This is a genomic window from Azospira sp. MPR-E4 (assembly GCF_058809645.1).
Genome location: NZ_JBXAST010000001.1, coordinates 110683 through 166628 on the forward strand (window position 1 = coordinate 110683; position 55946 = coordinate 166628).

The 55946-nt window shown below is 66.0% G+C and carries 49 protein-coding genes and 2 tRNA genes (2 of these 51 only partly in view); 38 read left to right on the top strand and 13 right to left on the bottom strand.

Features of this window, described 5'->3' with window-relative positions; genetic code table 11:
• The 4 genes from AC1RTA_RS00530 to AC1RTA_RS00545 form a co-directional block, all read left to right on the top strand.
• Window positions 1-814, top strand: partial view of an EAL domain-containing protein gene (locus tag AC1RTA_RS00530; RefSeq protein WP_492783698.1) — the 3' portion only. Its footprint begins 2147 nt before the window's first position; the window shows 814 of its 2961 coding nt (coding positions 2148-2961); its start codon lies off the left edge, out of view; the stop codon is at window positions 812-814.
• Window positions 815-833: 19 nt separating this feature from the next.
• A complete protein-coding gene (locus tag AC1RTA_RS00535; RefSeq protein WP_492783699.1) occupies window positions 834-1151 on the top strand; it encodes a hypothetical protein in 318 nt (105 codons plus the stop codon).
• A complete protein-coding gene (locus AC1RTA_RS00540; protein WP_130458448.1) occupies window positions 1148-1990 on the top strand; it encodes an HDOD domain-containing protein in 843 nt (280 codons plus the stop codon). Before AC1RTA_RS00535 ends, AC1RTA_RS00540 begins: the two co-directional genes overlap by 4 nt.
• A 112-nt stretch (window positions 1991-2102) precedes the next feature.
• Window positions 2103-2819, top strand: coding sequence for a Crp/Fnr family transcriptional regulator (locus tag AC1RTA_RS00545; RefSeq protein ID WP_152089246.1), 717 nt, complete (start codon window positions 2103-2105; stop codon window positions 2817-2819).
• Window positions 2820-2844: 25 nt separating this feature from the next.
• On the opposite strand, the gene AC1RTA_RS00550 is transcribed toward AC1RTA_RS00545, so the two are convergent.
• From AC1RTA_RS00550 to ompR, 4 genes are all read right to left on the bottom strand, one after another.
• A complete protein-coding gene (locus AC1RTA_RS00550) occupies window positions 2845-3840 on the bottom strand; it encodes a hypothetical protein (RefSeq protein ID WP_152089245.1) in 996 nt (331 codons plus the stop codon).
• A gap of 62 nt (window positions 3841-3902) precedes the next feature.
• A complete protein-coding gene (locus AC1RTA_RS00555; protein WP_492783700.1) occupies window positions 3903-4541 on the bottom strand; it encodes a phosphatase PAP2 family protein in 639 nt (212 codons plus the stop codon).
• A gap of 4 nt (window positions 4542-4545) precedes the next feature.
• Window positions 4546-5874: an ATP-binding protein gene (locus tag AC1RTA_RS00560; RefSeq protein WP_492783701.1), complete on the bottom strand. Its 1329-nt coding sequence runs from the start codon at window positions 5872-5874 to the stop codon at window positions 4546-4548.
• A gap of 13 nt (window positions 5875-5887) precedes the next feature.
• Window positions 5888-6622, bottom strand: a complete 735-nt coding sequence (ompR, locus tag AC1RTA_RS00565) for an osmolarity response regulator transcription factor OmpR (RefSeq protein WP_152089242.1) — start codon at window positions 6620-6622, stop codon at window positions 5888-5890.
• Between the two features lie 308 nt (window positions 6623-6930).
• Between ompR and AC1RTA_RS00570 the strand changes: the two genes are divergently transcribed.
• The 7 genes from AC1RTA_RS00570 to AC1RTA_RS00600 all read left to right on the top strand — a co-directional run bounded on the left by AC1RTA_RS00570 (window position 6931) and on the right by AC1RTA_RS00600 (window position 11879).
• On the top strand, window positions 6931-7308 hold the full coding sequence (locus tag AC1RTA_RS00570) for a hypothetical protein (protein ID WP_043798145.1): 378 nt from the start codon (window positions 6931-6933) through the stop codon (window positions 7306-7308).
• A gap of 380 nt (window positions 7309-7688) precedes the next feature.
• Window positions 7689-8372: a tRNA (adenosine(37)-N6)-threonylcarbamoyltransferase complex dimerization subunit type 1 TsaB gene (gene tsaB, locus AC1RTA_RS00575; RefSeq protein ID WP_130458453.1), complete on the top strand. Its 684-nt coding sequence runs from the start codon at window positions 7689-7691 to the stop codon at window positions 8370-8372.
• Between the two features lie 3 nt (window positions 8373-8375).
• Window positions 8376-8867, top strand: coding sequence for a ribosomal protein S18-alanine N-acetyltransferase (gene rimI, locus AC1RTA_RS00580; RefSeq protein ID WP_287875419.1), 492 nt, complete (start codon window positions 8376-8378; stop codon window positions 8865-8867).
• Entirely contained in the window at window positions 8864-9724 is an 861-nt protein-coding gene (locus tag AC1RTA_RS00585) for a uracil-DNA glycosylase (RefSeq protein WP_492783702.1), read from the top strand. Before rimI ends, AC1RTA_RS00585 begins: the two co-directional genes overlap by 4 nt.
• 200 nt (window positions 9725-9924) lie before the next feature.
• On the top strand, window positions 9925-10527 hold the full coding sequence (locus tag AC1RTA_RS00590) for a LemA family protein (protein WP_152089238.1): 603 nt from the start codon (window positions 9925-9927) through the stop codon (window positions 10525-10527).
• Between the two features lie 12 nt (window positions 10528-10539).
• A complete protein-coding gene (locus AC1RTA_RS00595) occupies window positions 10540-11373 on the top strand; it encodes a TPM domain-containing protein (protein ID WP_492783703.1) in 834 nt (277 codons plus the stop codon).
• Entirely contained in the window at window positions 11373-11879 is a 507-nt protein-coding gene (locus tag AC1RTA_RS00600; RefSeq protein WP_130458458.1) for a TPM domain-containing protein, read from the top strand. The genes AC1RTA_RS00595 and AC1RTA_RS00600 overlap by 1 nt, the downstream gene beginning before the upstream one ends.
• Before the next feature lie 15 nt (window positions 11880-11894).
• Here the strand turns inward: AC1RTA_RS00600 and lplT are convergent, their stop codons facing one another.
• Entirely contained in the window at window positions 11895-13160 is a 1266-nt protein-coding gene (gene lplT / locus AC1RTA_RS00605; protein WP_130458459.1) for a lysophospholipid transporter LplT, read from the bottom strand.
• A 198-nt stretch (window positions 13161-13358) separates the two neighbouring features.
• Between lplT and AC1RTA_RS00610 the strand changes: the two genes are divergently transcribed.
• The 4 genes from AC1RTA_RS00610 (at window position 13359) to radA (ending at window position 19746) form a co-directional block, all read left to right on the top strand.
• Window positions 13359-14261 carry a LysR family transcriptional regulator gene (locus AC1RTA_RS00610; protein ID WP_130458460.1) on the top strand — a complete coding sequence of 301 codons (903 nt, stop codon included), beginning with the start codon at window positions 13359-13361 and terminating at the stop codon, window positions 14259-14261.
• A gap of 122 nt (window positions 14262-14383) precedes the next feature.
• The gene (gene alr, locus AC1RTA_RS00615) at window positions 14384-15475 is read left to right on the top strand and encodes an alanine racemase (RefSeq protein ID WP_492783704.1); all 1092 of its coding nucleotides are present in this window, start codon (window positions 14384-14386) and stop codon (window positions 15473-15475) included.
• Window positions 15476-15714: 239 nt separating this feature from the next.
• Window positions 15715-18339, top strand: a complete 2625-nt coding sequence (locus AC1RTA_RS00620) for a PAS domain S-box protein (protein ID WP_492783705.1) — start codon at window positions 15715-15717, stop codon at window positions 18337-18339.
• Window positions 18340-18372: 33 nt separating this feature from the next.
• Entirely contained in the window at window positions 18373-19746 is a 1374-nt protein-coding gene (gene radA / locus AC1RTA_RS00625; protein ID WP_492783706.1) for a DNA repair protein RadA, read from the top strand.
• Between the two features lie 102 nt (window positions 19747-19848).
• Here the strand turns inward: radA and AC1RTA_RS00630 are convergent, their stop codons facing one another.
• Window positions 19849-20454, bottom strand: coding sequence for a DUF5610 domain-containing protein (locus AC1RTA_RS00630; protein WP_205230016.1), 606 nt, complete (start codon window positions 20452-20454; stop codon window positions 19849-19851).
• A gap of 168 nt (window positions 20455-20622) precedes the next feature.
• Between AC1RTA_RS00630 and AC1RTA_RS00635 the strand changes: the two genes are divergently transcribed.
• The 10 genes from AC1RTA_RS00635 to AC1RTA_RS00680 all read left to right on the top strand — a co-directional run bounded on the left by AC1RTA_RS00635 (window position 20623) and on the right by AC1RTA_RS00680 (window position 34040).
• Window positions 20623-23124, top strand: coding sequence for an ABC transporter permease (locus AC1RTA_RS00635; RefSeq protein ID WP_492783707.1), 2502 nt, complete (start codon window positions 20623-20625; stop codon window positions 23122-23124).
• 201 nt (window positions 23125-23325) lie between these two features.
• On the top strand, window positions 23326-23706 hold the full coding sequence (locus tag AC1RTA_RS00640) for a hypothetical protein (RefSeq protein ID WP_492783708.1): 381 nt from the start codon (window positions 23326-23328) through the stop codon (window positions 23704-23706).
• Between the two features lie 165 nt (window positions 23707-23871).
• Window positions 23872-24069 carry a hypothetical protein gene (locus AC1RTA_RS00645; protein WP_492783709.1) on the top strand — a complete coding sequence of 66 codons (198 nt, stop codon included), beginning with the start codon at window positions 23872-23874 and terminating at the stop codon, window positions 24067-24069.
• 70 nt (window positions 24070-24139) lie between these two features.
• Window positions 24140-24334 carry a YodC family protein gene (locus AC1RTA_RS00650; protein WP_492783710.1) on the top strand — a complete coding sequence of 65 codons (195 nt, stop codon included), beginning with the start codon at window positions 24140-24142 and terminating at the stop codon, window positions 24332-24334.
• Between the two features lie 91 nt (window positions 24335-24425).
• On the top strand, window positions 24426-24917 hold the full coding sequence (locus tag AC1RTA_RS00655) for a hypothetical protein (protein ID WP_492783711.1): 492 nt from the start codon (window positions 24426-24428) through the stop codon (window positions 24915-24917).
• Between the two features lie 567 nt (window positions 24918-25484).
• Window positions 25485-25871, top strand: a complete 387-nt coding sequence (locus AC1RTA_RS00660; RefSeq protein ID WP_492783712.1) for a hypothetical protein — start codon at window positions 25485-25487, stop codon at window positions 25869-25871.
• A gap of 123 nt (window positions 25872-25994) precedes the next feature.
• Window positions 25995-26690 (top strand): hypothetical protein, encoded by a 696-nt coding sequence (locus tag AC1RTA_RS00665; RefSeq protein ID WP_492783713.1) that lies wholly within the window; start codon window positions 25995-25997, stop codon window positions 26688-26690.
• A gap of 201 nt (window positions 26691-26891) precedes the next feature.
• Entirely contained in the window at window positions 26892-28493 is a 1602-nt protein-coding gene (locus tag AC1RTA_RS00670) for a peptide chain release factor 3 (RefSeq protein WP_014237472.1), read from the top strand.
• A gap of 129 nt (window positions 28494-28622) precedes the next feature.
• Window positions 28623-31622, top strand: coding sequence for a bifunctional diguanylate cyclase/phosphodiesterase (locus AC1RTA_RS00675; protein ID WP_492783714.1), 3000 nt, complete (start codon window positions 28623-28625; stop codon window positions 31620-31622).
• Window positions 31623-31796: 174 nt separating this feature from the next.
• A complete protein-coding gene (locus tag AC1RTA_RS00680) occupies window positions 31797-34040 on the top strand; it encodes a YgiQ family radical SAM protein (RefSeq protein WP_492783724.1) in 2244 nt (747 codons plus the stop codon).
• Here AC1RTA_RS00680 and AC1RTA_RS00685 read toward each other — a convergent pair.
• Window positions 34006-35307 carry a sensor domain-containing phosphodiesterase gene (locus AC1RTA_RS00685; RefSeq protein WP_014237475.1) on the bottom strand — a complete coding sequence of 434 codons (1302 nt, stop codon included), beginning with the start codon at window positions 35305-35307 and terminating at the stop codon, window positions 34006-34008. The two genes, AC1RTA_RS00680 and AC1RTA_RS00685, sit on opposite strands and share 35 nt — an antisense overlap.
• 47 nt (window positions 35308-35354) lie before the next feature.
• Here AC1RTA_RS00685 and AC1RTA_RS00690 point away from each other — a divergent pair, with 47 nt between their 5' ends.
• From AC1RTA_RS00690 to AC1RTA_RS00700, 3 genes are all read left to right on the top strand, one after another.
• Complete coding sequence (locus AC1RTA_RS00690; RefSeq protein WP_014237476.1) at window positions 35355-35741, top strand: group II truncated hemoglobin; 387 nt, start codon at window positions 35355-35357, stop codon at window positions 35739-35741.
• A 270-nt stretch (window positions 35742-36011) separates the two neighbouring features.
• Complete coding sequence (typA, locus tag AC1RTA_RS00695; protein WP_014237477.1) at window positions 36012-37826, top strand: translational GTPase TypA; 1815 nt, start codon at window positions 36012-36014, stop codon at window positions 37824-37826.
• Between the two features lie 5 nt (window positions 37827-37831).
• Entirely contained in the window at window positions 37832-37990 is a 159-nt protein-coding gene (locus AC1RTA_RS00700; RefSeq protein ID WP_165397441.1) for a hypothetical protein, read from the top strand.
• A gap of 42 nt (window positions 37991-38032) precedes the next feature.
• Here AC1RTA_RS00700 and AC1RTA_RS00705 read toward each other — a convergent pair whose 3' ends face one another.
• Entirely contained in the window at window positions 38033-39952 is a 1920-nt protein-coding gene (locus AC1RTA_RS00705) for a putative bifunctional diguanylate cyclase/phosphodiesterase (protein ID WP_492783715.1), read from the bottom strand.
• Between the two features lie 188 nt (window positions 39953-40140).
• Between AC1RTA_RS00705 and AC1RTA_RS00710 the strand changes: the two genes are divergently transcribed.
• Complete coding sequence (locus AC1RTA_RS00710) at window positions 40141-40923, top strand: CZB domain-containing protein (RefSeq protein ID WP_492783716.1); 783 nt, start codon at window positions 40141-40143, stop codon at window positions 40921-40923.
• A 15-nt stretch (window positions 40924-40938) separates the two neighbouring features.
• On the opposite strand, the gene moaA is transcribed toward AC1RTA_RS00710, so the two are convergent.
• Window positions 40939-42012, bottom strand: a complete 1074-nt coding sequence (gene moaA / locus AC1RTA_RS00715; protein WP_492783717.1) for a GTP 3',8-cyclase MoaA — start codon at window positions 42010-42012, stop codon at window positions 40939-40941.
• 185 nt (window positions 42013-42197) lie between these two features.
• Here moaA and AC1RTA_RS00720 point away from each other — a divergent pair, with 185 nt between their 5' ends.
• Window positions 42198-42674, top strand: coding sequence for a cyclic nucleotide-binding domain-containing protein (locus AC1RTA_RS00720; protein ID WP_130458471.1), 477 nt, complete (start codon window positions 42198-42200; stop codon window positions 42672-42674).
• Complete coding sequence (locus AC1RTA_RS00725; protein ID WP_130458472.1) at window positions 42671-43810, top strand: AI-2E family transporter; 1140 nt, start codon at window positions 42671-42673, stop codon at window positions 43808-43810. Before AC1RTA_RS00720 ends, AC1RTA_RS00725 begins: the two co-directional genes overlap by 4 nt.
• Window positions 43811-43937: 127 nt before the next feature.
• On the opposite strand, the gene AC1RTA_RS00730 is transcribed toward AC1RTA_RS00725, so the two are convergent.
• Window positions 43938-44013, bottom strand: a tRNA-Asn gene (locus tag AC1RTA_RS00730).
• A 54-nt stretch (window positions 44014-44067) separates the two neighbouring features.
• Window positions 44068-44143: transfer RNA gene (locus AC1RTA_RS00735), tRNA-Asn, on the bottom strand.
• 62 nt (window positions 44144-44205) lie between these two features.
• On the opposite strand from AC1RTA_RS00735, the gene AC1RTA_RS00740 reads away from it, so the two are divergent.
• Window positions 44206-45954, top strand: a complete 1749-nt coding sequence (locus tag AC1RTA_RS00740; protein ID WP_492783718.1) for a hypothetical protein — start codon at window positions 44206-44208, stop codon at window positions 45952-45954.
• 70 nt (window positions 45955-46024) lie between these two features.
• Here AC1RTA_RS00740 and AC1RTA_RS00745 read toward each other — a convergent pair whose 3' ends face one another.
• Entirely contained in the window at window positions 46025-47233 is a 1209-nt protein-coding gene (locus AC1RTA_RS00745) for an amino acid aminotransferase (RefSeq protein WP_014237485.1), read from the bottom strand.
• Window positions 47234-47376: 143 nt separating this feature from the next.
• Here AC1RTA_RS00745 and uvrB point away from each other — a divergent pair, with 143 nt between their 5' ends.
• Both uvrB and AC1RTA_RS00755 read left to right on the top strand, forming a co-directional pair.
• Window positions 47377-49449: an excinuclease ABC subunit UvrB gene (gene uvrB / locus AC1RTA_RS00750; RefSeq protein WP_014237486.1), complete on the top strand. Its 2073-nt coding sequence runs from the start codon at window positions 47377-47379 to the stop codon at window positions 49447-49449.
• Complete coding sequence (locus AC1RTA_RS00755; RefSeq protein WP_492783719.1) at window positions 49446-49973, top strand: low molecular weight protein-tyrosine-phosphatase; 528 nt, start codon at window positions 49446-49448, stop codon at window positions 49971-49973. Before uvrB ends, AC1RTA_RS00755 begins: the two co-directional genes overlap by 4 nt.
• Window positions 49974-50061: 88 nt before the next feature.
• On the opposite strand, the gene AC1RTA_RS00760 is transcribed toward AC1RTA_RS00755, so the two are convergent.
• Entirely contained in the window at window positions 50062-52842 is a 2781-nt protein-coding gene (locus tag AC1RTA_RS00760) for an Rne/Rng family ribonuclease (RefSeq protein WP_492783720.1), read from the bottom strand.
• Window positions 52843-53286: 444 nt separating this feature from the next.
• Here AC1RTA_RS00760 and AC1RTA_RS00765 point away from each other — a divergent pair, with 444 nt between their 5' ends.
• The 4 genes in view from AC1RTA_RS00765 to AC1RTA_RS00780 are tightly spaced (at most 6 nt apart) and all read left to right on the top strand, a layout consistent with a single transcriptional unit that may run on beyond the window.
• Window positions 53287-54282 (top strand): RluA family pseudouridine synthase, encoded by a 996-nt coding sequence (locus AC1RTA_RS00765; protein ID WP_014237489.1) that lies wholly within the window; start codon window positions 53287-53289, stop codon window positions 54280-54282.
• On the top strand, window positions 54266-54922 hold the full coding sequence (locus AC1RTA_RS00770) for an HAD-IA family hydrolase (protein WP_492783721.1): 657 nt from the start codon (window positions 54266-54268) through the stop codon (window positions 54920-54922). Before AC1RTA_RS00765 ends, AC1RTA_RS00770 begins: the two co-directional genes overlap by 17 nt.
• A complete protein-coding gene (locus AC1RTA_RS00775; RefSeq protein WP_492783722.1) occupies window positions 54901-55251 on the top strand; it encodes a Rieske (2Fe-2S) protein in 351 nt (116 codons plus the stop codon). Before AC1RTA_RS00770 ends, AC1RTA_RS00775 begins: the two co-directional genes overlap by 22 nt.
• 6 nt (window positions 55252-55257) lie before the next feature.
• Window positions 55258-55946: the 5' portion of a S49 family peptidase gene (locus tag AC1RTA_RS00780; RefSeq protein ID WP_014237492.1), read on the top strand. It continues 298 nt past the right edge of the window; 689 of the gene's 987 nt are visible here — the first part of the coding sequence; it begins with the start codon at window positions 55258-55260; the stop codon falls past the right edge of the window.

Below are 55946 nucleotides of genomic sequence, written 5' to 3' on the forward strand. Positions count from 1 at the left end.
CCGCCTGCGGGCCCGGGGGGCGCAGGTGCCGACGGTCCTGCTGGTGCTGACGGCGCCGGCCCTGCGCCTGACCCTCGGCCGGGCCCTGGAGGAGGCCAACCTGCGGGTGCTGCTGGCCGGTGGCGGCGAAGAGGGGCTGGCGGCCCTGGCCTGCCAGCGGGTGGACGCCATCGTCGCCGATGCCGGGCTCACCGACAGTGCCGGCCAGGCCTTCCTCGAACGGGCGGGCCAGTTGCAGCCGGAGGCCGGCTTCCTGCTGCTGTCCTCCGCCGACAACATGGCGGCGGCCGCCGCCGAACTGCCGCCCCATCTGGCGGGCCATCTCTTGTCCCGGGACGTGGGCACGGAAGTGCTGGTCGCCGGCGTCCTCGAAGCCCTGCGCCAGCACAGTCTGCTGCTGGAGAACCAGCGCCTGACCCAGGAGGTCCATAGCGCCGGCCTGGAGCTGTCCCGCCTCGGCCAGGAGCTGGAGTCCCTCCTGGCCAGCCACGCCCGTCAGGAAATGCGGCCCCAGCAGGCCACCGGTATCGCCCACGAGGTGCTCCAGGAGCTGCCGGCGGCGGTGCTGGGGGTGGACGCCAGCGGCATGGTGGCCTACGCCAATGCGGCGGCGGAACGGTTGTGGCCGGCCTGCGGTCTGATCGGCAACGAGAGCGCCGACCTGCTGCCGCCGGAGCTGCTGGCGCTGCTGCAGGCGGGCGGCGGCAGCCGGGAAATCACCTTGAACCAGGGCGGCCGTTGCCGCGCCCTGTGCCAGCCTTTCGGCAACGATGCCAAGACCCGGGGACACCTGCTGTTGCTGTTGCCCCTGTAGCACCCATGGAAAAGAAACAATGAGCACCATCAAACAAATATCCCTGGAGGAAGCCCAGCCGGGCATGCTGCTGGGGGACGACCTGCGGGATGCCGCCGGTCAGGTCCTGCTGCCCAGGGGCTCCGAACTGGCCGAGTCCAGCCTGCGCTCCCTGGCCCGGCGCGGCATCGAAACCCTGACCATCCGCATCGAGGCGCCGGTGGACGAGGGCGCCCTCATGGCCCGCCGGGAGGCTTCCCGGCTGCGCCTGCAGCACCTGTTCCGCCAGGCCGGCGACCCGGCCTCCCAGGAGTTGCTGCGCCTGATGCTGGAATACCGCCAGGAGCGCCCCCAATGAAGACCCTGCAAGCGCAACAGGTGGTGGAGGCGGTGCGTCAGCTGCCGTCCCTGCCGGCGGTGGTGATCGAACTGCTGCAGTCGGCCGACAAGGACGACGTCAATGCGGACGAGCTGGCCAACAAGATCGCCCTGGACCAAGCCCTGGCGGCCAAGGCCCTGAAGGTGGCCAATTCCCCCTTCTACGGCCTGCAGAGCAAGGTGGCCAGCATCCAGGATGCCACCGTGATCCTGGGCCTGCGTCAGATCCGCTCCCTGGTGGCCGCCGCCGCCGTCACCGGCGCCTTTGCCCAGTCCCGCCACAGCTGGTTCGACCAGCGCCTGTTCTGGCAGCACTGCGTCGGTGTTGCCCTGTGCGCCCGCACCCTGGCGGCGGAGGCCGGCGTCTCCGAGGACGGTGCCTTCACCGCCGGCCTGCTGCACGATATCGGCCGCCTGGTGCTGGTCACCTGTTTCCCCGACGAGTACCGGGAGGCCCTGGCCTACCAGAAGAAGCACGACTGTTTCCTCCTCACCGCCGAACGGGACGTGCTGGGCCTGGACCATGCCCAGGTGGGTCAGGCCCTGGCCGAACGCTGGCACTTTGCCCCTTCCATCCAGGCGGCGGTGGCCCATCACCACGCTCCGGAGGAGGCTACCGCCGATTCCCTCGCCGGTGTCGTCCATGTGGCCGACGTCATGGCCCATGCCCTGGACCTGTGTCCCCGGGAGGATGAACTGGTGCCGCCCCTCTCCGCCGTGGCCTGGAACCGGCTTGGCATCGACTGGGGCCGTTTCAAGCAGATGCTGGCGACGGTGGAAGACCAGTTCGAGGATGTGTGCACCGCCCTCAACATCTGAAGGGCCGCCGCACCCGGGGCGCTTATGCCCCCGGGTTTAGCCAAAATCAAGGATTCGCCGCCGGGGGCGGCGTAGCTTAGGGGAGTCACCCACCGTCGGTCTGGACTCCCCTGTGTCCTTCACTCCCCATGAAATCGCCCTGCTCAAGTCCTCCCGCCTCTTTGCCGGACTGGAGGAGAGCGAGCGCTTCAACGATATCCTGAACCGTCCCGAGAACCGGCTGCAGGTGCCGGAGGACTGCTGCTTCCTGGAGCGGGGCACCCGCTCCCCGGGGCTCTACATCCTGGTGCACGGTTCCGTCGAAATCTTCTTCTGCAACGCCGAAGGGGAAGAGAAGGTGCTGCACTTCATCAAGTCGGGGGAAACCCTGGCGGAAGAGACCGTCAGCGACCAGAAAGCCATCAACTACTGGGCCCGCAGCCTGACGCCGACGGTGATGCTGCGCATTCCTCCGGCCGAGGTGCTGGCCTGGATGGACGAATCCTGGCCTTTCGCCCAGCGCTTCCTGGAACTGGTGTCCGAGCGCATCTGCCTGCTCTACGCCGACGTGGTCACCTTCTATTCCAAGACCGCCGTGCAGCGCCTGGCCTGCTACCTGATCTGCGGCTTCGAGACCTCCCGCCTGACCCTCAAGGATTCCCTCAGCCTGGCCATCCCGGTGCCGAAGAAGAATCTGGCCTCCCGCCTCAGCATCAGCCAGACCCATCTCTCCCGGGCCCTGCGGGACCTGACCGAACGGGGCCTCATTACCCAGGAGGGCAACCGCCTGCAGGTGAAGGACGTGGAGCAGCTGGCGGGCTACGTCTGCCCCCACGGCTGCGATCTGTAGGCCGCAGCCGCCACTCAGGCCGCCCTCAGTGCAGCGGCGGCAGACGCTCTTGCCAGGGGGCTGGCAGGACGCTGACGACGCGGCTGCGGCAGGTGTGCCAGAAGGCCGAGAGCAGGAGCAGGGCGGCGCCGATGCAGAGGGCGGTGAAGGCGAAGCTGAGGCTGACCATGCCCAGGTTCTTCAGCAGGGCGGTGAAAGCGTAGAGCAGATAGGCCAGGGCCGACACCATCAGGGCGCGCCGGTCGATGGCCAGGGACAGCAGTCCCAGCAGGGCGTAGATAAGAAGCGCCGCGGCGGCCTGAACCAGGGTGGCCTCCCGGGAGAACATCTGCAGCGACGTGAAAATGGGATGGACCAGCAGGGGCGCCGCCAGCAGGTGCAGCCAGAAGGCCACGTCGGCGCGGCGGGTCTTGCGCTGCGGATCGGCCGTGTCCCAAGCCATGGCCAGGGCGAACACCGCCGTGCCGGCGACGAAGGTGATGGGGGCATACCATTCCCGGGCCAGCGTTGATTTGAGGAAAAGCATGGCCAGCAGGGTGCCGGCCACCGCAGCGGCGCCGGCAGCGACGGTGATGGGCACGCGGAAACGCCGCCAGTGCAGCCAGGCGCCGAGGCCGCCGAGGAGCCCCGCCAGGGGCAGGGAAACGCTGTCCAGGGGCCGTAGCACGGCCACGGTCATGCCCACCAGACCGCCGACGAAAGCCAGCAGAAGCACGATGGAGGGCAGGGCCAGGCGCCGCTGGCGGGTGAAGAACTCGGCCAGGCCCCAGGCCGTGGCGGCCACCAGCAGGGGGCCGGCGCCGTCATGGACGCGGCTGCCGAGCCAGCCGAGGGCGGCCAGGAGCAGCAGGCAGGCGATGACCACGAAAATGTCGTTGAAGCCGCTGACCAGGCGGAAGTGTTCCTCATCCACCACCGGCAGGGGCCGGCCCTGCACCATATAGGCCTGGAAGGCATCCACCGCTTCCTGGCTGAGCACGCCGTCGCGTACGGCGGCCGCCAGATCCTCGTCGTTGTACATCGGGGCAAGCTCCTGCAAAAACTTGATCGGTGAGGGAACGGGCGTTCCCGCAGGTCTGCAGGCTACCGGATTTGTATGCTGTCGTCTTGTGCGGTGACGGTTGCCGGATGCCACAGCCGGTCCAGGACCAGGGCGGTGAGGCCGCCGAGGAGGGCGCCGGCCAGCACGTCGCTGGGGAAATGCACCTGCAGGTAGAGGCGGGAGACACCCACTGCCAGCCCCAGCACGGCTGCCGCTGCCAGGATCCAGGAGCGTTGCAGCAGCAGGCCGAGGGCGATGCCGAAGGCCAGGGCCTGGGCGCTGTGCAGGCTGGGGAAGGAGGCGTGGGTGGCGAGGCCGTCCAGGGCAGGGTAGAGGTCGGGCCGGGGGCGCTGGATGAGGCTCTTGGCCAGGTAGCCGATGCCGATGGCAAGGCCCAGGGCGGCGGCCGGCAGCCAGGCCCGGGGCCGACGGCGGTGCGCCAGGAGGCCCAGCAACAGGCTGGCCGGCAGCAGCAGCCAGAGGGAGCCGAGCCAGGTGAGGCTGCCCATGGCCCGGTCCAGCAGGGGGCTGCGGATCTGGGCGAAAAGGTCGAGCAGGGCCCGGTCCCAGGCCGGGATGCCCCGGGGAGCCAGCAACCACAAGGCTGTCAGGCAGGCCATGCCGAAGAGGGCCGTGCCCAGGACTCGCCCGGCCAGGGGCCGTGGAGAAAGGCGTCCCATGGGCTCAGGCGGGGGGCAGGGGCAGCAGCAGGCGGGCGGCCAGGCCGCCGCCCTCCCGGGGCGACAACTCCAGGCGGCCGCCGTGCAGGCGGGCGATGCGTTCGACGATGGCCAGGCCCAGGCCGGTGCCGGTGGTGTCGCTGCGGGCGGCCTCGAGGCGGGTGAAGGGGCGCTTCAGCCGCTCCACTTCGGCGGGGGGAATGCCCGGTCCCCGGTCCAGCACGGCGAGGAAGGCCTGGCCGTCGGCGATGCCGGAGGCCAGGGTGATGTCGCCGCCGCCGTATTTGCGGGCGTTGCCGATGAGATTGGTCAGGGCCCGTTCCAGGGCCCGGGGGCGCAGCCGCAGGGGCGGCAGGGGCGATGTCTGCAGTTGCACCGGCTCCTGCCGTTCCTGGCAGCGGCGGGCCAGGGTGGCCAGCAGCTGGTTGGGATCGGCGCTTTCTTCCGGCTCCTGCTCCTCGCCCCGGGCGTAGTCGAGGAACTGGCCGATGATGCCGTCCATCTGGGTGATGTCGTCGTTCATGCCGGCCCGCAGGCTTTCGTCCTCCACCCCCATTTCCGCCGCCAGGCGCATGCGCGCCAGGGGGGTGCGCAGATCGTGGGAGATGCCGGCCAGTACCAGGGCCCGTTCGCTTTCCAGGCGGGCCAGGTCGGCGGACATCTGGTTCATGGCCCGGGCCAGCAGGCGTACTTCCTCGGCCCCTTCTTCGGCCAGGGTGGGCGGCCGCTCGCCACGGCCCACGGCCCGGGCGGCCCGGGCCATGATCTTCAGGGGGCGGGCGATGCGGGCGACGATGAGCCAGGCCACCACCAGGGACAGCACCAGGGAGACGGCGCCCCAGCCCAGCCACTGCCAGGTCGGGTTGCGCTCGGTGCGCTCCCGCGGCAGCACCAGCCAGTAATCGTCCCCTTCCTCCATGGAAAAGCGGATCCAGAAGCCGGGCTGGTCGTTCACGGCGATGGCAAAGCTGGCCTGGGGTCCCATCAGCTGGAAGGCTTCCCGCTGGAAGATGGTGAAGAACTCCCGGTCGGGCAGGGGCGTGACCCGGTCCTGCTCTTCCGCCGGGTAGAGGCGCAGGCCTTCCCGTTCCGACAGTTCCCGCAGCAGGTCGCGGCGCAGCACCGGGTCGGCGCTGAGCAGGGCGGCCCGGGTGATGTTGGCGACGCTGGCGGTGAGCTGGGCCAGCTGGCGGGCCCGGGGTTCCCGCTCAGCGGCCCGGAACAGGGCGACCCAGACCGAGACGGAGACCAGCAGCAGCACCGCCACCAGGATGAAGGCCCGCACCAGCAGGGTGCGGGGCAGCATGCGCTGCAGGGCGCGCGGCAGTTTCATGGCCGGCGGGGGCTCAGGCAGCGGTGCCCTGGCCGTCCGGCACGAACACGTAGCCGAAGCCCCAGACGGTCTGGATGTAGCGCGGGGTCTGGGGGTCCGGCTCGATCAGCTTGCGCAGGCGGGAAATCTGCACGTCGATGGCCCGGTCGAAGGGGCCCTGTTCCCGGCCCCGGGCCAGGCTCATCAGGCGGTCCCGGGAAAGGGGCTGGCGCGGGTGCTGCAGCAGCACCTTGAGCACGGCGAATTCCCCGGTGGTGAGCATCACCGCCTCGCCCTCGGCGCCCCGGGTGAGGCGGCGGGTGGCCAGGTCGATGCTGATCTCGCCCACCTGCACCGTGCCTTCGGCCTCCACCGGGGAACCCGGCGGCGGCAGGGCGCGGCGGCGCAGCACCGCGTGGATGCGGGCCACCAGCTCGCGGGGGTTGAAGGGCTTGGGCAGGTAGTCGTCGGCACCCATTTCCAGGCCGACGATGCGGTCGATCTCGTCGCCCTTGGCGGTGAGCATGAGCACCGCCTGGTGCGGGTCGGCGGCCCGCAGGCGGCGGCAGATGGAGAGACCGTCCTCGCCGGGCAGCATCAGGTCCAGCACCAACAGGTCGAAGGTCTCCCGGGCCAGCAGCTTGTCCATGGCCGGGGCGTTTTCCGCCGTCTTGACGACGAAACCCTGTTCGCCCAGGTAGCGCAGCAGCAGGTCCCGCAGGCGCTGGTCGTCGTCCACGACGAGAATGCGTTGTTTGTTTTCGCTCATGGCTGGCAATGCTAACCGGTTCCGTGCCCCGGCAACAGGGCTCCGCCGGGCCCGGCGGGGGCCAAGTCGTTACGCCGCGTTGCTGACCGGGGCCGGGGAAACAATTATTTACAAAGCCGTGGGCCGGCCTTACATCCAGACGGGGCCGGGCTTGCATCCAGGCGTTAGGATGGCGTCGTGGCTGCCGCTCTGGAAGCGGCCCGGCAATTTGGGCACACTGTGCGCCGTCGCCGGCCCGGGCTCCGGGGTTGCGCGGGTTTTCCCGCCGTGACGGCGACGTTGCCGGTTGTAGTGATTCCATGGTGCATATGAAACGACTGTTCCTCTCCGCTCTCCTGCTGCTCTCTGCCGCCTCCCTCTGGGCCCGGCCGGAGGAGCCGCGCCTGCTGGCCCAGGCCGAAGGCGGCCTGCGCATGGAGCGGGCGGAGGACCCCCACGCCCGCCTGAGCAAGGAAGAGCGGCGGGAAGCCCGGCGCCAGTGGCTCAATTCCCGCCAGGCCGAGCGGGAGGAGGGGCCTCCCGGTTTTGCGCCGGGCGAGGAGCGGCGGCGCCTGTCGCCGGAAGAACGGCAGCGCCTGCGGCGGGATGTGCACGAGGCCGGCCGGGAGTTCTACCCCCGGGAAGAGCGCCGTCCCCTGTACCCGGAAGGGCTGCCGCCGGCGCCCCGCTCTCCCCGTCATCCCTGAGCGGCCATCCGGCCGTGGGACGGGTTGTGAGCCCGTCGTCGATAAAAAATCCTGATCCACCCGGTACTTGCGGACTTGTTCACACAAGCTGTGGATAACTTTGTGGGTTATTGCCGGACAGATGGCCTAAGTAGCCCGGGGATAAGGATTTTTCTTACTCTGCCCAAAAAAACGGCTTTGCCGGTAATTTCAATAAAAACAAATAGATACAACGTCGGTGCTGGCTCCCGCCTGTCATCGTGGCCGGAAAGCGGCTCCCCGGGCCAAGGGGCGGGCTGTTTGTGCATAAGTCAAGTCTTGACACGCTTTTTTTCGCCTTTTTTTTGCCGACCCCAATGCCGGGGCGGGGAAGGGCCGGGCCTGGGTTAAAATCGCTCCCCATGAATCTGCTGGCCCTCGAAACCGCCACCGACCAGGGGTCCGTCGCCCTCTGGCGCGACGGCGTCCTCCTCTCCCGGGAATGTCCCGCCGGTGAGCAAAGCTCCCTGACCCTCTTGCCCCTGGTGCGCGCCATGATGGCCGAAGCCGGCCTGGCCATGGCGGACCTGGACGGCATCGCCTTCGGCGCCGGCCCGGGCGCATTCACCGGCCTGCGGGTGGCCTGCGGCGTGGCCCAGGGCCTGGCGGTGGCCCTCGACCGGCCGGTGCTGCCGGTGGTGACCCTGGAGGCCATGGCCTATGCCGACGGCAGCCCCCAGGTGGCGGTCTATCTGGATGCCCGCATGAACGAAGTCTATTGCGGCGCCTACCGCCGGGTGGGCGAGGTCCTGGAACTACAGGGCGCCATTACCGTCTGCCCGCCGGCGGAGGCGCCCCTGCCTGCTGCTGGAGACTGGGCGGTGTGCGGCAACGGCGTGCCGGCCTACCCGGCCCTGAGCCAACGCCTGGCCGCCTGGCCCCTGGGCGGGCAACGGGTGCCGACGGCAGCGGCGGTGGCCCGGCTGGCGGCGCCCCGGCTGGCCCGGGGCGAAGGCCTGGACCCGGCCCTGGCGGCTCCCCTCTACATCCGCGACAAGGTCGCCCTGACCGTGGCCGAGCGCCTGGCCCAGGGCGGCAAGGCCTGACCCATGCGCTCCCTTTCCGCCCTGGCCGCCGAGCTGGCTCCCCTGGAGTTCCTGCCCATGAACGGCAAGGACCTGGCCCAGGTCATGGAAATCGAAAACCGGGTCTATTCCCATCCCTGGACCCAGGGCAATTTCGCCGACTCCATGAAGGCCGGCTACAGCTGCTGGGTGGCCCGGGAGGGTGGCGCCCTGGTGGGCTACATGGTGCTCATGCCCTCCCTGGACGAGACCCATCTGCTCAACATCAGCGTCGCCGCCGAGCGCCAGGGCCGGGGCTATGGCGCCCGGCTGCTGCGCTTCGCCATGGAGGTGTCGCGCCACGGCGGTGCCGTCACCATGCTGCTGGAGGTGCGTCCCTCCAACGCCAAGGCCCTGGCCCTCTATGAAAACTACGGTTTCCAGGTGATCGGCCGGCGCAAGGGTTATTACCCGGCCGTCGAGGGGCGGGAGGATGCCCTGGTGCTGCGCCGGGAGCTGGGGGAGATCGAGGCATGAACCATAACGGCGAAGGGCCCATGGGCAATCTGGAAATCCTGCATGAAATGGGGCTGACCCCCCTGTGGGTCCTGCGCGGCCAGGCGGAGGAGGGGGCTGAGGCGATGGATGCCGTCGTCCCGGCCGAGTCCGCCGCTGCCGCCGCTGCGCCTGTGGCCGAAGCTCCCCGTTCGCCGCGGCCGTCCCTGATTTTGCCGCCGGCCGCTGCCGCAGCCTTCTCCGGTGCGGCGCCGGCGCCCCGGACGCCCCTGCCGGCCGGCAGCCTGGGCAATATGGGCTGGGACGAACTGCAGGACGCGGTCGCCGCCTGTCAGGCCTGCGCCCTGTGCCAGCAGCGCAAGCAGGCGGTGCTCGGCGTCGGTGACCGGCAGCAGCCGGACTGGATGTTCATCGGTGAAGGCCCCGGTGCGGACGAGGACGAGCAGGGCGAGCCCTTCGTCGGCCAGGCCGGCAAGCTGCTCGATGCCATGCTGGCCGCCATCGACCTGCAGCGGGGCCGGGGCGTCTACATCGGCAATGCGGTGAAATGCCGGCCGCCGGGCAACCGCACGCCAGAGGCGGCGGAGATGGATACCTGCCGCCCCTATCTGCAGCGCCAGATCGAGCTGCTGCAACCCAAGCTGATCGTCCTCCTCGGCCGCGCCGCGGTGCACAGCGTGCTGGCCCAGGAGCGGCCCCTGGCCTCCCTGCGGGGCCGGCCCCACGAATACCTGCTCAACGGCCGGCCGATCCCGGTGGTGGTGACCTACCATCCGGCCTATCTGCTGCGCAATCTCACGGACAAGGCCCGGGCCTGGGAAGACCTGTGCTTCGCCCGGCGCCTGCTGGCCGACGCCCGGCGCCAGGGCGGAGGTTGATTCCGTTCATCTGGAGGCCAGGGAGTCAATAGGGGCGCCATTCTCCGCCATGGCATGCTGGAGATGTGCGTCCCTTCTGCCTTCCAGGGCATGCCCGTTGTGACCGGCCGTTGCTGTGGCGGCGCCGGCCATGCCCTTGTGCTTTGCGTTACCATGCCCCATCTTCATGCACTGATCCCGCCGAATCGAGGAGAGTCCCCATGTCCCTGCGCCTGCTAGCCCTCATTTCCCTGGTCGCCGCCCTGCTCAGCGGTTGCGGCTACAACACCTTCCAGTCCCTGGACGAGCAGTCCAAGGCCGCCTGGTCCGAAGTGCTCAACCAGTACCAGCGCCGCGCCGACCTGGTGCCCAATCTGGTGAATACGGTGAAGGGCTACGCCGCCCACGAGGAAAAGGTGCTGACCGAAGTCACCGCCGCCCGGGCCAAGGTGGGCAGCATCCAGGCGACGCCGGAGCTGGCCAACGATCCCCAGGCCCTGGCCCGCTTCCAGCAGGCCCAGGGGGAACTGTCCTCGGCCCTGTCGCGCCTGCTGGTGGTCAGCGAGAACTATCCCCAGCTGAAGGCCGACGCCGGCTTCCGCGACCTCCAGGCCCAGCTGGAAGGCACCGAGAACCGCATCGCCGTGGCCCGCAACCGCTACATCAAGGCCATCCAGGAATACAACGTGGCGGTGCGCAGCTTCCCCAACAACCTCACCGCCATGGCCTTCGGTTACCAGCCCAAGGCCAATTTCTCGGTGGAAAACGAACAGGCCATCTCCACCGCGCCCAAGGTGGATTTCGGCGCCACTCCGGCCAAGTAAGCCGCGTCGGTCATGGCCTTCCTGCGCTGCTTCTGCCGGTTGCTGCTGCTCTTTTGCCTGGGCGGCCTGACGGCGGCCTGGGCCCAGGTGCCGGTGCCGGCCCTGAAGGCCCGGGTGACGGACCTCACCGGCACCCTTAGCGAAGCCCAGCGCCAGTCCCTGGAAAGCCGTCTGGCCGCCTTCGAGCGGGAAAAGGGCGCCCAGGTCGGCGTCTTGCTGGTGCCCACGGTGCGGCCGGAGAGCATCGAGCAGTACGGCATCCGCGTCGCCGAAGTCTGGAAACTGGGGCGCAAGGGTGTGGACGACGGCCTCATCCTGCTGGTGGCCAAGAACGATCGGGAAGTGCGCATCGAGGTGGGTTACGGCCTGGAAGGTGCGGTGCCGGACGTGGTGGCCAAGCGCATCATCGAAGAGAGCATCGTGCCCCGCTTCCGGGCCGGCGACATGGCCGGCGGCATCGGGGCCGGGGTGGAGCGGCTGCTGGCGGTGATCGGCGGCGAGCCCCTGCCGGCGGCGGCGGCCGACCATGGCGGCGGCGACCTCAACGTGGACCTGCTCTTCCCCATTTTCATGGTCGCCGTGGTGGCCGGCAATGTGCTACGGGCCCTCTTCGGGCGTCTGCTGGCGGCCGGCGCCTGCGGCGGCGTGGCGGCCGTGGTGGCCGGCTTCATGGGCGCCAGCCTGTTCGGCGTGGCCGGCATCGGCATCGTGGTGTTCCTCTTCATCCTCGTCGGCGGCAGCGGCTTTGTCGGTGGCGGCGGCGGAGGTGGGGGCTGGAGCGGCGGCGGGGGATTCTCCGGCGGTGGCGGCGGTTTTGGAGGCGGTGGCGCCTCCGGGAGATGGTGATGCAAGCATCCGATCTGGGGCGCTTCCTGCGCTATCTGCTGGTGCCCGAATGGCTGGCCCGGCGTCCTTTCCCACGGGAGTCCCTGGCCCGTATCGAGGCCGCCATTGCTGCCTCCGAACAGCGCCACGAGGGCGAACTGCGTTTTGTCCTGGAAGGCTGCCTGCCCCTGGGCTATGCCCTGCGGCCCGAGGGCTGCCGGGCCCGCGCCCTGGCCCTCTTTTCCGACCTGCGGGTGTGGGACACGGTGCATAACAGCGGCGTGCTGATCTACCTGGACCTGCTCGACCGGCAGGTGGAAATCGTCGCCGACCGGGGCATTAATGCCCGGGTGGAGGCCCATTTCTGGGAGGAGGTGTGCCGCAGGATGGAGGCGGCTTTCGCCCGGGGAGAATTCGAGGCCGGCTGTCTGGCGGCCATCGACGACATCACGGCGGTGCTGCAACGGCACTTCCCGGCCCTGCAGGCCAATCCCAACGAACTGCCCGACGCGCCCCTGATGCTCTGAGGCCCGCGCCCGGGCTCAGTGGGCGTTGCAGTCGTCCAGGTGGATGACGTCGTCCCGTTCCCGCTGGTTGGCCTGGTGGCGCCGGCGCACCAGCCACATGGCGGCGGCGACGAAGAGGCCGAACAGGGTGATGACGGTGTAGATGGAGAAGTCGGCCTTGATCATGGCGGCGTAGAGGCCGGTCATGATGAGGATGGAGAGGTTCTCGTTGAAGTTCTGCACGGCGATGGAATGGCCGGCCCCCATTAGGATGTGGCCCCGGTGCTGCAGCAGGGCGTTCATGGGCACCACGAAGAAGCCGGAGAGGGCGCCGATGAGGATCAGCAGAGGTACGGCGACCCAGAAGTCCCGCACGAAATTCATGCCGATGACGATGATGCCCATGGCGATGCCCAGGGGAATGACCCGGATCGACTTGCGCAGGGTGATGAACTTGGCGGCCACGGCGGCGCCCACGGCCACGCCCAGGGCCACCACGCCCTGCAGCATGGAGGACTTGGACAGGTCCAGGTGCAGGGCCGCCTCGGCCCACTTGATGACGATGAATTGCAGGGTGGCGCCGGCGCCCCAGAAGAGGGTGGTGACGGCCAGGGAAATCTGCCCCAGGCGGTCCCGCCACAAGAGGGCCAGACAGTGGCCGAACTCGTGCAGCAGGTACCAGGGATTCTTTTTCAGGGGCTTGTGATCGACCCCGGTGTCCGGGATGTAGAGATTGAAGACGGCGGCGATCAGGTAGAGCAGGCCCACCACGCAGAGGGCCATTTCCACCACCGTGTCGATGGGGGTATCGACGAAGGGCAGGTCGAAGCCGAGCAGCATGGCCGATATCTTGGGCTGGATCAGGGCGCCGCCGAGGACCGTGCCGAGGATGATGGCGCCCACGGTGAGGCCTTCGATCCAGCCGTTGGCCAGGACCAGCAGGCGGTGGGGCAGGTACTCGGTGAGGATGCCGTACTTGGCCGGCGAGTAGGCGGCGGCGCCCAGGCCCACCACGGCGTAGGCCGCCAGGGGATGGACGTGGAAGAACATGAGGGCGCAGCCGAAGATCTTGATGCCGTTGCTGATGAACATCACCCGCCACTTGGGCATGGAGTCGGCGAAGGCGCCGACGAAGGCCGCCAGGAGGACGTAGGAGACGGTAAAGAAGAGCTTCAGCAGCGGTGCATAGGCATCAGGCGCCTGCATCTCGCGCAGGGCGTAGATGGCGGCGATGAGCAGGGCATTGTCGGCCAGCGCAGAGAAAAACTGCGCCGCCATGATGATGTAAAAGCCGATCTGCATCAGGTAGGTCGCCCCGGGCAGCGGGCGATGGAGTGTCTCGCGTCGAATAGGTCTTGTTGGGCGAAGGTTTATACCACGAAAGGCTTAACTTTGTGATGAAAGTGGGGTGAATGCCCGTGGGACGGGCCTTTGGCAGCTTCCGCCGGAACGGGCTTTATGTTTGAATAACCCCCATAAATTCAGGGAGGTTTCCCACTTATGGCCGATCGCCGCCTGCAGGTGTTCCATGCCGTTGCCAAGCAACTGAGCTTTACCAAGGCGGCGGAGACCCTTTACATGACCCAGCCCGCGGTCACCTTCCAGATCAAGCAGCTGGAAGAGCACTTCAACACCCGCCTCTTCGACCGGGGCCACGGCCGCATTTCCCTCACCCCCGCCGGCGAGCTGGCCCTGGAGTACGCCGACCGCATCCTCGGCGAATACGCCGACCTGGAGGCCCGCCTGGCGGAAATGACCGGCCAGATGCGGGGCCCCCTGCTGGTGGGAGCCAGCATCACCATCGCCGAATTCATGCTGCCCCGGGTGCTGGGGGAGTTCAATGCCCTCTATCCCAACGTACGGGCCCGGCTGGTGGTGGGCAATTCGGAAACCATCGAGAACCGGGTGGCCGAGCATTCCCTGGATCTGGGCATCACCGAGGCCATCGAGCACCTGCCCCAGCTGCAGGCCGAAACCTGTTGCGACGACGAGTTGCAGGTGATCTGCTCCCCCAGCCATCCCCTGGCCCGGGAGTCGGCCATCACCCCGGCCATGCTGCGGGACCACGCCTTCATCGCCCGGGAACCGGGTTCGGGCACCCGGGAGGTGACCGACAACTACTTCCGCCAGGCCGGGGTGGACCCGGCCAGCCTCAAGGTGCTGATGGAACTGGGCAGCCCCGAGGCCCTCAAGGGCGTGGTCAGCACCGGCCTGGGCGTGGCCATCGTCTCCCGGGCCAGTTTCCACAAGGAACTGCAGCTGCAGCATCTGGTGGCCATTCCCCTCTCGCCCCGGCTGACCCGGCCCCTGTCCCTGGTGACGCCGAAGGAGAAGTTCCGCTCCAAGCTGGTCACTTCCTTCGTCGATTTCGCCCGCCGCAAGCTGCAGGAATACGCCGCCTGAGGCGGTGCCGGCGGGGGGGGCGCCTGGCGGCGTCTTTTCCCTCCGGCGCCGCCTTGGCGTAATATGGCCGCCTGCGCCCGCCCGCGGCGCGCCATCTTCTTCATCCATCACCGTTCCCGCCCATGCCCCGTCCCATCCGCGCCACCATCGATCTGGGGGCGCTCAAGCACAATCTCGCCGTGGCCCGCCAACATGCCGACCAGGGTGTTGCCGGTCCCGCCCGCCTGTTCGCCGTGATCAAGGCCAATGCCTACGGCCACGGCATGCTGCCGGTGGCCCAGGCCCTGGCCGGTCTCACCGACGGCTTTGCCCTGCTGGACCTGAGCGAGGCGGCGAAATTGCGGGAAGCCGGCATCCGGGAACCGATCCTGCTGCTGGAAGGCTTCTTCCAGCCGGAAGACCTGGAGGCGGTGGCGGAACTGGGCATCATTCCCGCGGTGCACCGCCTGGAACAGCTGGAAGCCATCGAGGCCGCCGGCCTGCCGGTGAAGCTGCCGGTGTTCATCAAATTCAATACCGGCATGCACCGCCTCGGCTTCACCGCGCAGACCTGGCCGGCTGCCCAGGCCTTTCTCGCCCGCAGCCGGGCCATCGGCCCGGTGACCTACATGACCCACTTCGCCGAGGCCGACGGGGCCCGGGGCGTGGATTGGCAGCTGGAGCGCTTCCGCGCCTGGACCGCCGGCTGGCAGGGCGAGGTGTCCCTGGCCAATTCGGCGGCCCTGCTGCGGCACAAGGAGGCGGTGCAGGGCTGGGCCCGCCCCGGCATCCTGCTCTACGGCGGCAGTCCCTTTGCCGAGGTCAGCGCCGAGGAGCTGGGCCTGAAGCCTGTGATGACCCTGGAAAGCGAAATCCTGGCGGTGCAGGACGTGGCCCCCGGGGAGCGGGTGGGCTACGGCGGCATCTTCGAGGCGACCCGGCCCAGCCGCATCGGCATCGTCGCCTGCGGCTATGCCGACGGCTACCCGCGCCATGCGCCGCCCGGCACGCCGATCCTGGTGGATGGCCGGCCCACGGTGACGGCGGGACGGGTTTCCATGGACATGCTGTTCTGCGATCTCACCGATCTGCCCCAGGCCGGTGTCGGCTCCCCCGTTACCCTGTGGGGCAAGGGCATGCCGGCGGACGTGGTGGCCGCCGCCGCCGGTACCATCAGCTACGAGCTTTTCTGCGCCCTGGCGCCCCGGGTGCCGGTGCGCTGGATCGGCAACTAGGTCAGGCAAGCGCCGGCGGCTTTTTTGCCCCGGTGCGACCTGTGTCACGCTCATTTTTCCGCTCCCAGCCTAGAATTTGGGGTTGATCCGGGCCCTTTTTTCCGGCCCGCCCCTGGGGAGCCGTCTTGCGCCATTCGCCGTCCAGCCGTCCGCTCTTGCCGCTATGCCGGCATCTTTCCGCCTGCCTGACGTTTCTGCTCCTCATCCTGCCGGCCGCGCCGGCCCAGGCCCTGGAGAATGTGACGCTGCAACTGCGCTGGCGCCACCAGTTCCAGTTCGCCGGCTACTACGCCGCCCAGATGCAGGGCTACTACCGGGAGGCGGGCCTGGCGGTGGATATCCGGGAAGCGGAGCCGGGCCAGGATGCGGTGCAGGCGGTGCTGGAGGGCAAGGCCCAGTACGGCGTCGGCACCAGCGACCTGCTGGTGCATTACCACCGGGGGGCGCCGGTGCTGGTGCTGGCGGTGATCTTCCAGCATTCGCCCCTGGCCATCGCCGCCCGCCGGGCCGCCGGCATCCGCAACATCCACGACCTCAACGGCAAGAAGGTGATGATCGAGCCGGGGGCCAACGAACTGCTCGGCTACCTGGGCCGGGAGCGGGTGGATACGGATAGCCTGGCCCTGGAGCCCCACAGCCAGACCGTGCAGGACCTGCTGGACGGCCGGGTGGACGCCCTTTCCATCTACCGCACCGACGAACTCTACGAACTGCGCAAGCAGGGCGAGCGGGTGGTGGTGTTCACGCCCGAATCGAGCGGCCTGGATTTCTACGGCGACAACCTGTTCTCCACCCAGGCCGAACTGCGCCAGCATCCGGAGCGGCTCAAGGCCTTCCGCGCCGCCAGCCTCAAGGGCTGGAGCTATGCCATGGCCCATCCCCAGGAGGTCATCGACTACATCCTCAAGCACTACGGCCGGCGCCACAGCCGGGACCACCTGGCCTTCGAGGCTGAGCAGATGGTGCCCCTGGTGCAGGCCCAGCTGGTGGAGCCGGGCTATTTCCACGTTGGCCGCTGGCGCCACATGGCCGACACCTACGCCGACCTGGGATTGCTGCCCCGGGACCTGTCCCTGGATGACCTGCTCTACGCGGGCGAGGGTGGCAACGCTGGCAGCGGTAGCCAGTCCAGCCTGTGGTTCGCCGCCGGCATGGGGGCCCTGGTCGCCGTCGCCCTGGTGGTGGTGCTGGTGCGCCGCTACATGCGCCGCCTGCGCCGCAGCGCCAGGAACTGCCTGGGACTGATGGAGGAGGCGCCTTTCCCGGTGGCGGTGACCCGTCCCGAAGCCGACGGCGAACTGCTCTACATCAACCGCTGTGCCGAGGAGTACTACGGCGTCTCCCGTCACGACGTCGTCGGCCGGCCGGCCCAGGGCTTCTGGCGCAACCCGGAACAGCGCCAGCAGATGGTGGACGAGCTGCACCGCCGCGGCGGCCGCTGGCTGGGCTTCGAGGTGCAGCTGCAGGGCCTGGAGGGCAAGCCGGTGTGGGTGCTGATGTCGGCTGCCTGCATCGACTTCGAGGGACGGGAGGCCATCGTCCTCTCCTTCCACGACATCACCCAGCGCAAGCGCACCGAGATGGCCCTGGGCCTGAGCGAGCAGCGTTTCCGCACCCTGGCCGAATCGGCCTACGACGTCATCTGGACCATGGACCTCAACGGCCGCTTCACCTACATCAGCCCGTCGGTGGAACGGCTGCGGGGCTACACCCCGGAGGAGGTGCTGCAACAGTCCATGGCCGAGGCCCTGACCCCGGATTCCATGGCCCAGGCGGCGGAGGGCTTCGCCTACCTGCTGCGCACCGGCCAGGTGCTGAAGCACCACTGGGAGCTGGAACAGCCCTGCAAGGACGGCTCCACCGTATGGACCGACGCCATCGTCAATGTGCTGCGGGACGACGAGGGGCACCTCACCGGCCTGCTCGGCATCACCCGGGACATCACCGCCGAGCGCAAACTGCGCCAGGAACTGCAGTCCCGCAGCGTGGCCGTGGATGCGGCGGCGGAGGGAGTCATCATCACCGATGCCAACGGCGTGGTGGAATACGCCAACCCGGCCTTCTGCGACATGACCGGCTACAGCCTGGAGGAGGTCCTGGGCCAGCGCACTTCCCGCTTCAAGAGCGGGGTGCACGATGCGGATTTCTACCGCCAGCTGTGGGGCACCATCACCTCCGGCAACCCCTGGCGAGGCGAGGTGGTGAACCGGCGCAAGGACGGCATGCTCTACCACGAACTGCTCACCATCGCCCCGGTGAAGAACGAGCAGGGCGCCGTGGTGCGCTACGTCGCCATCAAGCACGACATTTCCGAACGCAAGCGCATCGAGCAGCGCCTGGAACACCTGGCCCACTTCGACCTGCTCACCGACCTGCCCAACCGCACCCTGTTCTTCGACCGCCTGCAGCAGGCCTTCTTCCGCGCCCAGCGCTACCAGGAAGGCCTGGCGGTGCTGGTGCTGGACCTGGACGGCTTCAAGGCGGTGAACGACAGCCAGGGTCACCAGGCCGGCGACCTGCTGCTGGCGGCCTTCGCCTACCGCCTGAAACAGACCCTGCGCCAGTCCGACACGGCGGCGCGCATGGGCGGCGACGAATTCACCGTGCTGCTGCACGGGGTGCGCCAGGACGAGGATGCGGTGACCGCCGCCAACAAGGTGCTGGAGGCCCTGGTGCAGCCCTTCGACATCCTGGGCCAGCGCTGCCAGGTCAGCGCCAGCATCGGCGTGGCCCTGTTCCACCAGGCCTACGCCAGCCCCGACATGCTGGTGCAGGCCGCCGACGGCGCCATGTACGAGGCCAAGCGGGCCGGCAAGAACCGCTGGGTGCTGGCCCGGCCGCCCCAGCCGGCCCCGGAATCCTGATCGCCGCCGCCCTGGTGTATCCTCCCGCCCATCATGGCGAAGACGAAAAGCATCTATACCTGCACCGAATGCGGTGCCCAGTCCCCCAAATGGCAGGGCCAGTGTTCCGCCTGCAATGCCTGGAACACCCTGGTGGAAACCGTGGCCGAGGCCGGCGGCAAGGGCGGCGGCCACCGTTTCGAATCCCTGGCCCCCGGCACGCCCAAGCTGCAGGCCCTCTCCGAGATCGAGACCCGGGAGGCGGCGCGCCTGCCCACGGGCCTGTCCGAATTTGACCGGGCCCTGGGCGGCGGCCTGGTGGCCGGCGGCGTGGTGCTCATCGGCGGCGACCCGGGTATCGGCAAGAGCACCCTGCTGCTGCAGGCCCTGGCCGCCCTGGCGCCCCAGCACAAGGTGCTCTACGTCAGCGGCGAAGAGTCGGGGCAGCAGGTGGCCCTGCGGGCCCGGCGCCTGCAGCTGGACGTGGAGCGCCTGCCCCTGCTGGCGGAAATCAACCTGGAACGCATCCTCGGCGTGGTGCAGACGGAAAAGCCCCAGGTGGCGGTGATCGACTCCATCCAGACCCTGTGGTCCGACCAGCTCACCTCGGCTCCCGGCTCCGTGGCCCAGGTGCGCGAATGCGCCGCCCAGCTGACCCGGCTGGCCAAGCAGACCGGCGTCACCGTGATCCTGGTGGGCCACGTGACCAAGGAAGGGGCCCTGGCCGGGCCCCGGGTGCTGGAACACATCGTGGATACGGTGCTGTACTTCGAAGGCGACACCCATTCCTCCTTCCGCCTCATCCGGGCGGTGAAGAACCGCTACGGCGCGGTCAATGAACTGGGCGTCTTCGGCATGACCGACAAGGGTCTCAAGGGCGTCTCCAACCCTTCGGCCCTGTTCCTTTCCCAGCACGGCCAGGAGGTGGCCGGCTCCTGCGTCCTGGTGACCCAGGAAGGCACCCGGCCCCTGCTGGTGGAAATCCAGGCCCTGGTGGATACCACCATGGGCGGCAGCCCGCGGCGCCTTTCCGTCGGTCTGGAGCAGAACCGGCTGGCCATGCTGCTGGCGGTGCTGCACCGCCACGCCGGCATCGGCTGCTTCGACCAGGACGTCTTCGTCAATGCGGTGGGCGGGGTCAAGATCAGCGAACCGGCGGCGGATCTGCCGGTGCTGCTGGCCATCATTTCCTCCCTGAAGAACCGGCCCCTGCCGGAAAAGCTGGTGGTCTTCGGCGAAGTGGGCCTGGCCGGCGAGATCCGCCCGGCGCCCCGGGGCCAGGAACGGCTCAAGGAAGCGGCCAAGCTGGGCTTCACCCGGGCCCTGGTGCCCGAGGCCAACAAGCCGCGCCAGCCCATTCCCGGGCTGGAAGTGGTGGCGGTGAGCCGCATCGAACAGGCGGTGGAGCGGCTGCGGGACTGGGAGTAGAGCGGGCCCAGGGTGCTGCGGTACGGCGCCCGCTGACGCTACAAAGAAAACGGCGGCCAGGGGCCGCCGTTTTGCGTGGGGAGGGCGGCGTGGCCGCCGGGTTCAGGCTGTGGCGCTGGGCGTGGTTGCCGTCGCTGCCGGGGCTTCTTCCTTCGGCTTGCGCAACTGGGCGAGGAAGTCGTCCATGCCCTTCTGCACCAGCTGGTAGGTCTTGTTGATGCCGGCTTCCACCTCGCCGTTGAGAACGTTGAGGCCCTTGAGGATGTCCTTGGCTTCGTTGAAACCCTTCTCAAAGCCGCTGCGGATCACGTCCACGAAGTCGGATGCCACCTGTTCCGGATCGTCGTCGGGCCGCTTGGCGGCATAGGCGGCGTAAAGACCGGTGGTGAAGGAGAGGATGCGGGCGGCGGTGGCCTCCGGGGAGTTGTCCTGGCTGGCGGCCTTCTGCAGCGCGTCGGGGCCCTCGGAAATGCCCAGCACCTCGTTGATGCGGTCGATGGCGGTGCGGAAGAGCAGGGCCTGGGAGTCGTTGCCGGCCTGGATCGAAACCTGCAGGGCGGATTCCAGAATGCCGACCTTGAACTGCTTGGTGGCCGTATCGACCTTCAACGCCCGATGCTCTTCCTGGGGATAAACACGGGAATTGCCGCTGTTGGCGCTGGCAGTCTGCTGGCTGGGCCCCTGGGGGGCGGCGATGTCGTTGGGCATGATAGTCTCCGAAATATATTGGCGGTCGCATTTCTCGCTCTATCTGCCATAACGTCATTTTTTTCAATGACTTGAACGTTTCTTTACCTTTTTTTGTAGATTCAAGCCTGGCGCGGCTCTCCGTGGGGTTGTCCGGTGCCGTTGCGGCTCGTTTCGCCGGAGTTGTCCATGTTTTCACTCGCATTCCGCCTCCTGCGCCGGGATTTCTCGGCCGGTGAATTGCGCCTGCTGGCCCTGGCCCTGGTGGTGGCGGTGGCCAGCATCAGTTCCGTCGGATTTTTCACCGACCGGGTGCGCCAGGCCCTGGAGCGGGAGTCCCGCCAGTTGCTGGGGGCGGACCTGCTGCTGACCTCCGACCATCCCCTGGCCCCGGAATTTGCCGCCGAGGCGGCGCGGCGGGGCCTGCAGATGGCCCAGACCCAGGTTTTCCCGAGCATGGTGACGGGGGAGGAGGGGGCCCAGCTGGCAGATATCAAGGCCGTCTCCAGCGCCTATCCCCTGCGGGGCAAGCTGCGCCTGGCTCCTGGCCTGGGGGCGCCCGACAGCGAGATCCAGGGCGGGCCCCAGGCCGGCACGGTATGGCTGGACGAGCGCCTGGCCACCCAGTTCGGCAGCGGGCCGGGGCAGAGCCTCAACCTGGGCCAGGCCCGCTTCACCGTGGCCGGGGTGCTGACCCTGGAGCCGGACCGGGGCGTCAATTTCTTCAGCGTCGCCCCCCGGCTGATGATGAACCTGGCCGACCTGCCCGCCACCCGGCTGATCCAGCCCGGCAGCCGGGTCGCCTACCGCCTGCTGCTGGCCGGCCCGGACCGGGCGGTGGCCGACTACCGCCGCTGGGCCGAGCCCCGCCTGACCCGGGGCGAGCGGGTGGAGGACGCCAGCAATGCCCGCCCGGAAATCCGCACCGCGGTGGACCGGGCCCAGCAGTTTCTCGGCCTTTCCGCCCTGCTGGCCGTGGTGCTGGCCGCCGCCGGGGTGGCCCTGGCCATCCGCCGCTACCTGCAGCGCCATCTCGATCCCTGCGCCGTCATGCGCTGCCTGGGGGCGCCCCAGGGCCAGGTGCTGGGGCTCTACCTGGGCCAGTTCCTCATTCTCGGCCTGGCCGCTTCGGCAGTGGGGCTGGCCATCGGCTTCGGCGCCCATTTCGTGCTCCACGCCTGGCTGGCCAACCTGCTGGCCGCGCCCCTGCCGGCACCCAGCCTGTGGCCCGCCCTGCAGGGGCTGGTGGCCGGGCTGGTGCTGCTCTTCGGCTTCGCCCTGCCGCCCCTCCTGCAACTGCGCCAGGTGCCCACCCTGCGGGTGCTGCGGCGGGAACTGGGGGAGCCGGACGCCTCCATCCTCGCCACCTACGGCATTGGCCTGGCGGCCCTGGCCGGCCTGCTTTTCTGGGCCGCAGGCGAGCCCAAGCTGGGGGCCTACGCCGCCGGCGGCTTCACCGCCGCCCTGGGCCTCACCGCCCTGATCGCCCGTCTGGCCCTGGCCCTGCTCAAGCCCCTGCGCCGGGTCGGGCCGGCGGTGGGCTTCGGCTGGCGCTACGGCCTGGCCGGTTTGGAGCGGCGTTCCCTGTCCAGCGTGGCCCAGATCGTCGCCCTGTCCCTGGGCCTGATGGCCCTGCTGCTGCTCACCGTCACCCGGGGCGACCTGATGCAGGCCTGGCGCCAGGCCTCGCCGCCGGACGCGCCCAACCGCTTCGTCATCAACATCCAGCCCGAGCAGCGCCAGGAAGTGGGGGAGGCCCTGGGGCGCATGGGCATCCGCGCCGAACTCCTGCCCATGGTGCGGGGCCGCCTCACCGGCATCGACGGCCGCCCCGTGACCCCGGCGGACTATGAAGACGACCGGGCCAAACGCCTGGTGGAGCGGGAATTCAACCTCTCCTGGGCCGCCGACCTGCCTCCCGGCAACAGCATCACCCAGGGCCGCTGGTTCGCCCCCGGCGAACAGGGGAAGGATGGCAAAGGCAGCGCCTCGGTGGAAAAGGGCCTGGCCGAAACCCTGGGCGTGAAAGTGGGGGACGAGCTGACCTTTACCGTGGCCGGCGAGCCGGTGCATCTCACCGTCACCAGCCTGCGCAAGCTCAACTGGGATTCCATGCGGGTCAATTTCTTCGTCCTCGCCCCGCCCGGTGTGCTGGAACCGTACCCGGCCAGCTACATCACCAGCTTCCACCTGCCCGACGACGCCGCCAACCGGGTGGGTGAACTGGTCAAACGCTTCCCCAACCTGACGGTGGTGGATGTGGCGGCCATCGTGCGCCAGCTGCAATCGGTGCTGGATCAGGTATCCCGGGCCGTGCAGTTCGTCTTCCTGTTCACCCTGGCCGCCGGGATCATCGTCCTCTACGGCGCCCTGGCCGCCTCCCACGACGAGCGGCGCTACGAACTCTCGGTGCTGCGCGCCCTGGGCGCCGGCCGCCAGCAACTGCGGGGCGCCCTCCTGGCCGAATTCGCCGCCGTCGGCGCTCTGTCGGGCCTGATCGCCGCCGCCGGCAGCCACGGCGTCGGCTGGCTCCTGGCCGCCAAGGTCTTCAATCTGGAGTACCAGTTCGCACCGTGGGTCTTCCCGGCAGCCATCGTCGGCGCGGCCCTGGCGGTGACCCTGGCCGGCTGGCTGGCCGCCTCCCGCCTGCTGCGGGTGCCACCGATGGAGGCGCTAAGGGCTGGGGGGTGAGGCGGTTTGGGGAGTAGGTTGGGTATGACGTATGATTGTTTGTCAGGAATGTCCGGTTTGTAGGCGGGGAGAATTATGCAAATAAGTAATAAGGAAGTGGAATGCCGCATGGTTGCTGGCTTGTGGTTTGTCCGGTATTCCAGCTTATTGGACGCGTCCCCGTTTTATTGGACGTTTTCGTCTACTACTAGTTAGGTCCCTGTGAACACTTTGCTCGTTTCAAGCGTTGCACCATACGCACCTGGCGATGAATCCGCCGCCGTCACTCTTCGCAGCGACTCAGCAGAGATCGTTGCATTTTGCTGGCCTTGTGATCTTCATGTTGGAGATCAAATCGACAATCATCTGTCCGCCCTAGATGGCGTTGTACGTGCCGCGTATCTTTCTGACTGGCCGGAAGACGAAAAGATCGAGAAGTCGAAACAGAAGCTGGAGAAAGTTGGGCCATATGCGTATCAAGGAACTGGGCGCGTCCTCGATCGGGATGCCGGTTTAATCGAGGTTCTTGGCTTTCGCATTGAGATTGGCGAAATCCCTTGTGAAGGCCCCGTGGAGTTCAAATTCTTACGTCTCGATGTCTGAAACCGGGGCCTAACCCATCGGTCGAGAGGGACCGCCGAGAAGCGGCGCTTCTCGGTTCCCTTCGCGGCTTCGCCGCTTCGGCGGCCCCTCACCTCGAATGTTAGGCCACCACGCCCCAGTGAATTTTATAGCCCAACCCAAAGGAGATTAATTTTGGCAACTACCATGTATTTCGAAGAAACCATACTCGATCAAGGCGGCGAAACTTCGCTAGACATTGAGTTCGGGCGTTCTTCTTTCTATCCCGAAGACAGCATTTACCTAACAGTAGATGGCAAGAGCGTAATCATGGATCGCGTGACTGCAAAGCGTTTTGTAGATGCTGTTATTTCGGTCGGTCACTATCACGGATTTGTGGACTGAGCAGCTCGAAACAAGTCTGCGATTCCGCGTCTGGCACACAACCTATCTGTATCACTACAAAAGGGGGGATATGAATTTTCAAGTAGGTGAAGTGGTTCAATTGAACAGTGGGGGGCCTGCAATGACGGTTTCCTTTATCGGAGAAAAGGAATTTCCTCACGGGCAGAAGGTGCCGGTTGTGCAATGCACATGGTTCGAAGGAAAGAAGCTCAATAAAGAAACGTTTGCGCCAGAAATACTGCGCAAAGTTGAAAAATCGGCCTAACACTTGCGGTCAAGGCCGCTCCCTTCGGCCGCTGGACGCTGCGCGATAAAGCGCCGCACAGCGCCCCTTACCTACAACGTTAGGCGTCTCGATGAAAGACACTGACATGCATCCCTATGATGGGGTTGATCACCGCTACAACAGTTCCGATGCTGATAGAGAAAAGGCGACCCGCATCATCAAGAACGTCTTGGGCTTTAATCCAGAGCCTAATGGGCTCGACTACTCACTGAATTTCTATAGCGGGGGCATTGGCGTCGATGACAGGCTTGCTATCCGCTGCAAGTTCACTCCATCTGATTGGTCATTGGTTATTGGCAAGCTGAATTTGAAGCCGCCGAAGGAAGTGCTTTCAAATCCAGAGTGGGGTGAAGACTTCGCGTGGCTTGTGAGTGATGATGAAACACCGAGCGATATAAATGGTGACAGTTGCAACTTTGTTAACGCCAAGAAAAAGGCGTTTCAAGACACCATATCGTTAGAGCACACGCTTCTCTTCACTGATGAAAGCAACGTAAATACTTGGTGTGTCGTCTGGGTCGTTAACGGCAATCTTAACTACCTCAGCTTCGATCAAGGATAGAAGAGCATGCCGTATACGCCTAACAATTCCGTCGAGAGGTACCGCCTGCAAGCTGCGCTTGCAGGTTCCCTTCGCGGCGTTGCCGCTACGGCGGCCCCTCATGTCAAACGTTAGGCGGAAGCAATGTCTAGCCCAATCGAAGCGCAAACCGACATACTTTCCGAAATATCTGCGTTCCTGTACGCAAGCGCACCCGGAGACTTCGAGGAGGTAAATTGCATTCTCGACTACTTTGTCGAAGAAGATGGCAGCTGGTCTGTTGATTCTGAGTTTTCGTACATGCTGAGCGGAGTGAAGGTCGGAGCGTATTTGAACGACCCAAATTACAGAGTTCCAGCTCTCGTTGCCGAGCTCCACAAGGCTATGCGAGCGCATACGGGCGGAGCGTGGAAGTCATTATCGCTATCCCTGAAGAATGGCGGCTCTGCGAATGCCGTATTTCGCTATGACTAGTTTCCAAAATGGCGCCGCGCCTAACAAGTCCGTCAACGGGACGCCAAACTACTGCACAGTTTGGTTCCCTTCGCTGCGCTCATGCGCCCGTTACGTTCAACGTTAGGTGTATTTATGAAGAAACTACTTCCCTTGCTGTTCATCTGTCTTGGAGCAACTACTGTGCACGCTGGCACCGGCCTCGATTTCTCTGATGTAACTAACCGAGAAAAAGCAGAAGCGCTGTACGCGCAGGGGAAACTCGAAAAAATATTGCTTTTTCCAAGCGAGTTTGGAGGGAAAGACATGCCGAAAAACTCGGTATTTGTTCCTCCTGGCATTTCCGAAATCAAGAACCGTCTTACCGGCACTCTTGTTCGTTTTGTAAGTGAGGGGCAAATCAACAAACTCACAGTCGAACCAGAGTACAAGGGTGACAGCTTTATTCCGTCACGCATCAAAATGCGCGCATGGCATACAGACAAAAAAGGGGAATTCACCCCTTCTATCGAAGTTTGGTAGCAGCCTTGAGCACACCTCACACCTAACATCACATTCAAAAACGCTCCCTGCGGTCGCTCGGACGCGCCGCAAGCGGCGCGCCGTTTAATTCAACGTTAGCCATCACAGCAGACTCCCGCAGCCATGAAAACGCCACTATCCATCGCACTTGCTGTATCCGCAACGTTTGGAACGCACGTCGCGTATGCGCAGCAATCGTTTCAACTCTCGTCCAAGTTTCTTGAGGCAAGGTTTTCTGCCGACCAGAAAGTGTGGGATGGGCAGCATCGCTTCGGAAATGTTCTCTGTCTCAAATTCCCGCGGGCGACTGATGCAGAGGCATTGGCTGAGGCAATGTATAACAACAACACGCTTTACTTCAGCCGCGCAGCGTACAGGGACTTGACGGCACTCTATGTGGTGGCGTCAACCGTTCCCGCAGGCCGTACTGTCGAAGTTGAAATTGGAAATTTGGCCGCCCGGAATCAGAAGAGCGTAGAGGCTTACCCCAACTATTTCAAGCAAACTCAGGTCACAGGTTTGCTTGGCCCTTCTCTTGTGTTAACGGTGCGTAACATGAAAGAAGGGCAAAAAGAATCGCCGTTCCCATTTGCCCGCTCTATCGCAATCCGTCCAGACGGGCTGCTTACCTCTCTCTCTATTCATCGTCTTTTTGTTCATGGACGGGATCGGATCGAGGTCGTAGGACTTCGCTACTTTAAGGAGCCTCTTGGCCCGGATTCTGAAGCCGAAGCTGAGTCAGTTTTGTCTGCGTTCGTCGAGGACGCGGCTAACTCATTGCAGTCCTGCACGGCAAATCTGCCACCGCGAGAGCAGTAGATATGCGATGGCTAACCCGCCGCTCCAGAGGAATGCTTCGCCGGCAAGCCGGCTTCGCGCCCCTGAGCTAGCAAGTTAGGCCCTTTCTCCAGTCTCCCACCCCCTCAGTGGTACAATCCCGCCCCTTGATCAGCCGGTCGGGGGCGTTTTCGCTTGCCGCCGGCCTTGCGCAGTTACCTTGATTCCCCTGAAAGTTTTTCCATGAGCGCAGAACTCCAGGCCATTGCCGCGGAAGCCCAGCGGCGGCGGACCTTTGCCATCATTTCGCACCCGGATGCGGGTAAGACGACCCTGACCGAAAAGCTGCTGCTGTTCGGCGGCGCCATTCAGGCTGCCGGTACGGTGAAGGCCCGCAAGAGCGGTCGCCATGCCACTTCCGACTGGATGGAGATCGAGAAACAGCGGGGCATTTCCGTGGCCAGCTCGGTGATGCAGTTCGACTATCGGGACTGCGTCATCAACCTGCTCGATACCCCGGGCCACCAGGACTTCTCGGAAGACACCTACCGGGTGCTTTCCGCCGTGGACTCGGCCCTCATGGTAATCGACGGGGCCAAGGGCGTGGAGCCCCAGACCATCAAGCTGCTGGATGTGTGCCGCATGCGCGACACGCCCATTCTCACCTTCATCAACAAGCTGGACCGGGAAGTGCGCGACCCCTTCGAGCTGCTGGATGAGGTGGAATCGGTGCTGAAGATCCAGTGCGCGCCGGTGACCTGGCCCATCGGCATGGGCAAGACCTTCCGCGGCGTGTATCACCTGGCCAGCGATTCCGTGGCCCTGTTCACCCCGGGCGAAGGCAAGGATGCGGAAGTGGTGAAGGGCCTGGATCATCCGTCCCTGGCCGGTTTCTCCATGGAAATCGCCAAGCTCAAGGAAGACCTGGAGCTGCTGGCTGCCGCCCACCAGTTCGAGGCCGAGCCTTTCCTCTCCGGCAAGCTGACGCCGGTGTTCTTCGGTTCCGCCATCAACAACTTCGGCGTGCGGGAAATCCTCGATGCCCTGGTGGCCAACGCGCCGCCGCCCAAGACCCGGGAATCCGCCGAGCGGGCCGTGGCGCCGGAAGAGGGCAAGTTCTCCGGCTTCATCTTCAAGATCCAGGCCAATATGGACCCGGCCCACCGGGACCGGGTGGCTTTCCTGCGCGTCTGTTCCGGCCGTTTCGAGCGGGGCATGAAGCTGTGGCAGGTGCGTACCGGCAAGGAAATCCGGGCGACCCAGGTGGTGGCCTTCCTTTCACAGCGCCGCGCCACCATTGACGATGCCTACCCGGGCGACATCATCGGCATGTTCAACCACGGCAGCATCGAAATCGGCGATTCCTTCACCGAGGGCGAGAACCTGCACTTCACCGGCATTCCTTACTTTGCGCCGGAAATGTTCCGCGCCGCCCGGCCGAAGAACCCCTCCAAGATCAAGCAGTTCCAGAAGGGTCTGGAGCAGCTGGGGGAGGAGGGCGCCATCCAGGTGTTCAAGCCCCTTTCCGGCTACGAAGTGGTGCTGGGGGCCGTGGGCGTGCTGCAGTTCGAGGTGGTGGCCCACCGTCTGGCGGCCGAGTACGGGGTGGAAATCCTGCTGGAGAACAAGTCCCTCTTCGGCGCCCGCTGGGTGACCTGCGACAAGGCCGAGGACTTCAACCGCTTCGAGCGGGAGAACATGGGCAACCTGGCCACGGATGCCTCCGGCAGCCTGGCCTATCTGGCGCCGACCCGGGTCAATCTGGATCTGACCCAGGAGCGCTACCCCAGCGTGCAGTTCCACGCCACCCGGGAACACACGGTGACCCTGGGCAACCGGGGCTAAACGGGGGCGGGCGGAACGCCAATCCCCGCGGGGGCTTCGGGTCGGCCCGAAGCCCCGTCCTGCTTGGTTCGCCGCGGCCTGCGGCGTACAATCCCCGCTTCAAACTCCCTATTTTTCAAGGAACTCCGGATGCCCTTGCGGCGCTCCACCTATCTGCTGGCGACGCTGGTCGGGCTGCTCTGGTTGGGGCTGGTCGTATGGATTTCCATGGACGTGCTGCAATCACGGGAAATGGCCATGGATGCGGCCCGGCGCCAGGGCGAGGCCCTCGCCCGGGTGCTGGAGAGCAGCCTGCAGGGCTCCATCCAGAAGGTGGACCTGCGCCTGCAGGAGTTCGTCCGCCGCCATCAATATGCGGTGGCGGCAGGACGCCCCCGGGAGGAGCTGGAGCCGGAACTGAACCGCTCCCTCGGCATGTTCCCCGAGGCCCTCAGTTTCCGCGTCGCCGACACCCAGGGGCGCTACATCTACGACGCTTCCGGCGTCCTGGCCAGCAACGTCAATATCGCCGACCGGGATTATTTCCGCCTGCTCCAGGACCAGCCCGGTGCCGGCCTGGTGGTGTCGGGGCCGATGCAGTCCCGGGTCACCGGCGACTGGGTGCTGGTGGCGGCCCGCCGCCTGCAGGATGAAGGGGGTACCTTCCAGGGCGTGGTGCTGGCCTCCCTGCGGGTGAAGTATTTCGAATCCCTGTTCGGCACCCTCAACCTGGGCCCCCGGGACACCATCGCCCTGTGGACCCGGGACATGCGCCTGATGGCCCGCTGGCCCCACCTGGAAGCGCGCATGGGGCAGCCGGTGGCGAACAGCCCGACCCAGGATTTCCTGCAACGGGGTGAGACCAGCGGCTCCTTCATCCGCACCGGCGAGCTGGACGGCATGGACCGCCTGTTCGTCTTCCGCGCCCTGCCGGAGCACGATTTCCTCGTCACCGTCGGCTATGCCATCGACGACGTCCTCGCTTCCTGGCGGCATCGGGCCCTGATCTATGCCTGCCTCGGCCTGGTGCTGACCGTGGCCCTGGCCTTCACCGTGCTGGTCTGGCACCGGCGCTTCTCGGCGGCCACGGCCCTGGCCCAGCGCATGAGCCGGGCGGCCGAGGAGAAGAACCGGGAAAGCCTGGCCCTGCTCGACGCCATTCCCGATCCGGCCTGGCTGCTGGATACACAAGGCACCTATCTGTCGGTGAACGAGGCCTTCTGCCGCTATGCCGGCCGCCCCATGGAAGAGGTCATCGGCCACAGGGTGGAAGACCTGTTCTCGGAGGAGGAAACCCGCCGCATGACGGAAGGGCGCCTGCGGGTGATCGAGGCCCGCAGCCCCCTGCGGGAAGAGGTGTGGCTGGACCTGCCCCGGGGCCGGGTGCCCTTCGAGTTCCTGCGGGCGCCGGTGTTCGACGCCGCCGGCCAGGTGCGGGCCCTGGCGGGTGTCGCCTGGGACATTTCCTCCCGCTACGAGGCGGAGGAGCGGCGCCGCCTCATCACCCACGTTTTCGACCACAGCATCGAGGCCATCCTGATCCTGGATGCCAGCGGCCATATCGTCACCTTCAACAACGCCTTTGCCGAGCTGTCCGGCTATACGGTGGAGGAGAGCGCCGGCCAGCTACCGGATTTCCTCGCCTCGCCCTGCAACGAACCCGACTTCCGCGCCCAGATCCGCGCCACCCTGGACCGGGGCGAGAACTGGCTGGGCGAGGCCATCGCCCGGCGCAAGGACGGCAGCGACTGCCCGGTGTGGTGCAACATCGGCGCCATCGTCAATGAGCAGGGCGCCATCGTGAACAAGGTGGCCTTCGTCACCGACCTGTCGGAAAAGAAGGCGGCCCAGGCCCAGATCGAAACCCTCTCAAACGTGGATCAGCTGACCACCCTGCCCAACCGGCAGTGGTTCTCCCGCATCCTCGGCGAGTGGCTGCAGGAGGGCTGCCAGGGCGCCCTGGTGCTGCTGGACCTGGACCAGCTGAGCCGGGTGAACGACGCCTTCGGCCACGCCGCCGGCGACGAGCTGCTGCGCCGGGTGGGCGAGCGGCTGCGCAAGGGCCTGCGGCCCCACGACATCCTGGGGCGCCTGGGGGGCGACCAGTTCGGCATCCTCATCGACGGCCGCGACGACAGCCGTTCCGTGGCCACCGTGGTGCGCCATCTGCTGGACATCCTGGCCCATCCGATCCAGATGCAGGGCAGCGACGTGGTGACCACCGCCTGCGCCGGCATCACCCTGTTCCCCCAGGACGGCAACGATGTGGCCCTGCTGCTGCGCAACGTGGATACGGCCATGCACCACGCCAAGAACAGCAACCTCAATTCCTACCACTTCTTCGCGCCGGAAATGAACCAGCGGGTGGTGGAGCGCCTGCGCCTGGAAAGCGAACTGCGCCTGGCCCTGCAGCTGGACCAGCTGGAACTGCACTACCAGCCCCAGGTGGAGATCGGCAGCGGCCAGATCAACGGCTTCGAGGCCCTGCTGCGCTGGAATCATCCGGAACTGGGCATGGTCTCGCCGGCGGACTTCATTCCCCTGGCGGAGGAAACCCGGCTGATCCTGCCCATCGGCGCCTGGGTCCTGAAGGAGGCCTGCCGGCAGAACCGCCAGTGGCAGGACCAGGGCCTGCCGCCCATGGTGGTGGCGGTCAACCTTTCCGCCCTGCAGTTCCAGGAAAACGACCTGGTGGCCATGGTTTCCGCCGCCCTCATGACCTCCGGCCTGGCGCCCCGCTGGCTGGAGCTGGAGATCACCGAGAGCGTCATCATGCAGGAGCCGGAACGCATGGTGGGCATCCTGGAAGAGCTGAAGTGCCTGGGCGTGCGGCTTTCCATCGACGACTTCGGCACCGGCTATTCCAGCCTGTCCTATCTCAAGCGTTTCCCCATCGACAAGATCAAGATCGACCGCTCCTTCATCCGCGATGTGGTGAGCAGCCAGGGCGACGCGGCCATCGTGCGCATGGTCATCGCCATGGCCGGGGAACTTGAACGCAAGGTCATTGCCGAAGGCGTGGAAACCAACGAGCAGCTCGACTTCCTGCGGCTGCACCAGTGTCACGAATTCCAGGGCTTCCTCTGCAGCCGACCGGTGCCGGCGCTCCAGGTGCCCGAGTTGCTGGCTGCCGGAGCCGAAGCAATCTGATGTTCCGGGGAGCCCTGGCGGCGCCCCGGCCCCTTTCATTTGCCGTTGCCCGCGGGCGGCGGCGGGCCTTGGCCCTCATTAGCCCCTCTCGTCGCCACCATGGAATCGCCTAAGCCTCTTACCTCCTACCGCAAATACTGGGCCCAGCGCTTCGGCACCGCCCCCTTCCTGCCCATGAGCCGGGAGGAGATGGACAAGCTGGGCTGGGATTCCTGCGACGTGATCCTGGTCACCGGCGATGCCTATATCGACCACCCCAGCTTCGGCATGGCCCTGGTCGGCCGCCTGCTGGAGGCCCAGGGCTTCCGCGTCGGCATCATCAGCCAGCCGGACTGGCATTCGGCGCAAGACTTCAAGCGCCTGGGCAAGCCCAACCTGTTCTTCGGCATCACCGCCGGCAACATGGATTCCATGGTGAACCGCTACACCTCGGACCGGAAAATCCGCTCCGACGACGCCTACACCCCCAACGCCGAGCCCAACAAACGCCCCGACCGGGCCGTCACCGTCTATGCCCAGCGGGCCAAGGAAGCCTATCCGGGGACGCCGGTGGTGCTCGGCTCCATCGAGGCCTCCCTGCGCCGCATCGCCCATTACGACTACTGGAGCGACAAGGTGCGGCGTTCCGTGCTGCCCGACTCCAAGGCCGACCTGCTGATTTTCGGTAATGCGGAACGGGCCCTGGTGGAACTGACCCACCGCCTGGCCCGGGGCGAGAAAATCGGCGACGTCCGCGATCTGCGCGGCACCGCCTTCATGGTGCCCAAGGGCTGGCTGCCAGGCGAGGATTGGGGCGCGGTGGATTCCACCAGCGTGGACATTCCCGGCAAGGTGGATGCCCATCCCGATCCCTATGCCATGGGTGACAGCGGCCCCCGCAGCGCCCCGCCCTTTGCCGCCCAGGCCCAGGCAGCGGAGCAGGGCGGCGAGGTGGCGGTGCTGCCCCTCAAGTTCGTCCCCGCCGCCGAGCGGGTGGCGGCGCGCAAGGAGCAGCGGGCCAAGACCGTGGTGCGCCTGCCTTCCTACGAGCAGGTGGTGGAGGACCCGGTGCTGTACGCCCATGCCTCCCGCACCTTCCACCTGGAATCCAACCCCGGCAACGCCCGGGCCCTGGTCCAGGCCCACGGCGAGCGGGATGTGTGGCTCAACCCGCCGCCCATTCCCCTGACCACGCCGGAGATGGACCACGTCTACGGCCTGCCCTACGCCCGGGCACCGCACCCGTCCTACGGCGATGCGAAAATCCCGGCCTGGGAGATGATCCGCTTCTCCATCAACATCATGCGCGGCTGCTTCGGCGGCTGCACCTTCTGCTCCATCACCGAGCACGAGGGGCGCATCATCCAGAGCCGTTCGGAAGATTCCATCCTGCACGAGATCGAGGAAATCCGGGACAAGACTCCGGGCTTCACCGGCACCATCTCGGACCTGGGCGGCCCCACCGCCAACATGTACCGTCTGGCCTGCAAGGACAAGAAGATCGAGTCCTCCTGTCGCCGCCTCTCCTGCGTCTTCCCCGGCATTTGCGAGAACCTGGGCACCGACCATTCCCACCTGATCAGCCTGTACCGCAAGGCCCGGGCCATTCCCGGGGTCAAAAGGGTGCTCATCGGTTCCGGCCTGCGCTACGACCTGGCGGTGCAGTCGCCCGAGTACGTCAAGGAACTGGTGACCCACCATGTCGGCGGCTACCTGAAGATCGCCCCGGAGCACACAGAGGAGGGGCCCCTCAACAAGATGATGAAGCCGGGCATCGGCACCTACGAACGCTTCAAGCAGATGTTCGAGAAGTTCTCGAAGGAGGCGGGCAAGGAGCAGTACCTGATTCCCTACTTCATCGCCGCCCACCCGGGCACCACCGATGAGGACATGCTCAACCTGGCTCTGTGGCTGAAGCACAACAACTTCCGCTTGGATCAGGTGCAGACCTTCCTGCCCACGCCCATGGCTCTGGCGACGACCATGTGGCACAGCCGCAGGAATCCGCTGAAGAAGGTGGGGCGCGGCTCGGAAGTGGTGGAGACGGCCCGGGCCGGACGCCAGCGCAAGCTGCACAAGGCTTTTCTGCGCTACCACGACCCGGAGAATTGGCCCCTGCTGCGGGAGGCCCTGAAGGAGATGGGCCGCTCCGACCTCATCGGCAACGGCAAGCGGCACCTGATTCCCATCTTCCAGCCCCCGGGCACCGGCATGAAGGCCGAGGCTATGGTGCGGCGGGACGCCCGGGAGGCGCGGGACGGCGCTGCGGGCCGGCCCCAGGGCGGCATTCGGAAGCCGGCAGCAGGCAAGGCTGGGGGCCAGGTAGGACGTGGCTCTTCATGCCAGGCGCGGCGTCAGGCAGAAGGGGCGGGCCCTCGCGGCACGCCCCGTCCGGGAGCCAAGCCTAGCGCTGCTCCCAGCGGACGTCGCCGCAAATAACCTGCAGTTCCCCGTTCACCTTGAAGCTGCAGGAGAGGGTGACGCACAGGCTGGCGCTGGAGATGGAGAGGTAGGGCCGGGTCACCTGGACCTTGCCGAAATTCTCCACGGCCCGGCGGAAGTAGGGCCGGCGGGCCCAGCGGGCGCCCTTGGTCTTGGCCAGGGGGGCGAAGCGGGCGTCCTGGTTGGGCGAGGCGTCGCTGCTCCACAGGTTGGTGCCGATCTGCTGGCCCTGGGCGTCGAGCAGGTAGCAGAAGGCGGCATTTTCCAGTTCCAGGAAGGAGGCGCAGGCCTCCTCCAGGGAGCGGCCGGCGGAGAGCAGCACCGAGGCGTAGCCCAGGGCGTTGAAATAGGGCGCGATGTTCTCGTGGTAGCTGCGTTTGTCCCGCAGCCAGCGGGCATCGAAGGTCTGCCACAGGTCGTTCACCGCAAGGCCGGCGCTGGCGTCGGTGCTGACCCGGGGGGCAGGGCGGCCGAAATAGTAGCCCTGGACGAAATCCACGTCGGACTCCAGGGCGATGTAGGCCTCGTCGGCGGTTTCCACCCCCTCCATCAGCACCATGGCACCGGCTTCGTGCAAGAGGGAGACGATCTGGGGCAGGGTGCGGCGGATCTTGGGGTCGGCGGCCGCCTGGACGATGATGGAACGGTCCAGCTTGACGATTTCGGGGCGGATGCTCCACACCCGGTCGAAATTGGAGTGGCCGGCGCCGAAGTCGTCCAGGGCGATGAGGAAGCCCAGGCTGCGGAAGAATTCCACGGCGGCCTGGAAGCGGCTGTTGTCCTGCACCGCCTCCTCCAGCACCTCGATCACCAGGCGCTGGGGCGCCAGGCCTGTGTCCCGCAGCAGGGCGCTGACCAGTTCGTCGGCCTTGAGGTTGGGGCCGTTGAGGAAGACTTCCGGCGACATGTTGATGAACAGCCAGCCGTCGGCCTCCGGCTGGGCCGCGAAATTGTGCAGGTGGGTGGCCCGGGCCAGACGGTCCAGGTGCAACAACGTGGGATAATCCCGGTTCGCCCGCCCCAGCAGGTCCAGGGGGGAGATGGGCGTCTGTCCCGGGCCATGGCCGCGCATCAGGGCCTCGTGGCCGACGATGCGCCGGTGGGAAAGGCTGAAAATGGGCTGGAAATGGCTGGAAATGGCCACATCGCCGAAACGGCCGATGCGGCTGCCGGCAGGCTCCCCGTTTTGCGCCGGCTCCAGGGCGGCGATTATTTCGGCATATCCCGACTCGCCAATGATGGTCGGGATGCAATAACTGTTCAAAATGAAGTTCCTGGACAAAGTTCTCAACATTCTAGACCAAAAGTCATATGCAAGAGCGTACCCCCTATGAAATGCTGGGCGGCCCCCAATCCCTGCGGGAACTGGTGGACCGGTTTTATGACCTGATGGACCTGGAGCCCGAGTTCGCCGAACTGCGGGCCATGCATCCGCCCACCCTGGACGGTTCCCGGGACAAGCTGTTCATGTTCCTCTCCGGCTGGCTCGGCGGCCCCGACCTGTTCGTGCAGCAGTTCGGCCATCCGCGGCTGCGGGCCCGGCACATGCCCTTTTCCATCGGCACCGAGTCCCGGGACCAGTGGGTCAAGTGCATGGTGCGGGCCATGGAGGAGGTGGGGGTGGAGGAAGCCCTGCGCCTCAAGCTGGGCGTCAATTTCTACAACACCGCCGATTTCATGCGCAACCGGGAAGGCTAGGGCGTCCCCGCCGGCAGCATCGCCGGGGTGTCGGGGCCTCCCGGCGCCCGGTGTCTGCCCGCCGGGGCAGGCGGGACGGGCCTTTCGGCATGGCCTGGGCGGAGGGGCAGTACTGGCGCCCCTGTCCGTGATGGCCCGTAAAAAACCATATTGCGCTGCAAAAACAAGGGGCTGATTGTGCTATCATCACGGCCTTCCAAAAAAGGGTTGGCCGCTGTTGACCGCCAACGCCCCATCTTCCCCACCGAATTCTTTTTTTAGCGAATCTTCATGTCCCGTCCGATCCGTAACATCGCCATCATTGCCCACGTGGACCACGGCAAGACCACCCTCGTGGACCAGCTCCTCCGCCAATCCGGCACCTTCCGCGAAAACCAGCAGGTGGACGAGCGGGTGATGGACTCCAACGACCTGGAAAAGGAACGGGGCATCACCATTCTGGCCAAGAACACCGCCATCGAATACGAAGGCACCCACATCAACATCGTGGACACCCCGGGGCACGCCGACTTCGGCGGCGAAGTGGAACGGGTGCTGGGCATGGTGGATGGCGTGGTGCTGCTGGTGGATGCCGTCGAAGGCCCCATGCCGCAAACCCGCTTCGTCACCAAGAAGGCCCTGGGCCTGGGTCTGCGTCCCATCGTCGTGATCAACAAGGTGGACCGTCCCGGTGCCCGTCCCGACTGGGTGGTGGACCAAACCTTCGACCTGTTCGACAAGCTGGGCGCCACCGACGAGCAGCTGGACTTCCCCATCATTTACGCCTCCGGCCTCAACGGCTTCGCCAAGCTGTCCCTGGAAGAAGAGTCCAGCGACATGCGTCCCCTGTTCGAGACCGTGCTGTCCCACGTGCCCACCCCCGCCGGCGATCCCGAGGCTCCCCTGCAGCTGCAGATCGCTGCCCTGGACTACTCCACCTATACCGGCCGTCTCGGCGTCGGTCGCGTGCTCAACGGCCGCATCAAGCCCGGCCAGGCCGTGGCCGTGATGAACCACGGTGACCAGGTGGCTTCCGGCCGCATCAACCAGGTGCTGGGCTTCCAGGGCCTGGACCGGGTGCCGGTGGAACTGGCCGAGGCCGGCGACATCGTCATCATCTCCGGCATCGAGGAAATCGGTATCGGCCTGACCATCGCCGACAAGGACAACCCCGTCGGCCTGCCCATGCTGACCGTGGATGAGCCCACCCTGACCATGGACTTCATGGTGAACTCCTCCCCCCTGGCCGGCACCGAAGGCAAGTTCGTCACCAGCCGCCAGATCCGCGACCGCCTGACCAAGGAACTGCTGACCAACGTGGCCCTGCGCGTCGAAGACACCGCCGACTCCGACGTCTTCCGCGTTTCCGGCCGGGGCGAGCTGCACCTGACCATCCTGCTGGAAAACATGCGCCGCGAAGGTTTTGAAATCGCCGTGGCCAAGCCCCGCGTCGTCTTCAAGGACATCGACGGCGAGAAGTGCGAACCCTACGAAAACCTGACCATCGACCTGGAAGATTCCCACCAGGGCGCCGTCATGGAAGAACTGGGCCGTCGCCGCGGCGAGCTGACCAATATGGAATCCGACGGCCAGGGCCGCACCCGTCTGGAATACCACATTCCCGCCCGGGGCCTGATCGGCTTCCAGTCCGACTTCATGACCATGACCCGCGGCACCGGTCTGATGAGCCACATCTTCGACGACTACAAGCCCGTCAAGCCGGACCTGCCCGGCCGCCACAACGGCGTGCTGATCTCCCAGGAAAACGGCGAGGCAGTGGCCTACGCCCTGTGGAACCTGGAAGATCGGGGCCGCATGTTCGTTAGCCCCGGCGACAAGCTGTACGAAGGCATGATCATCGGCATCCACAGCCGGGAAAACGATCTGGTGGTGAACCCCATCAAGGGCAAGAAGCTGACCAACGTGCGTGCTTCCGGCACCGACGAGGCCGTGCGTCTGACCACCCCGATCAAGCTGACCCTGGAGTCCGCCGTCGAATTCATCGACGACGACGAACTGGTGGAAATCACGCCCAAGTCCATCCGCATCCGCAAGCGTCACCTCTCCGAGAACGACCGCAAGCGCGCGGCCCGTTCCGACGCCTGAGCCTCATGCTGAACCGCTGCCTGCCCTGTCGCGCATTCCTTGCCCGGCACCGGCGGGCGGTGCGCTGGGCGGCCTTCGTGGCCGCCCTTTGTCTTTTCTTCTTCTGGCTCGGCACCGTCGCCAAGCCTGTCACCGCCAGCGGCTTCTGCCGCGTCTATTACTGACTTCCGTCCGGAAGTCTGATCAATTCGCCCGCACCGGCCCTCTCAGGGGCAATAGCGCTGGAGGAAGGCCTCCGGCGGCAGGGGGCGGCTTTCCAGATAGCCCTGGAAACTGTCACAGCCCATGGCCCGCAGCAATTCCAGCTGGGTCTGCCGCTCCACGCCTTCAGCCACCACCTTGTGCCCCAGGGTGTGGGCCATGGCCAGGATGGCGCGCACGATGGCGGCCGCTTCCCCGTCCTGATCCTCGTCCAGGGGGAAGATGAAGGACTTGTCGATCTTCAGGGTGTCGATGGGCAGCAGGCGCAGGTAGGAGAGGGAGGAATAGCCGGTGCCGAAGTCGTCCAGGGCCAGGCCGACGCCGGCCTCCCGCAGGCGCCGCAGTTCCTCCAGGCAGTCGGCCTCCTGCCGCAGCAGCACGGATTCGGTCACTTCCAGTTCGATGGTGGAGGGCGGCAGGCCCTCCCGTTCCAGGCGCAGCAGCACGTGCTCGGCGATGCCGCCACCCCAGAACTGGCGCGCCGAGAGATTGATGGCGATGCGCGGCGGCGTCGCCCCCATGCCTTGCCGCAGCTGCCAGTGGCGGCGCCAGGCGGCGGCCCGGGCGATGGCCGTGTCCAGCACCCAGAGGCCGATGGGGACGATGAGGCCGGTTTCCTCGGCCACCGGGATGAACTGGTCCGGCGGGATCAGGCGGCCGCCGTCGTTCCAGCGCAGCAGGGCTTCGGCCCCCAGCAGGCGGCCGCTGGCCAGGTCGATCTGGGGCTGGTAGTGGAGCTGCAGCTCGTCGCGCTCCAGGGCCCGGCGCAGGCCGTTCTCCAGGCTGACCCGGGACTGCAGGCGCTCGTTCATGCGGCCGGTGTAGAAGCGCACGGTGTTGCCGCCGCTGGACTTGCCCTCGTACATGGCGGTGTCGGCGTTGCGCAGCAGGGTGTCGGCGTCGTCGCCGTCGTCGGGATAGAGGGCGATGCCGATGCTGGCGGTAAGGAAGAAGTCGTAGCCATCCTCCCGGTAGGGGCTGGCCAGGGTTTCCAGCAGCTTGGCGCCGATCTGGCCGGCCTGTTCCGGTAGCTGCAGGTCTTCCAGGATGACGATGAATTCGTCGCCGCCCTGGCGCACGATGGTGTCGGACTGGCGCAGGCATTCCTGCAGGCGGCGGGCCACGCTCTGCAGCAGGCGGTCGCCCTGGTTGTGGCCGAGGGAGTCGTTGATGTTCTTGAAACGGTCCAGGTCCACGAACAGTACGGCGGCCCGGCTCTGCTGGCGCTTGGCCCGGGTCAGGGCCTGGGGCAGGCGGTCCGCCAGCAGCAGCCGGTTGGGCAGGCCCGTCAGCTGGTCGTGGTGGGCCAGGTAGCGCATGCGCTCCTCGTGCAGCTTGCGCTCGGTGATGTCGGTGACGGAGCCGGCCATCAGGGTGGCAACGCCCCGGGCGTCCCGCACGGCGATGCCGCGGGAGGCGATCCAGCGGTATTCGCCGCTCTTGGCCCGCACTCGGTACTCGCAATAGAAATGGGGGGTCAGCCCCTTGAGGTGCTCGGACACTGCCCGGTTGTAGCGGGCCGTGTCTTCCGGATGCACCAGGGTCAGCCAGGCGTGGGTATCCATCAGGAAGTTTTCGCCGTAGCCGAGAATGGCGTGGAGGCGCTGGCCGGCCGTCAGCTCCTTGCTCAGGGGGTTCCAGGTCCACATGCCGTCGTGGGCCCCTTCCATGGCCAGTTCGTAGGCCCGGGCGGCACGGCGCAGGATGACGATTTCCCGCACGCTGCAGATGGCGGCAACGCCGCAGGCGAGGAAGGTGAGCCAGGACAGCCAGAGCTGCTCCACATACACCGCCGCCAGGCCGGCGCTGATGCAGGCGGCCAGCAACAGCAGGGGCGGCCAGGAGTGCCAGCTGCGGTGCAGCCCGACGCCCTGGGGCGGGGTGCTGTCGGCGGTGCCGAGGATGAGGGGCAGGATCTGGGGCATGGACTCAGTCTGGTCTACGGTCTGGGCCGGGGTGGACGGAGCGCCCTGTCGGCCGGAATGGATCTCCGGCGGAGGCGGGCAGCGGCAGTGTCGTCAAGGTTAGTGCGTCTGGCGCTATCTTGCCATCCCTATCTACTACTTTTGGCTTATTCTTCGTCCAGAACAATGCAAGTTAAAGGAGCCACGGCATGGCCGATGAGCTGCAGCTGGTCATATTCCAGGTCGGCAGGAAAACCCTGGCCCTGCCATTGCAGGAGGTGGAGCACATTCTTTCCCTCGGTGGCGAGGAAGGCCGGCAGGGCATTTCCGCCGAGGGCGGCATGATCCTGTTCCAGGGCCAGGCCATTCCCTGGCGGCCGCTGTGGGACCCCCTGGGGGAGCCCAGCGTGTTCCGCGAATTCGACGAGCTGGCCCAGACCCTGCCCCGGCGTCGGCAGGACCATCTGGACTGGATGGCCGCCCTGGAGCAGTCCCTGCGCCACGACATTCCTTTCACCAAGGCCCACAGTCCCCGGGAGTGCGCCTTCGGCCAGTGGTTCTACGCCTTCCGCACCGAGGATCGGCGGCTGGCCCTGCTGCTGTCCCAGTTCGAGCATCCCCACGCCCTGGTCCATGGCCTGGCCGAAGTGCTGCTCGGCCAGGTGGCGGCCGGTCGGCGGGATGAGGCCCTGGCAGCCCTGGATGCAGCCCGGCAGGGCGTGCTGGCGGAACTGCTGGCGCTGTTCGATACGGTCATTGCCCTGGTGCCTACTTTGAAGCGGCCCCTGGCCCTGATCCTCAATGACTCGGGCCAGCGCACCGCCCTGGGCGTGGACCGGGTGCTGGACATCCGCTCCGTCACCGCGACCGATGTCCATCCGGCCCGGGGCCGGCTGGGCGGCCTGGTGCCCCAGGCCTTCATCGGCGACCGCGCTTCCGGCGGCGCCCTCATTCCCCTGCTGGCGGCCTCCCAGCTGGCCAGCCTGGGCTGAAGCGGAGGGCGCTGCCTAGCCGCCGGTGGCGGACATGAAGCGCACCACCTGGGGCGCATCCAGCTGGCGGGTGAAATCGTGGCCCAGGGCCTTCATGCCCAGGGTGCGCAGGATGGCCTGGCGCGCCGGTTCGTCGTCTTCCGGGTGGCGGCGCAGCAGGGGCAACAGGGGGGTGGCGTCGTTCTGCCCGAGGCAGGGATAAAGCTCGCCGGTGGCGGTGACCCGCACCCGGTTGCAGGTGTCGCAGAAATTGTGGGAGTGGGGCGAGATGAAGCCGACCCGGGTCTCGCTGCCGGCAATGCGCCAGTAGCGGGCCGGGCCGCCGCTGCTCTCGTCGCTGGCCTGCAGGGGAAAGCGTTCCTGCAGGCGCAGCAGGGCTTCGTCGGAGGAGAAGTAGGTGCCGCTGCGACCGTGGCCCAGGTCTCCCAGAGGCATTTCCTCGATGAAGGCGATGTCCAGCCCTTCGGCCATGCAGTAGGCCACCAGGTCCGCCAGTTCATCGTCGTTGGTGCCGCGCATCATCACCGTGTTCAGCTTGATGCGCCGGAAGCCGGCGGCCTGGGCCGCGGCGATGCCCCGCAGCACCTGGTGCAGGTCGCCGATGCGGGTGATGGCGCGGAAACGCTCCGGGCGCAGGCTGTCCAGGCTGATGTTGAGACGCTGTACGCCGGCCCGGGCCAGGGGCGCGGCAAAGCGTTCCAGCTGGGAGCCGTTGGTGGTCAGCACCAGTTCCTTCAGTCCCTCCAGGGCGGACAGCCGTTCCAGCAGCCACAGAGCGTCCCGCCGGACCAGGGGTTCGCCGCCGGTGATGCGCAGCTTGGTGACGCCCAGGCCGACGAAAAGGCGGGATAGGCGCAGGGACTCTTCCAGGCTCATCACCTGGTGCCGGGGCAGGAAGGTCATGTCCTCGGCCATGCAGTAGGTACAGCGGAAGTCGCAGCGGTCGGTGAGGGACAGGCGCAGATAGCTGATGCGGCGCCCGTGGCCGTCCTGCAGCGGGCCGGCGCCCGGGGGCAGGGCAATGGCTGCGGCATTGTCCGGGGGGAAGGCGAGGAGGCCGGAGCGGGGCGGCAGGCTGTCGTTCTGCATGATTACTTGGCTGTCGGGGATGGCGGTTGGACCAGGTCGAGCTTCATTGGTTTTATCCGGGGCGCCCATGATATGGGTCAAATCCGTTTTTCGTCGCCAAGACCGTCGGTGGTTTTACCTCCGGGGTGTGCCATACGTCATACATGGCTTATGATGCCCTATCTCCACAGCCCGGTCCGTCTGCCATGTTCCGCTTCGCCACCAAGGAATCGCCCCGGCTCAAGCGCCTTCGCTCCATTTCCCTGTTCCAGGACCTCAGCGTCCGGGAACTGGTGATCGTGGACCTGCTGCTGCATGAACGCCGCTATCTGGCCGGCGAGGTGGTCTTCGATGCGGGGGAGGACGGACAGGGCATCTATTTCACCCTGGACGGCCGCATCGGCATCTTCCATCCGGGCCACAGTAATACGCCCCTCGCCGAACTGGGGGGCGGCAGCTTTTTCGGCGAACTGGCCCTGCTCGACGACAGCCCCCGCATGGCCCAGGCCCGGGCCCTGGACGACAGCACCCTGGCGGTGATGTTCCGCGGCGAGTTCGTCGGCCTGTTGCAGACCCATGCCCTCATCGCCTCCAAGATTTCCCTGCAGCTGGCCCGTCATCTGGGGCAGCGGTTGCGCAGCATCAGCCTGCCCCAGCCTCAGCCCCAGGAGGTGGTGGCGTGAGCCCTGTGGTCCGCCCCTTCCCCCGCCAGCCCCGTGCGGCGGGCCCCCTGGTGTGGGCCTGCATCCTCGGCACGACCTGCCTGCTGCTGTTCCTCTTCCAGAAAATCCTGTGGCTGGTGGTGCCCTTCATCCTGGCCCTGATCATCTATTACGCCCTCCTGCCCGCCGTCTTGCGACTGGTGCTGGCTGGCTATTCCGTCACTGCCGGCGCCTCGTTGGTTTGCTTCGGTGCCTTCCTTCTCCTGGGCGGCGCCCTGGGCCTGGCGGCGCCCTGGATTGCCGCCCATGCGGTGAGCTGGAACGAGTGGGGCGGGCGCTATCTTGCCGGCGGCGTGGGCTTCGTCCTGGGGAGTCTGTCCTCCCTGGAAAACAGCTTTGAGTTCCTGGCCCAGGCCCATCTCACGGACAGCGTGCGCAAGGGCATCTCCGATTTTTCCGCCAATTTCGTCTCCCGCAACCTGGCCGGCGCGGTGATGCTGGCGGCGGCCTGGCTGCCCTCCCTGCTGCTGGCGCCTTTCCTGGCCTTCTTTTTCCTGCGGGACGGGCGGCGTTTCAAGAAATTCATCATCCATGCCGTGCCCAATGCCTTTCTCGAGCGCACCCTGTACCTGCTGGACGAAGTGGATCGCACCGCCCGCATGTACTTCACCGGCCTGCTCAAGCTGACCCTGCTCGACACCCTGACCCTGGCCCTGGGGTTGTGGGCACTGGGAATTTCGGCCCCCTTCCTGCTGGGGCTGGTGACCGCCGTCCTGGCCTGGGTTCCCTATGTGGGCTCCATCCTCGGCTGCGCGGTGGTGGTGCTGGTGGCGGCCACGGATTTTCCCGGCAATCCGGGCATGGCCTACGGTGCCATCGGCCTCTTCATCCTGGTGCGCCTGCTCGACGATTTCTTCTTCATGCCCATGACGGTGGGGCGCAGTCTGCACCTGCATCCGCTGCTGACGGTGATCATGATTTTCGTCGGCGGTGCCGTGGCGGGCATCTCCGGCCTCATGCTGGTGTTGCCCCTGCTCGGTGTGGTGATGGTTCTGGGGGAAACCGTGGGGCAGGTGGTGAACGATCCCCGCCTGCAGGCCCGCCATGCCCATGCCCGCCGCCTGCGGCACGCGGCGGTGACCGGGGATCTGCTGTGATATTGGCCCCTTGGCGGGCGCCGCCGCTTGCGCGTAGAGTGGGGGTGCGGCCTGTCCGGGCCGGCCGGGAAGGTAGTGTCGTTGCGGTAAACGGAAGCGGCCCGCACGAATGCGGGCCGCTTGAATTTGGCTCCCCGACCTGGGCTCGAACCAGGGACCTACGGATTAACAGTCCGGCGCTCTACCGACTGAGCTATCGAGGAACTACTACAACTAACCTTGCTGCAAAACAGCCCTGCGGCTGCCTTCTGAATTCTTGGCTCCCCGACCTGGGCTCGAACCAGGGACCTACGGATTAACAGTCCGGCGCTCTACCAACTGAGCTATCGGGGAACAGAAGAGGCGCGAATTATAGTTTTCAAAATTAACGTCGTCAATCGGATCATTAAAAAAATATGGATACGAATCTGATCTACGAAAAGACCGCCGCGGGTGAGGAGGCAATGCGTCAGCGCACCCGCCTTGTGCAGCGCCATTTGCGCATGGTGTTGATCCTGGTGGACGGACGAACCAGCGTTGCCGATCTGGGGGAAAAGGTGGGCAACGAGCAGCTGGTGGAGAGTGCCCTCAGCGAACTGGAAAAGGACGGCTTCATCGCCCCCGTGCTGGAGCAGCCGTCGGTCTGGGACAAGGGCACGGCGGTGGTGCAGAAGGTCAAGGAAGTGGCCCTGGGCCAGCTTTCCGCCTTCGGCGGCAATTCCCGCCAGGAAGAGGTCCAGGTCGCACCGGCAGCGCAGGAGGCTGTGGCACCGGTGGCGTCCCCGGCCGAGACGGCGCCACAGGCTGGCTCGGCGCCTGCTGACAAGCCGCCTACGGTCGCCTGGCTGGCCGGCTGGTCCACCCAGACGGAAGCGTCGGCCGAGGGCGGCAAGGCGTCGCGGCCGAAGAAGGCGCCGGCAGGCGAAGAGACGGGCATCCGTCCCATCCGTCGCGGGGGGCGTGCTCCCCTGGGGCCGTTGGGCAAGGCGCTGTGGGGTGTGTGCGCAGCCCTGGGGCTGGCTCTAGCGGCGCTGCTGCTGTATCCCTATGACAACCATCGGCCGGAGGTGGAGGCGGTGCTGACCCGCATGCTGCAGCAGCCGGTGAAGGCGGCCCGGCTGCACGCCACCTTCCTGCCCCATCCCGGGCTGGTGCTGGAAGGCGTGCACGTGGGCCAGGGGGAGGGAATTGCCATCGGCAGCGTGCGTTTCCTGCCCCAATTGGGACATTGGCGGACCCTGAAGCAGGTGGAGGTGCGTGGCGTGAGCCTGCCCCTGCCGGTCCTGGCCAGTGTCTCTGAATGGGTCCAGGGGGCGCGGGCGGCGGCGGTGGTTTTCCCCGCCATCGAACTGGGGGAGATCACGCTCCAGTTGGGCGGCCAGTCCCTTGGTCCCCTCGCTGGTGCCCTGGTGCCGGAAGGGGCTGCCATGCCCCTGCGCCTGTCCTTGCATGACGAGGCCCGCACCTTGTCCCTGGACCTGACCCAGGCCCCGGGGGGTATGCAGTTGAGCCTGGAAGGACTGGGCTGGGAGCCGGTGAAGGACAGTCATCTCCGTTTTGATTCCCTCAATGCCCAGGGGCTTCTGACCCGGGACGGGCTGCGCCTGTCCAGTATCGACAGCCGAACCCTGGAGGGGCAGGTGAGCGGCTCCCTTTCCCTCAACTGGAACGGCGGAGTGCGCCTGGAAACGGATCTGGTGCTCAAGCATCTTTCCCTGGCCCGGCTTAATCAACTGCTGCTGGGAGCGGCGAAGGGCGAGGGGCAGGTCGATGCCTCCCTGCGCCTGAGCGGCCGGGCGGCCGAATGGTCGCGTCCCCTGAGCCTGGCCCAGGGAGAGGGCAGTTTTGTGGTGAACCGGGGGCTGCTGCCGGTGGATCTGGCAGAGGCCGTGCGGCGGGCATCGAGCGAGCCGCTGCGCGGCGGTGAGACCCGCTTTGAACAACTGGGCGGCAAGGTCCGGGTGGACCTGCAGGGCAAGCGCTTCTACGACCTGCAGCTGACTGCCGGCCTGCTGCGTGCTTCCGGTGTCGCTGCGGTGAATGTCGATGGCAGCCTGGGAGGCAGCCTGGATGTCCAGGTGGGTGGCAAGGGTAACGTGCTGCGCATGCCCCTGACCCTGGGCGGTACCCTGGAGGCTCCGGTGTTGCGCGGCGGGCGCCGCTGAATCGAGAGATAGGGCGAAAAAAAGGGCGAGGTGGAAACCTCGCCCTTTTTCATGCAGTTGCAGTTGGCTGTCAGGCCTTCAGCACGGCGGCAATGGCATCGACCACGGCGTCGATGTTCTTGCTGTTGAGGGCGGCCAGACAGATGCGGCCGGTACCCACGGCGTAGATGCCGAACTCGTTGCGCAGCACATCCACCTGGGCGGAGGTGAGGCCGGTGTAGGAGAACATGCCGCGCTGCTTCACCACGAAGGAGAAGTCCTGGGCCACGCCCTTGGCCTTCAGCTTGTCCACCAGGGCCACGCGCATGGCGCGGATGCGGTCGCGCATGCCGGCCAGTTCGTCTTCCCACATCTGGCGCAGTTCAGGAGTGGACAGCACGGCGGCCACCACGGCGCCGCCATGGGTGGGCGGGTTGGAGTAGTTGGTGCGGATGACGCGCTTCACCTGGGACAGGACGCGGGCGGACTCTTCCTTGCTGGCGGTGACGACGGACAGGGCGCCGACGCGCTCGCCATAGAGGGAGAAGCTCTTGGAGAAGGAGCTGGAAACGAAGAACTGCAGGCCGGAGGCGGAGAAGGCGCGCACGGCCACGGCATCGGCGTCGATGCCGTCGGCGAAGCCCTGGTAGGCCATGTCCAGGAAGGGCACCAGACCCTTGGCCTTGCACACGTCCACCACTTCCTGCCACTGGGCGTCGGAGAGGTCGGCACCGGTGGGGTTGTGGCAACAGGCGTGCAGGATGATGATGGAACCGGCAGCCAGGCCTTCCAGGAAGGACTTCATGCCGGCGAAGTTCACACCGCGGGTGGCGGCGTCGTAGTAGGGATAGTTTTCCACCACGAAACCGGCGGACTCGAACAGGGCCCGGTGGTTTTCCCAGGAGGGATCGCTGATGTAAACCTTGGCGTTGGGGGAGATGCGCTTGAGGAAATCGGCGCCGATCTTCAGGGCGCCGGTGCCACCCAGGGCTTCGGCGGTGATGACGCGGCCGGCGGCCAGCAGCTCGGAACCGGCACCGAAGAGCAGGTTCTGCACGGCCTGGTTGTAGGCGTTGAGGCCCTCGATGGGCTGGTAGCCGCGGGGCGGCATGGTTTCCAGGCGGGCCTTCTCGGCGGCCTTGACGGCAGCGAGGAGGGGAATCTTGCCGTTGTCGTCGTAATAGACGCCAACGCCCAGGTTAACCTTGGTAGCGCGGGTGTCGGCGTTGAACGCCTCGGTCAGACCAAGAATCGGGTCCCGCGGAGCCATCTCCACGGAAGCAAAGATCGACGAACTCATGCGTTGCTCCTGTTGTGCCAGTCATGCGGCGCTGCGCCATGCGCCATGCCGCGAGTTGGTGAATAATGTGCGCTTACAAGTTGTTCTGCCGATGATTCACTGCAGCGAAAGCAGAAGCAACAGGCGCAACGGATAATTCTAACATGAGCACATCCCCCAGCAGCCCGCAAACCGCGGAAGTCGTCACCTTTCCCGGCAGCCCCTATCGCCTGCACCAGCCTTTCCCTCCCGCGGGGGATCAGCCGGAGGCCATCCGCCTGCTGGTGGAGGGCCTGGAAGACGGTCTCTCCTATCAGACCCTGCTCGGCGTGACCGGCTCCGGCAAGACGTACACCATGGCCAACGTCATTGCCCGCACCGGCCGGCCTGCCCTCATCCTGGCGCCCAACAAGACCCTGGCGGCCCAGCTCTACGCCGAGTTCCGGGAATTCCTGCCGGAGAACGCGGTGGAGTATTTCGTCTCCTACTACGATTACTACCAGCCAGAAGCCTACGTGCCCTCCCGGGACCTGTTCATCGAGAAGGATTCGTCCATCAACGACCACATCGAGCAGATGCGGCTGTCCGCCACCAAGAGCCTGCTGGAGCGGCGCGATGTGGTGATTGTGGCCACCGTCTCCTGCATCTACGGCATCGGCGACAAGGACGACTACCACAACATGATCCTGCACCTGCGCCAGGGCGACAAAGCCGGCCAGCGGGACATCATCAAGCGCCTCTCGGAAATGCAGTACGAGCGCAACGAGGTGGATTTCCAGCGCGGCACCTTCCGCGTCCGCGGCGACGTCATCGACATCTTCCCCGCGGAGCACGCGGAACACGCCATCCGGGTCTGCCTTTTCGACGACGAGATCGAGACCCTGCAACTGTTCGATCCCCTGACCGGCCACCTGCTGCACAAGCTGCCCCGTTTCACCATCTATCCCTCCAGTCATTACGTCACACCCCGGGCCACGGTGCTGCGGGCCGTGGAGGGCATCAAGGAGGAGTTGCGCAAGCGGCTGGAGTTCTTCCACAAGGAACAGCGGCTGGTGGAAGCCCAGCGCATTGAGCAGCGCACCCGCTTCGATCTGGAGATGCTTAACGAACTGGGCTTTTGCAAAGGCATCGAAAACTACTCGCGCCACCTGTCCGGGCGCAAGCCGGGCGAAGCTCCGCCAACCCTGCTGGATTACCTGCCGCCCGATGCCCTGATGTTCATCGACGAATCCCACGTAGCCATCGGCCAGGTGGGCGCCATGTACAAGGGGGACCGTTCGCGTAAGGAAAACCTGGTGGATTACGGTTTTCGCCTGCCGTCGGCCCTGGACAACCGTCCCCTCAAGTTTGAGGAATTCGAGCGCCTGATGCGTCAGACCATCTTCGTTTCGGCCACGCCTTCTGATTATGAAAAGCAGCACCAGGGCCAGGTGGTGGAGCAGGTGGTGCGCCCCACCGGTCTGATCGACCCGGTGGTGCTGGTGCGTCCGGCCATGACCCAGGTGGACGACCTGCTTTCCGAAATCCGCAAACGCATCGCCGTTTCCGAGCGGGTGCTGGTAACCACCCTGACCAAACGCATGGCCGAGGACCTGACCGATTATTTAAGGGAAAACGGCATCAAGGTGCGCTATGTGCACTCGGATATCGACACCGTGGAGCGGGTGGAGATCATCCGCGACCTGCGCCTGGGGGAATTCGACGTGCTGGTGGGCATCAACCTGCTGCGGGAAGGTTTGGACATCCCCGAGGTATCCCTGGTGGCCATTCTCGATGCGGACAAGGAGGGCTTCCTGCGTTCGGAGCGTTCCCTGATCCAGACCATCGGCCGGGCCGCCCGCCACCTCAACGGGACGGCCATTCTCTATGCCGACCGGGTGACGGACTCCATGCGGCGTGCCATGGACGAGACCGAGCGGCGCCGGGCCAAGCAGATGGCCCATAACGAGGCCCACGGCATCACGCCCAAGGGGGTCTCCAAGCGCATCAAGGACATCATCGACGGCGTCTACGACCCCGACGCGGCGCAGAAGGAACTCAAGGCTGCCCAGCAACAGGCGGTTTATGAAACAATGTCCGAAAAGAATCTGGCCAAGGAAATCAAGCGGCTGGAAAAACAGATGCTCGAGTCAGCCAAGAACCTGGAGTTCGAAAAGGCAGCGGCGGCCCGGGATGAATTGTTCCGCCTCAAGCAGCAGGCCTTCGGGGCGGCAGTGCATGACAGGGATGAGACATGATCAAGGTTCTTTTCGTCTGCATGGGCAATATCTGCCGCTCCCCCACGGCAGAAGGCGTTTTCCGCAAGCACCTGCAGCTGCACAATCTGGAGTCCCGGGTCCAGGTGGATTCGGCCGGCACCCACGGCTACCACGTCGGCGAATCGCCGGATCCCCGTACCCAGCGGGCAGCTGCCGAGCGGGGTTACGACCTGTCCGAACTGCGGGCGCGCAAAGTGGCGCCCGACGACATGGAATATTTCGACCTGATCCTGGCCATGGACCGGCGCAATCTGGAAGGCCTGCGGGCTATCTGCCCGCCGGAGCGTCAGCACCGTCTCAAGCTGTTCATGCACTACGCCCGCAATTTCGACGAGGACGAGGTGCCGGATCCCTACTATGGACTCGGCTACGGTTTCGATGTGGTGCTGGACATGGTGGAGGATGCCTCCCTCGGCCTCATCGAATCCCTCAAGCGCGAACTGGGCTGCGAAGAACCGTTTGGCACCGGCAGGGGCGGCATCCGGAGCGTTGAGCGGGCCTGACTTCCCCTGGGATCGTGCCTGCCCGAATTCAGGGCGAAAAAAAGCCAGCTCCACGGAGCTGGCTTTTTCCTGGTGCTGACGCTTGGCCTTACTTGTTGCGGGTTTCCACCAGCACCAGAGGCTCGTCGCTGATCACCACCGGTGCCGACCGGGTACGCCGGGGGCGGGGAGCTTCGTTCTCCACCACTGCAGCCTGGACCTGACGGGCCTTGTCCGCGCTGGTTTCCACCATCACCAGGCCGCTGGCTTCCAGGGCCTGGTCGATGTTGGCGACCACGGGCTTGATTTCGGCCGGGGGCACGGCAATGGGTTCGACGGCGCGGGGCGGGGTCGGAATAACCTGCTCCTCCACCGGTGCAACGACCTCTTCGACGACCACGACCGGGGCGGCTTCGGGGATTGCTGCTTCAACCTGCGGGGCTGCTTCAACTGCAGCTGCCGGGGCTTCCTCTACTGCCGGCGCGACTTCCGCTGCAGACTCAACCACGGCAACGGTCGGCGCCACAGCTTCCACCGCGGCGGCTACCACGGGCTCGACCGGGTTTGCCACTTCCACAACGGCGGCGGCAATGACCGGCGCCTGTTCTTGGCTTACCTCGGTGACAGCATTTTGCTGCACTTCGCCTTCAGCGCCATTTTCCTGGCGGCGCTCGCCCCGGTCGCGACGGTTGTTGCGACGACCGCGACGACCCCGACCGCCCTCTTCATCGCCCTGGGGCGCGGCTTGCTCTGGAGCAGTGCCGGCAACCTGGGCGTTGAGTGCATCGGCCTGGGCGGCTACTGCCTGCTGGGCCTTGTCCTCGCTGTTGCGTTCGCGGCGGGGCTGGCGTTCGCGCCGCTCCTTGCGCTGCTCGTTCTGCTGTTCGCCGCGCTCGTTGTCGGCCTGGACGGCATTGTTGCGCTCGCCGTTGCGGTCACCCCGTTCGCCCCGTTGGCGACGGCCTTCGCGAGGCTGCTGCTCGCGGGCATTGTCACCCTGGGTTTCGCCGCGGGCGGGGCGTTCGCTCCGCTCGCCGCCGTTGCGGCTTTCGGCGCCTTCACCGCGGCCACGGCCACGCTGCTCGCCACGACCACGACCGCGCTGCTCGCCGCGGCCCTGGCCTTCACTGCGCTGGCCACGGCCCTTGCGCGGGGTGGCTGCCGGTTCGGGAGTGGGCTCGACGGTCTTGTTGCCGCGGAACCAGGAGAAAATCTTGCCGATGATGCCTTCGCTCTTGGCAGCAGGGGCGGCAGCCGGCTTCTCGGCCACCACGGGAGCGGGCTGCTCCGGCGTGATGTGCTTGATGGCGGCTTCCTGGCGCGGCTGGCGGGCTTCGCTCTGGGCATTGGCCAGTTGCTTCACTTCTTCCGCCGGCATTTCCATCATGCGGTAGGAGGGCTGTTGTACGTCCTCGTTGTTGAGGTCGTCGTGGCGCAGGCGCTGAATGGTGTGGGCCGGAGTTTCCAGGTGCACATTGGGGATCAGCAGGATGGTGACCTTGTGGCGCAACTCGATGGCCTGGATGTCGGGGCGCTTCTCGTTGAGCAGGAAGGTGGCCACGTCCACCGGCACCTGGGTATGCACGGCGGCGGTGTTGTCCTTCATCGCTTCCTCTTCGAGGATGCGCAGGATGTGCAGGGCGGCCGATTCGGTGGAGCGGATGTGGCCGGTGCCGGTACAGCGGGGGCAGGGGATGTAGCTGGTCTCGGCCAGGGCGGGACGCAGGCGCTGGCGGGACAGTTCCATCAGGCCGAAGCGGCTGATCTTGCCCATCTGCACCCGGGCCCGGTCATGGCGGAGGGCGTCGCGCAGGCGGTTTTCCACCTCGCGCTGGTTTTTCTGGCTCTCCATGTCGATGAAGTCGATGACAATGAGGCCGCCCAGGTCGCGCAGGCGCAGTTGGCGAGCGATTTCGTCGGCCGCTTCCTGGTTGGTCTTGAGCGCGGTTTCCTCGATGTCCTGGCCGCGGGTGGAACGGCCGGAGTTCACGTCCACCGACACCAGGGCTTCCGTGTGGTCGATGACGATGGCGCCGCCGGACGGCAGGTTCACCTGACGGGAGTAGGCCGATTCGATCTGGTGTTCGATCTGGAAGCGGGAGAAGAGGGGGACGTCGTCCCGGTACAGCTTGACCCGGTTCTCGTTGGCCGGCATGACCGTGCCCATGAAGGAACGGGCCTGCTCGAAAATCTCGTCCGTATCGATGAGGATTTCACCGATGTCGGGCTGGAAATAGTCGCGGATGGCGCGGATGACCAGGCTGCCTTCCAGGTAGATCAGGAAGGGGCCGGACTGGCTGGTGGCGGCGCCTTCGATGGCTTCCCACAGCTTCAGCAGGTAGTTGAGGTCCCACTGCAGTTCTTCGGCGTTGCGGCCGATGGCGGCGGTACGGGCGATGAGGCTCATGCCGCCGGGGACCTGCAACTGGTCCATGACGTCGCGCAGTTCGGCCCGTTCGTCACCTTCGACACGGCGGGAGACGCCGCCGCCGCGGGGATTGTTGGGCATCAGGACCAGGTAGCGGCCGGCCAGGGACACGAAGGTGGTAAGGGCGGCGCCCTTGTTGCCGCGCTCGTCCTTCTCGACCTGGACGATGACTTCCTGGCCTTCCTTGAGGGCTTCCTTGATGCTGGCGCGATTGTCTACGCCGGGCTGGAAATAGGAGCGGGAAACTTCCTTGAACGGGAGAAAGCCGTGACGCTCTTCGCCGTAGTTGACGAAACAGGCCTCGAGGCTGGGTTCGATGCGGGTGATGACACCCTTGTAGATGTTGCTCTTGCGTTGTTCCTTGGCGGCTGACTCAATGTCGAGGTCAATCAGTTTCTGGCCATCGACAATGGCGACACGGAGTTCTTCAGCCTGTGTCGCATTGAAAAGCATGCGTTTCATTTATTGGGCTCCCGCACTTTTCGCACGAACGGAGTCCCGGCGCAGGCAGCGACACGATTAGTTGGGTTGTACTTTTTGAGTCCGCATTGTGGGCGTGCAACTAATGGTGAAAGGAAAATGTGTTCCTGAATTCGCTGAAAAATCTTTCGGCGGGCCCGGAAATAACCGGAGCCGGGAAATCTGCTCGGGGGGACCGATGCGTGCTTAGGGCGCGCAAATCAAGTAGTATCGCTACTTTTGGTGAGCGAACTTAACCAGTTCCGATTTGCGTTGGCTTGATCCCATACAGGTTGGTACGGGTTGAGGCCGCTTAAGGCCTGCCGGATTTCATGGTTTCCCATTTTGCATGCCGCGCAATCATGTTGCGGCTGGGAAAAACCTTCTGGTCTCACGGCGCAGCGCCTCTTTCAGGCCGAGACGAAAATCCGTTTCAGTATATTCAAAATGCCCGACGTTAGCAAAAATTCCGTAACACGGGCCACCATCGGCGAAGACGAGCAGGGCCAGCGCCTGGACAACTACCTCCTGCGGGTATGCAAGGGGGTTCCCAAGAGCCACATCTACCGCATTCTCCGCAGTGGCGAGGTCCGCGTTAACAGCAAGCGTGCCGATGCGGCCTATCGCATCCAGGCTGGCGACATCCTGCGCATTCCGCCGATCCGGGTTGCTGCCCGGCCGGATGAGGTGGCGGCCGCCGAAGTGGCCGGCCAGGCGGTGAAGGCCGATTTGCCCCTTTTGTATGAGGATGATGCCCTGTTGGCTGTAAACAAGCCGGCCGGCATCGCGGTCCATGGGGGGAGCGGTGTGTCCTTCGGCGTCATCGAGGCCCTGCGCCATCAGCGGCCCCAGGCCAAGTTGCTGGAGCTGGCCCACCGTCTCGACCGGGAAACCTCCGGGATACTCCTGGTGGCGAAGAAGCGCTCGGCCCTGACGGCCCTGCACGACATGTTCCGTGAAGGTGGGGCAGGGCGGGGCGCCGACAAGCGCTATCTGGTGGCGGTGCAGGGGCGCTGGATGGACCCGCTACGCCATTGCCGGCAGGCGCTTCATAAATATCTGTTGGACAACGGCGAGCGCCGGGTGCGGGTCGATCCGGAGGGCAAGCCGTCCCATACGGTTTTCCGCCTGGTGGCCCGATGGCAGCGTTTCAGTCTGCTGGAAGCGGAACTGAAGAGCGGTCGCACCCATCAGATACGGGTGCATCTGGCGCACCTGGGATATCCCATCCTGGGTGATGACAAATATGGGGATTTCGCCCTGAACCGGGAATTGCAGCGGGAAGGGTTGAAACGCATGTTCCTTCACGCCTGGAGAATGCGCTTCCCCCATCCCCTGACCAAGGAAGCCATGAGCCTGGAGGCGCCCTTGCCGCCGGCTCTGGCCAGTTTCCTGCATCATCTGTCCGAAAGTGAAGTTCAGGATTATGGCGAAGCGTTTTGATCTAGTTGTCTTCGACTGGGATGGCACCCTGCTCGACTCCGCCGCAGCCATCGTCAGCGCCATCCAGGCGGCCTGTGTCGATCTGGGGCTGCCGGTGCCCAGCGATGCCCAGGCGCGCCATGTGATCGGCCTGGGTCTGTCGGACGCCTTGCGCAGCGCCGTGCCGGACCTGGAACCGGCCCAGTATCCGCTGATGGTGGAGCGCTACCGCCATCATTATCTGTCCCGGGACCACGAACTGGCCCTGTTTGCCGGTGCCGTGGAACTGGTGCGGGAACTTGAGGCGGCCGGGCATCTGCTGGCCGTGGCAACCGGCAAGAGCCGGTTGGGACTGGATCGTGCCCTCAAGGTCAGTGGCCTGGGCCCCCATTTTCACTCCAGCCGCTGTGCCGACGAGTGCTTCTCCAAGCCTCATCCCCAGATGCTGGAAGAATTGATGGCGGAACTGGCCGTCGCCCCGGAGCGCACGGTCATGATCGGCGACACCACCCATGACTTGCAGATGGCGCGCAATGCGGGAGTGGATGCCCTGGCGGTCAGCTACGGCGCCCACGAGCCTGAGGTGCTGCTGGCCCATGGCCCTCTGGAAACCTTCTCCCGGCTGGAAGACCTGGCGGCATGGTTGCGTCACCACGCCTGATTTGCGCCTCCGGCGATCTGCTCGAAGGTGGTGCCGGCGTGCGTTTCAGCGTGCCGCGCGCGGGCGGTGATGTTCCTGCATTTGCGGTGCGCTTTGACGGTGTGGTGCGGGCCTATCTCAACCGCTGCGCCCATGTGCCCATCGAGCTGGATTGGCAGCCGGGCGAATTTTTCGATCACTCGAAGCTATACTTGGTTTGCGCCACCCATGGCGCTCTTTACGCGCCGGAATCCGGCGCCTGCCTTGGCGGCCGATGCAATGGCCGGGGGCTGACGCCGGTGGCCGTGACTGAGCAGGATGGCCTTGTTTATTTTCTTGAATCGGATTGACCCAACGTGGATACCCCGACCTTGCCCCCTCCCGATTTTGGCCCCAAGCACGGCAATGATGCAGCCTGGGAGCGGAAGACCCTGGAAAAGCTGGCGTTTGCCTCCCTGGCCGAGCAGAAGACCCGGCGTCGCTGGGGCATCTTCTTCAAGCTGCTGGGTTTCGCTTATCTGACGGTCGTCCTGGCGCTGGCGTTTGACTGGGGTGACACGGAAAAACTGGCTGATGGCCGCCATACCGCTCTGGTGCAACTGAAGGGGGTCATTGATTCCAGTGGCGAGGCCAGCGCGGACAAGATCAATTCCGCCTTGCGCTCTGCTTTCGAGGACAAGGGTACGGCCGGCGTCATCCTGCGCATCAACAGCCCCGGCGGCAGTCCGGTCCAGTCCGGCATCATCAACGATGAAATCCGCCGCCTGCGCGGCAAGTACCCTGATATTCCCCTGTACGTCGTGGTTGAGGATGTTTGTGCTTCCGGCGGCTATTACGTGGCTGCCGCGGCCGACAAGATCTTCGTGGACAAGGCCAGTCTGGTGGGTTCCATCGGCGTGTTGATGGACGGTTTCGGTTTTACCGGGACCATGGACAAGCTTGGCGTGGAGCGGCGCCTGCTGACTGCCGGCGAAAACAAGGGCTTCCTTGATCCTTTTTCACCTCAGGACCCGAAGCAGAAGCTGATGGCCCAGACCATGCTCGG

Excerpts from the sequence above, each read along its gene's own strand:
- AC1RTA_RS00535 (WP_492783699.1), top strand. The coding sequence starts at position 834 with ATGAGCACCATCAAACAAATATCCCTGGAGGAAGCCCAGCCGGGCATG.
- AC1RTA_RS00540 (WP_130458448.1), top strand. The coding sequence starts at position 1,148 with ATGAAGACCCTGCAAGCGCAACAGGTGGTGGAGGCGGTGCGTCAGCTG.
- AC1RTA_RS00550 (WP_152089245.1), bottom strand. The coding sequence starts at position 3,840 with ATGTACAACGACGAGGATCTGGCGGCCGCCGTACGCGACGGCGTGCTC.
- AC1RTA_RS00555 (WP_492783700.1), bottom strand. The coding sequence starts at position 4,541 with ATGGGACGCCTTTCTCCACGGCCCCTGGCCGGGCGAGTCCTGGGCACG.
- AC1RTA_RS00560 (WP_492783701.1), bottom strand. The coding sequence starts at position 5,874 with ATGAAACTGCCGCGCGCCCTGCAGCGCATGCTGCCCCGCACCCTGCTG.
- ompR (WP_152089242.1), bottom strand. The coding sequence starts at position 6,622 with ATGAGCGAAAACAAACAACGCATTCTCGTCGTGGACGACGACCAGCGC.
- AC1RTA_RS00570 (WP_043798145.1), top strand. The coding sequence starts at position 6,931 with ATGAAACGACTGTTCCTCTCCGCTCTCCTGCTGCTCTCTGCCGCCTCC.
- tsaB (WP_130458453.1), top strand. The coding sequence starts at position 7,689 with ATGAATCTGCTGGCCCTCGAAACCGCCACCGACCAGGGGTCCGTCGCC.
- rimI (WP_287875419.1), top strand. The coding sequence starts at position 8,376 with ATGCGCTCCCTTTCCGCCCTGGCCGCCGAGCTGGCTCCCCTGGAGTTC.
- AC1RTA_RS00585 (WP_492783702.1), top strand. The coding sequence starts at position 8,864 with ATGAACCATAACGGCGAAGGGCCCATGGGCAATCTGGAAATCCTGCAT.
- AC1RTA_RS00590 (WP_152089238.1), top strand. The coding sequence starts at position 9,925 with ATGTCCCTGCGCCTGCTAGCCCTCATTTCCCTGGTCGCCGCCCTGCTC.
- AC1RTA_RS00595 (WP_492783703.1), top strand. The coding sequence starts at position 10,540 with ATGGCCTTCCTGCGCTGCTTCTGCCGGTTGCTGCTGCTCTTTTGCCTG.
- AC1RTA_RS00600 (WP_130458458.1), top strand. The coding sequence starts at position 11,373 with ATGCAAGCATCCGATCTGGGGCGCTTCCTGCGCTATCTGCTGGTGCCC.
- lplT (WP_130458459.1), bottom strand. The coding sequence starts at position 13,160 with ATGCAGATCGGCTTTTACATCATCATGGCGGCGCAGTTTTTCTCTGCG.
- AC1RTA_RS00610 (WP_130458460.1), top strand. The coding sequence starts at position 13,359 with ATGGCCGATCGCCGCCTGCAGGTGTTCCATGCCGTTGCCAAGCAACTG.
- alr (WP_492783704.1), top strand. The coding sequence starts at position 14,384 with ATGCCCCGTCCCATCCGCGCCACCATCGATCTGGGGGCGCTCAAGCAC.
- radA (WP_492783706.1), top strand. The coding sequence starts at position 18,373 with ATGGCGAAGACGAAAAGCATCTATACCTGCACCGAATGCGGTGCCCAG.
- AC1RTA_RS00630 (WP_205230016.1), bottom strand. The coding sequence starts at position 20,454 with ATGCCCAACGACATCGCCGCCCCCCAGGGGCCCAGCCAGCAGACTGCC.
- AC1RTA_RS00635 (WP_492783707.1), top strand. The coding sequence starts at position 20,623 with ATGTTTTCACTCGCATTCCGCCTCCTGCGCCGGGATTTCTCGGCCGGT.
- AC1RTA_RS00645 (WP_492783709.1), top strand. The coding sequence starts at position 23,872 with ATGTATTTCGAAGAAACCATACTCGATCAAGGCGGCGAAACTTCGCTA.
- AC1RTA_RS00650 (WP_492783710.1), top strand. The coding sequence starts at position 24,140 with ATGAATTTTCAAGTAGGTGAAGTGGTTCAATTGAACAGTGGGGGGCCT.
- AC1RTA_RS00655 (WP_492783711.1), top strand. The coding sequence starts at position 24,426 with ATGAAAGACACTGACATGCATCCCTATGATGGGGTTGATCACCGCTAC.
- AC1RTA_RS00660 (WP_492783712.1), top strand. The coding sequence starts at position 25,485 with ATGAAGAAACTACTTCCCTTGCTGTTCATCTGTCTTGGAGCAACTACT.
- AC1RTA_RS00665 (WP_492783713.1), top strand. The coding sequence starts at position 25,995 with ATGAAAACGCCACTATCCATCGCACTTGCTGTATCCGCAACGTTTGGA.
- AC1RTA_RS00670 (WP_014237472.1), top strand. The coding sequence starts at position 26,892 with ATGAGCGCAGAACTCCAGGCCATTGCCGCGGAAGCCCAGCGGCGGCGG.
- AC1RTA_RS00675 (WP_492783714.1), top strand. The coding sequence starts at position 28,623 with ATGCCCTTGCGGCGCTCCACCTATCTGCTGGCGACGCTGGTCGGGCTG.
- AC1RTA_RS00680 (WP_492783724.1), top strand. The coding sequence starts at position 31,797 with ATGAGCCGGGAGGAGATGGACAAGCTGGGCTGGGATTCCTGCGACGTG.
- AC1RTA_RS00690 (WP_014237476.1), top strand. The coding sequence starts at position 35,355 with ATGCAAGAGCGTACCCCCTATGAAATGCTGGGCGGCCCCCAATCCCTG.
- typA (WP_014237477.1), top strand. The coding sequence starts at position 36,012 with ATGTCCCGTCCGATCCGTAACATCGCCATCATTGCCCACGTGGACCAC.
- AC1RTA_RS00700 (WP_165397441.1), top strand. The coding sequence starts at position 37,832 with ATGCTGAACCGCTGCCTGCCCTGTCGCGCATTCCTTGCCCGGCACCGG.
- AC1RTA_RS00705 (WP_492783715.1), bottom strand. The coding sequence starts at position 39,952 with ATGCCCCAGATCCTGCCCCTCATCCTCGGCACCGCCGACAGCACCCCG.
- AC1RTA_RS00710 (WP_492783716.1), top strand. The coding sequence starts at position 40,141 with ATGGCCGATGAGCTGCAGCTGGTCATATTCCAGGTCGGCAGGAAAACC.
- moaA (WP_492783717.1), bottom strand. The coding sequence starts at position 42,012 with ATGCAGAACGACAGCCTGCCGCCCCGCTCCGGCCTCCTCGCCTTCCCC.
- AC1RTA_RS00720 (WP_130458471.1), top strand. The coding sequence starts at position 42,198 with ATGTTCCGCTTCGCCACCAAGGAATCGCCCCGGCTCAAGCGCCTTCGC.
- AC1RTA_RS00740 (WP_492783718.1), top strand. The coding sequence starts at position 44,206 with ATGGATACGAATCTGATCTACGAAAAGACCGCCGCGGGTGAGGAGGCA.
- AC1RTA_RS00745 (WP_014237485.1), bottom strand. The coding sequence starts at position 47,233 with ATGAGTTCGTCGATCTTTGCTTCCGTGGAGATGGCTCCGCGGGACCCG.
- uvrB (WP_014237486.1), top strand. The coding sequence starts at position 47,377 with ATGAGCACATCCCCCAGCAGCCCGCAAACCGCGGAAGTCGTCACCTTT.
- AC1RTA_RS00755 (WP_492783719.1), top strand. The coding sequence starts at position 49,446 with ATGATCAAGGTTCTTTTCGTCTGCATGGGCAATATCTGCCGCTCCCCC.
- AC1RTA_RS00760 (WP_492783720.1), bottom strand. The coding sequence starts at position 52,842 with ATGAAACGCATGCTTTTCAATGCGACACAGGCTGAAGAACTCCGTGTC.
- AC1RTA_RS00765 (WP_014237489.1), top strand. The coding sequence starts at position 53,287 with ATGCCCGACGTTAGCAAAAATTCCGTAACACGGGCCACCATCGGCGAA.
- AC1RTA_RS00770 (WP_492783721.1), top strand. The coding sequence starts at position 54,266 with ATGGCGAAGCGTTTTGATCTAGTTGTCTTCGACTGGGATGGCACCCTG.
- AC1RTA_RS00775 (WP_492783722.1), top strand. The coding sequence starts at position 54,901 with ATGGTTGCGTCACCACGCCTGATTTGCGCCTCCGGCGATCTGCTCGAA.